47 protein-coding genes and 1 pseudogene are annotated in these 45,152 nt (G+C 65.1%); 21 read left to right on the forward strand and 27 right to left on the reverse strand.

Features of this window, described 5'->3' with window-relative positions; genetic code table 11:
* A partial coding sequence (locus tag H8A95_RS17310) for an MFS transporter (protein ID WP_229184211.1) occupies window positions 1-643 on the forward strand: 643 nt, incomplete at its 5' end.
* A gap of 94 nt (window positions 644-737) precedes the next feature.
* Entirely contained in the window at window positions 738-1,490 is a 753-nt protein-coding gene (locus tag H8A95_RS17315) for a sulfate transporter family protein (RefSeq protein WP_229184212.1), read from the forward strand.
* 98 nt (window positions 1,491-1,588) lie between these two features.
* On the opposite strand, the gene H8A95_RS17320 is transcribed toward H8A95_RS17315, so the two are convergent.
* The 9 genes and pseudogenes from H8A95_RS17320 to nth all read right to left on the reverse strand — a co-directional run bounded on the left by H8A95_RS17320 (window position 1,589) and on the right by nth (window position 10,588).
* A complete protein-coding gene (locus H8A95_RS17320; protein WP_229184213.1) occupies window positions 1,589-2,812 on the reverse strand; it encodes a serine hydrolase domain-containing protein in 1,224 nt (407 codons plus the stop codon).
* Between the two features lie 34 nt (window positions 2,813-2,846).
* On the reverse strand, window positions 2,847-3,197 hold the full coding sequence (locus H8A95_RS17325; protein ID WP_229184214.1) for a DUF1048 domain-containing protein: 351 nt from the start codon (window positions 3,195-3,197) through the stop codon (window positions 2,847-2,849).
* Window positions 3,194-3,523: a helix-turn-helix transcriptional regulator gene (locus H8A95_RS17330; protein ID WP_163161697.1), complete on the reverse strand. Its 330-nt coding sequence runs from the start codon at window positions 3,521-3,523 to the stop codon at window positions 3,194-3,196. The genes H8A95_RS17325 and H8A95_RS17330 overlap by 4 nt, the downstream gene beginning before the upstream one ends.
* A gap of 172 nt (window positions 3,524-3,695) precedes the next feature.
* Window positions 3,696-5,197, reverse strand: a pseudogene (locus H8A95_RS17335) (DHA2 family efflux MFS transporter permease subunit).
* A 62-nt stretch (window positions 5,198-5,259) separates the two neighbouring features.
* Window positions 5,260-5,772: an isoprenylcysteine carboxyl methyltransferase family protein gene (locus H8A95_RS17340; RefSeq protein ID WP_229184215.1), complete on the reverse strand. Its 513-nt coding sequence runs from the start codon at window positions 5,770-5,772 to the stop codon at window positions 5,260-5,262.
* Window positions 5,769-6,830, reverse strand: a complete 1,062-nt coding sequence (locus H8A95_RS17345; RefSeq protein WP_229184216.1) for a type III polyketide synthase — start codon at window positions 6,828-6,830, stop codon at window positions 5,769-5,771. The genes H8A95_RS17340 and H8A95_RS17345 overlap by 4 nt, the downstream gene beginning before the upstream one ends.
* Window positions 6,831-6,949: 119 nt before the next feature.
* Entirely contained in the window at window positions 6,950-8,578 is a 1,629-nt protein-coding gene (locus H8A95_RS17350; RefSeq protein WP_229184217.1) for an MFS transporter, read from the reverse strand.
* Window positions 8,565-9,716: an HlyD family secretion protein gene (locus tag H8A95_RS17355; protein WP_420839403.1), complete on the reverse strand. Its 1,152-nt coding sequence runs from the start codon at window positions 9,714-9,716 to the stop codon at window positions 8,565-8,567. Before H8A95_RS17355 ends, H8A95_RS17350 begins: the two co-directional genes overlap by 14 nt.
* Window positions 9,717-9,778: 62 nt before the next feature.
* The gene (gene nth, locus H8A95_RS17360) at window positions 9,779-10,588 is read right to left on the reverse strand and encodes an endonuclease III (protein WP_229184250.1); all 810 of its coding nucleotides are present in this window, start codon (window positions 10,586-10,588) and stop codon (window positions 9,779-9,781) included.
* Between the two features lie 22 nt (window positions 10,589-10,610).
* On the opposite strand from nth, the gene H8A95_RS17365 reads away from it, so the two are divergent.
* On the forward strand, window positions 10,611-11,171 hold the full coding sequence (locus H8A95_RS17365; protein WP_229184218.1) for a DUF2244 domain-containing protein: 561 nt from the start codon (window positions 10,611-10,613) through the stop codon (window positions 11,169-11,171).
* Between the two features lie 57 nt (window positions 11,172-11,228).
* Window positions 11,229-12,125 (forward strand): methylated-DNA--[protein]-cysteine S-methyltransferase, encoded by an 897-nt coding sequence (locus H8A95_RS17370; protein WP_229184251.1) that lies wholly within the window; start codon window positions 11,229-11,231, stop codon window positions 12,123-12,125.
* Between the two features lie 164 nt (window positions 12,126-12,289).
* On the opposite strand, the gene H8A95_RS17375 is transcribed toward H8A95_RS17370, so the two are convergent.
* The 8 genes from H8A95_RS17375 to dnaK form a co-directional block, all read right to left on the reverse strand.
* Window positions 12,290-12,913, reverse strand: a complete 624-nt coding sequence (locus H8A95_RS17375; protein ID WP_229184219.1) for a 2,3-bisphosphoglycerate-dependent phosphoglycerate mutase — start codon at window positions 12,911-12,913, stop codon at window positions 12,290-12,292.
* Between the two features lie 47 nt (window positions 12,914-12,960).
* Complete coding sequence (gene dapB / locus H8A95_RS17380; RefSeq protein ID WP_229184220.1) at window positions 12,961-13,773, reverse strand: 4-hydroxy-tetrahydrodipicolinate reductase; 813 nt, start codon at window positions 13,771-13,773, stop codon at window positions 12,961-12,963.
* 62 nt (window positions 13,774-13,835) lie between these two features.
* Window positions 13,836-14,132 (reverse strand): DUF1330 domain-containing protein, encoded by a 297-nt coding sequence (locus tag H8A95_RS17385; RefSeq protein WP_229184221.1) that lies wholly within the window; start codon window positions 14,130-14,132, stop codon window positions 13,836-13,838.
* Window positions 14,133-14,155: 23 nt separating this feature from the next.
* Complete coding sequence (pyrF, locus tag H8A95_RS17390) at window positions 14,156-14,878, reverse strand: orotidine-5'-phosphate decarboxylase (protein ID WP_229184222.1); 723 nt, start codon at window positions 14,876-14,878, stop codon at window positions 14,156-14,158.
* Window positions 14,879-14,884: 6 nt separating this feature from the next.
* Window positions 14,885-15,463, reverse strand: coding sequence for an NADPH-dependent FMN reductase (locus H8A95_RS17395; protein ID WP_229184223.1), 579 nt, complete (start codon window positions 15,461-15,463; stop codon window positions 14,885-14,887).
* A gap of 48 nt (window positions 15,464-15,511) precedes the next feature.
* Window positions 15,512-16,114: a class I SAM-dependent methyltransferase gene (locus H8A95_RS17400; protein WP_229184224.1), complete on the reverse strand. Its 603-nt coding sequence runs from the start codon at window positions 16,112-16,114 to the stop codon at window positions 15,512-15,514.
* A 100-nt stretch (window positions 16,115-16,214) separates the two neighbouring features.
* Entirely contained in the window at window positions 16,215-17,342 is a 1,128-nt protein-coding gene (gene dnaJ, locus H8A95_RS17405; protein WP_229184225.1) for a molecular chaperone DnaJ, read from the reverse strand.
* 161 nt (window positions 17,343-17,503) lie between these two features.
* Window positions 17,504-19,405 (reverse strand): molecular chaperone DnaK, encoded by a 1,902-nt coding sequence (gene dnaK / locus H8A95_RS17410; RefSeq protein WP_024584264.1) that lies wholly within the window; start codon window positions 19,403-19,405, stop codon window positions 17,504-17,506.
* Window positions 19,406-20,014: 609 nt separating this feature from the next.
* On the opposite strand from dnaK, the gene H8A95_RS17415 reads away from it, so the two are divergent.
* From H8A95_RS17415 to H8A95_RS17430, 4 genes are all read left to right on the forward strand, one after another.
* The gene (locus H8A95_RS17415; protein ID WP_229184226.1) at window positions 20,015-20,950 is read left to right on the forward strand and encodes a hypothetical protein; all 936 of its coding nucleotides are present in this window, start codon (window positions 20,015-20,017) and stop codon (window positions 20,948-20,950) included.
* Window positions 20,951-21,047: 97 nt separating this feature from the next.
* Entirely contained in the window at window positions 21,048-21,758 is a 711-nt protein-coding gene (gene pncA, locus H8A95_RS17420; RefSeq protein ID WP_229184227.1) for a bifunctional nicotinamidase/pyrazinamidase, read from the forward strand.
* A gap of 24 nt (window positions 21,759-21,782) precedes the next feature.
* A complete protein-coding gene (locus tag H8A95_RS17425) occupies window positions 21,783-22,637 on the forward strand; it encodes a helix-turn-helix domain-containing protein (RefSeq protein ID WP_229184228.1) in 855 nt (284 codons plus the stop codon).
* Window positions 22,638-22,705: 68 nt separating this feature from the next.
* Entirely contained in the window at window positions 22,706-23,131 is a 426-nt protein-coding gene (locus H8A95_RS17430) for a VOC family protein (RefSeq protein ID WP_229184229.1), read from the forward strand.
* A 9-nt stretch (window positions 23,132-23,140) separates the two neighbouring features.
* On the opposite strand, the gene grpE is transcribed toward H8A95_RS17430, so the two are convergent.
* Window positions 23,141-23,746: a nucleotide exchange factor GrpE gene (gene grpE, locus H8A95_RS17435; RefSeq protein ID WP_229184230.1), complete on the reverse strand. Its 606-nt coding sequence runs from the start codon at window positions 23,744-23,746 to the stop codon at window positions 23,141-23,143.
* A gap of 164 nt (window positions 23,747-23,910) precedes the next feature.
* A complete protein-coding gene (gene hrcA / locus H8A95_RS17440; protein WP_229184231.1) occupies window positions 23,911-24,999 on the reverse strand; it encodes a heat-inducible transcriptional repressor HrcA in 1,089 nt (362 codons plus the stop codon).
* 260 nt (window positions 25,000-25,259) lie between these two features.
* Here hrcA and rph point away from each other — a divergent pair, with 260 nt between their 5' ends.
* The 3 genes from rph to hemW are packed head-to-tail and all read left to right on the forward strand — an operon-like array spanning window position 25,260 to window position 27,764.
* Window positions 25,260-25,973 (forward strand): ribonuclease PH, encoded by a 714-nt coding sequence (rph, locus tag H8A95_RS17445; RefSeq protein WP_021078183.1) that lies wholly within the window; start codon window positions 25,260-25,262, stop codon window positions 25,971-25,973.
* Between the two features lie 11 nt (window positions 25,974-25,984).
* The gene (gene rdgB / locus H8A95_RS17450; RefSeq protein ID WP_229184232.1) at window positions 25,985-26,620 is read left to right on the forward strand and encodes an RdgB/HAM1 family non-canonical purine NTP pyrophosphatase; all 636 of its coding nucleotides are present in this window, start codon (window positions 25,985-25,987) and stop codon (window positions 26,618-26,620) included.
* Window positions 26,607-27,764 carry a radical SAM family heme chaperone HemW gene (gene hemW, locus H8A95_RS17455; protein WP_229184233.1) on the forward strand — a complete coding sequence of 386 codons (1,158 nt, stop codon included), beginning with the start codon at window positions 26,607-26,609 and terminating at the stop codon, window positions 27,762-27,764. Before rdgB ends, hemW begins: the two co-directional genes overlap by 14 nt.
* Window positions 27,765-27,855: 91 nt before the next feature.
* Here hemW and H8A95_RS17460 read toward each other — a convergent pair whose 3' ends face one another.
* Window positions 27,856-29,061: a penicillin-binding protein activator gene (locus tag H8A95_RS17460; RefSeq protein ID WP_229184234.1), complete on the reverse strand. Its 1,206-nt coding sequence runs from the start codon at window positions 29,059-29,061 to the stop codon at window positions 27,856-27,858.
* A 221-nt stretch (window positions 29,062-29,282) separates the two neighbouring features.
* On the opposite strand from H8A95_RS17460, the gene rsmI reads away from it, so the two are divergent.
* From rsmI to H8A95_RS17495, 7 genes are all read left to right on the forward strand, one after another.
* Window positions 29,283-30,236: a 16S rRNA (cytidine(1402)-2'-O)-methyltransferase gene (gene rsmI, locus H8A95_RS17465; protein WP_229184235.1), complete on the forward strand. Its 954-nt coding sequence runs from the start codon at window positions 29,283-29,285 to the stop codon at window positions 30,234-30,236.
* Window positions 30,223-30,621 (forward strand): YraN family protein, encoded by a 399-nt coding sequence (locus H8A95_RS17470; protein ID WP_229184236.1) that lies wholly within the window; start codon window positions 30,223-30,225, stop codon window positions 30,619-30,621. Before rsmI ends, H8A95_RS17470 begins: the two co-directional genes overlap by 14 nt.
* Before the next feature lie 30 nt (window positions 30,622-30,651).
* Window positions 30,652-31,599: a glutathione synthase gene (gshB, locus tag H8A95_RS17475; protein WP_229184237.1), complete on the forward strand. Its 948-nt coding sequence runs from the start codon at window positions 30,652-30,654 to the stop codon at window positions 31,597-31,599.
* A 186-nt stretch (window positions 31,600-31,785) separates the two neighbouring features.
* Window positions 31,786-32,757 (forward strand): MBL fold metallo-hydrolase, encoded by a 972-nt coding sequence (locus tag H8A95_RS17480; RefSeq protein WP_229184238.1) that lies wholly within the window; start codon window positions 31,786-31,788, stop codon window positions 32,755-32,757.
* Window positions 32,758-32,864: 107 nt separating this feature from the next.
* Complete coding sequence (locus H8A95_RS17485; protein ID WP_229184239.1) at window positions 32,865-34,403, forward strand: YifB family Mg chelatase-like AAA ATPase; 1,539 nt, start codon at window positions 32,865-32,867, stop codon at window positions 34,401-34,403.
* 172 nt (window positions 34,404-34,575) lie between these two features.
* Window positions 34,576-35,094, forward strand: a complete 519-nt coding sequence (locus tag H8A95_RS17490) for a hypothetical protein (protein WP_229184240.1) — start codon at window positions 34,576-34,578, stop codon at window positions 35,092-35,094.
* A gap of 103 nt (window positions 35,095-35,197) precedes the next feature.
* Complete coding sequence (locus tag H8A95_RS17495; RefSeq protein ID WP_229184241.1) at window positions 35,198-37,465, forward strand: PAS domain-containing hybrid sensor histidine kinase/response regulator; 2,268 nt, start codon at window positions 35,198-35,200, stop codon at window positions 37,463-37,465.
* 189 nt (window positions 37,466-37,654) lie between these two features.
* On the opposite strand, the gene coaA is transcribed toward H8A95_RS17495, so the two are convergent.
* The 7 genes from coaA to hisB all read right to left on the reverse strand — a co-directional run bounded on the left by coaA (window position 37,655) and on the right by hisB (window position 42,446).
* On the reverse strand, window positions 37,655-38,611 hold the full coding sequence (gene coaA / locus H8A95_RS17500) for a type I pantothenate kinase (RefSeq protein ID WP_229184242.1): 957 nt from the start codon (window positions 38,609-38,611) through the stop codon (window positions 37,655-37,657).
* A gap of 32 nt (window positions 38,612-38,643) precedes the next feature.
* Window positions 38,644-38,967, reverse strand: a complete 324-nt coding sequence (locus tag H8A95_RS17505; protein WP_229184243.1) for a phosphoribosyl-ATP diphosphatase — start codon at window positions 38,965-38,967, stop codon at window positions 38,644-38,646.
* 109 nt (window positions 38,968-39,076) lie between these two features.
* On the reverse strand, window positions 39,077-39,853 hold the full coding sequence (gene hisF, locus H8A95_RS17510; protein WP_038382736.1) for an imidazole glycerol phosphate synthase subunit HisF: 777 nt from the start codon (window positions 39,851-39,853) through the stop codon (window positions 39,077-39,079).
* 9 nt (window positions 39,854-39,862) lie between these two features.
* Window positions 39,863-40,594, reverse strand: a complete 732-nt coding sequence (gene hisA, locus H8A95_RS17515) for a 1-(5-phosphoribosyl)-5-[(5-phosphoribosylamino)methylideneamino]imidazole-4-carboxamide isomerase (protein ID WP_229184244.1) — start codon at window positions 40,592-40,594, stop codon at window positions 39,863-39,865.
* Complete coding sequence (hisH, locus tag H8A95_RS17520) at window positions 40,591-41,241, reverse strand: imidazole glycerol phosphate synthase subunit HisH (protein ID WP_050425351.1); 651 nt, start codon at window positions 41,239-41,241, stop codon at window positions 40,591-40,593. Before hisH ends, hisA begins: the two co-directional genes overlap by 4 nt.
* On the reverse strand, window positions 41,238-41,768 hold the full coding sequence (locus tag H8A95_RS17525) for a DUF2628 domain-containing protein (RefSeq protein ID WP_229184245.1): 531 nt from the start codon (window positions 41,766-41,768) through the stop codon (window positions 41,238-41,240). Before H8A95_RS17525 ends, hisH begins: the two co-directional genes overlap by 4 nt.
* An 84-nt stretch (window positions 41,769-41,852) precedes the next feature.
* Window positions 41,853-42,446, reverse strand: a complete 594-nt coding sequence (hisB, locus tag H8A95_RS17530; protein ID WP_229184246.1) for an imidazoleglycerol-phosphate dehydratase HisB — start codon at window positions 42,444-42,446, stop codon at window positions 41,853-41,855.
* A gap of 184 nt (window positions 42,447-42,630) precedes the next feature.
* On the opposite strand from hisB, the gene hslV reads away from it, so the two are divergent.
* The 3 genes from hslV (at window position 42,631) to hslU (ending at window position 45,042) form a co-directional block, all read left to right on the forward strand.
* Window positions 42,631-43,188 carry an ATP-dependent protease subunit HslV gene (gene hslV / locus H8A95_RS17535; RefSeq protein ID WP_024583062.1) on the forward strand — a complete coding sequence of 186 codons (558 nt, stop codon included), beginning with the start codon at window positions 42,631-42,633 and terminating at the stop codon, window positions 43,186-43,188.
* Between the two features lie 2 nt (window positions 43,189-43,190).
* On the forward strand, window positions 43,191-43,676 hold the full coding sequence (locus tag H8A95_RS17540; RefSeq protein ID WP_229184247.1) for a GNAT family N-acetyltransferase: 486 nt from the start codon (window positions 43,191-43,193) through the stop codon (window positions 43,674-43,676).
* Between the two features lie 61 nt (window positions 43,677-43,737).
* A complete protein-coding gene (hslU, locus tag H8A95_RS17545; RefSeq protein WP_229184248.1) occupies window positions 43,738-45,042 on the forward strand; it encodes an ATP-dependent protease ATPase subunit HslU in 1,305 nt (434 codons plus the stop codon).
* Window positions 45,043-45,152: the final 110 nt, after the last annotated feature.

Genomic DNA, 45,152 nt, shown 5'->3' on the forward strand with positions numbered 1-45,152 from the left:
CCCTGCCCCCGCGGCCACGACGGCGGCGGCGCGGACGTCGCCCGAGACCGGCTATGCCGACCTGTTCCGACCACCCTATGCCTCGCTCGTCGTGCTCTTCATGATCTTCAATCTATGCCAGGCATTCGGCGTCTACGGCTTCTCCAACTGGGTCCCGGCGCTGCTGGTCGAGAAGGGCATCAACGTCACCAAGAGCCTGCAATATTCCTTCATCATCGCCTTCGCCTATCCGCTCGCGCCGCTGCTGGCCGCAACCTTCGCCGATCGCTTCGAACGCAAATGGATCATCTGCGGCGCGGCGGTCGCGATCTCGGTGTTCGGCCTGGCCTTCTCGCAGCTTACCGAGCCGGTGCTGCTGATCTTGAGCGGCGTGCTGGTGACCGGAGCCAACATGACGCTGTCCTACGCCTATCACGCCTACCAGACCGAGGTATTCCCGACCGCGATCCGTGCGCGCGCAGCCGGGCTGGTCTATTCGATGAGCCGGCTCAGCGCGACCTTCTCCGGCTTCATCGTGGCGTTCATGTTGAGAGAGGCCGGCGTCAGCGGCGTGTTCGGCCTGATCACCGCGGCGATGGTCGTCGTGATCATTGCTATCGGTGTCTGGGGACCTGAAGTCCGCGGCAAGCCGCTCGACGCCTAGCTCGAAAACGCTCTCACCGCGACACACGCGGCACTTGCCGAAGCCATATTGGGTGGCTACCTCTCGCTCGTCAATTTGCAGAGGTAACCCAGTCATGTTGGACGCCGCCGTCAAGGCGCTTTCGCAAATCCTGTCGCCGCCGATGCGCACGATCCTGTGGCGCTCGATCGGTCTTGCGCTGGTCTTGATCAGCGTGCTGGCGATCGGGCTGCAGCGGCTGCTCAGCTGGTTTGCCGACACTGGCGAGGTCTGGGCCGAAGGCATGCTCGGCCCCAACTTCCATTCCACCCTGCACGTGCTGTCCTGGATCATCTCGATCTCGGCGGGCCTCGGCGTCGTCCTCGGCGGCATCTTCCTGATGCCCGCGATCACCTCGCTGGTGGCGAGCCTGTTCGTCGACGACGTCGCCGACCATGTCGAGCGCGAGCACTATCCGGCCGACCATCCCGGCACGGCGCTGCCGGTCACGCTCGCGACCATCGAGGGCGTCAAGACGGCGCTGCTGACCATCCTGGTCTATGTGGTCGCACTGCCGTTCGTGCTGTTCGCAGGCGCAGGCTTCATCATCTTCTTCATCGCGACCGCCTGGCTGCTCGGCCGCGAATATTTCGAGCTCGCGGCGATGCGGTTCCGCTCGCCTGATGATGCCAAGGCGATGCGCAAGGAGAACGCGGCGACCGTGTTCACGGCCGGCCTGTTCATCGCGGCCTTCGTCTCGATCCCGATCGTCAATCTGGCGACGCCGCTGTTCGGCATGGCCTTCATGGTGCACATGTACAAGCGGCTGTCGGGCCCGCGCCGCGAATTGATCGAGCCGGCGCGACGCAGCAACGTCCGGTCGGTCTAGGGCTTGATCCGGAAAAGTGCATAAGCGGTTTTCCGAAAGGACCATGCTGAAGCAACGAGCTGAAGCGCGACGATGATTCAACCCAATCTCGTCGCGCTTTAGTCGAGGCACTTTCTGACCGCGGACGTCAGCTCAATGGCACGCGGATCGATCAGGGTGGCCGCCCAGAGATTGGTAACGTAGCCGAAACCGACCCGCGATTCGGGGTCGGCAGCCCCGAGCGACCCTCCGCTGCCGGGATGGCCGAATGACGCTGGGCCGAGCAGGGAACTGATAGGCGGGGTCGCCCGCCAAAAGCCCAGCGACATGTTGAACAGGTTCTTCGTGTAGGGCAGCAACTCCGATGGGACGCCGTGCATGCGCGTGCGGTCGGTCTGAACCATCGTCATCGCAGCCACCGTGTCGGGCTGGAGGAGACGGATGCCGTCGACGTCGCTCACCGTTGCAGCGTACATGCGGGCGATGGAGTGGGCGTTGGCGAACATGTTCGCGGCGGGAAACTCCGCCGCCCGATAAGCCCGCGAGTGCATGTTCTCCTCGGTGACGCCGCCCACCGCCCCGGCCTTCATGAAGGCCGAACCCGGTCCGTAAACATCCTTCACCAAGGTCTCTGCCACGGCGGTGTCCAACCCCATGAGCTTGGCGAAGTCAGTCACCAGGTCCTCGGGGGAGCCGTACGGGAAGGGAGCCACCTCGAGCCGGGCAACCCGCGGCTCGATCTCTTCGGGTAGACCGATCCATGCGGAGAGCTTGAGAGGGCGGGCGATTTCCTCGGCGAAGAATGTGCCCAAGGACTTGCCCGTGATACGCCTGACGACCTCTCCGACGAGGAAGCCGAACGTCATGGCGTGGTAGAGGTGCTCCGTCCCGGGCGTCCAGAGCGGCTTCTGTATTTCCAGCGCGCGAATCAGCGGATCCCAGGCGCACGCCTCCTCGAATGTCAGCGGTGTGTCGACATACGGCAGGCCGGCTTGGTGAGAGAGCAGATACCTGACCGGCATCGTCCCCTTGCCCGCCGCGCCGAACTCCGGCCAATATCGGGTGACGGGAGCATCGAGATCGAGCAGTCCACGCTGGACAAGGAGGTGGGCGCACATTGCGGTCGCACCCTTCGTAGTCGACGCGGTGAGCGCAACCGTGTCCTGAACCCACGGACGGTTCCTGTCGCGGTCGGCCTGACCGCCCCACAGATCGACCACGGCACGCCCATCGACGTAGACGCAGCATGCGGCGCCCAGGTCTTTTCCTGCTTTGAAGTTGGCGCGAAAGGTGTCCGCCACCTGCTCCCAGCCGTGCTCAACTACGCCATTGACGTCACTCATTGCCTCGTGCCTCCGTCGGCCGCTCGCTGTTTCGTTACGGTTGGTTGCCTGCGACGCGATCGATGGCTTGGGTCAGCCGTTCGCGCTCCCGGATGATCCACTGGCCCACCGGATAGTTCCGACGAAACGCCTCGGCGAACTCCACGGGGTCTTCGCCGACGATCGCGCGGATTGGCGTCCCGCTCGCGGCGCTCTCGTCGAAGAGATCGGCAAGATCCTCCAGCATGGCCAGTAACTCGTCGCCCTTCCCGGGCCCGAAGTACATGAGGTACCGCTCCAACGCATCGATCGCGGTGTGATAGCTTGCGGGAAGCTGCTCCGTGCGCGCCTTGTACTGCCAGTAGCGTTTCTTCTCATCGATCATCCGTGCGATGAACATGTTCATGCCTTTCTTTCCCGGAGCTGTTCGAGACGTTCCGCGAGGAAGCTCCATGTCCTCCAAAACTCCTCGAGATATTCGTGTCCCTGAGCGTTGAGCGAATAGACCTTGCGTGGTGGCCCCTTCTCGGACGGGACCTTCTCAACGGCGACGAAACCCTTTTGCTCGTTCCTGACGAGCAATGCGTAGACGGTGCCTTCGGCGATGTCGGAGAAGCCCTGCTCCCGCAAACGTGCCGTGATCTCGTAACCGTAAGCGGGCTGCACAGAGAGGATTGCGAGGACGATGCCCTCCAGCGTGCCCTTGAGCATCTCCGTCATCTGCTTGCTCACGAAGCATCTCCCCATCCTACTTAGTGTTACTGACTACTAGTACATAGCAGCACTGACTAGCGGTGTCAATCTCCGCCAGGCGGCGAGAGGTAGGGGCAATTCGGAGGGACGCCGGTGGCGATTTCGGTCATCGCCTCCGATGAGAAAGGCGCGTCAAACAACACGGCCGCAGCTAGACCGGATCTGAAGGCACCGATCGTGGAGAGGGCGCACGGTCGAGCGCCAATGGCACCAGCAGCAATCCTGCGATCGCACGCAGGCGAGCATCGCCCATGCCTCGTTGACGGTGAGTGCAAGCGACGCTCGCTCGACCAGCGGCCGGATGAACGCCACCGTGGCATCGTCCGGCGGACCCGGCGGACGGTTGATCAGCAACATTGGATCGAGGCCGATCGCCTGCGCCGCGGTGATATCGCCTGCCAGCAGGCGTGCACGAAAATCCTCGCCATAGATCGGGCTTCGCCCGTAGAGGATGGTATCGATCAAGGCGATCCCGATCGCGCCACCCAGATTGCGCATCAGGTTGAACAGTCCGCTGGCGTCGGCAACCTCCGACTCCGGCAAGTTGCCTAACGCAATGCGCGTCGGCGGCAGCAGGCAGAACATGATCGCGACGCCGCGCATGACCTGCGGCCCGAACATCTCGCCGAAATCCGCCGTGCGCGGTTGAAAGGCACTGAGGCCGAGACCGAACGCCAACAAGGCGAAGCCGGCGGCGGTCAGCAGAAGCGCGCCGACACGGCTTTCGAGGATTGCCGCCAGCGGCGCGGCGACGAGCTGCGCAACTCCGGTGACCAGCATGATGGTGCCGATCTCGAAGGCGTCATGACGGCGGACAAAACCGAGGAAGACCGGCATCAGATAGGTCGATCCATACAGGCCGATGCCGAGGCAAAAGCTCAGGCCGCAACCGATCGCGAACGGGCGCCGCCTGAACAGGGTCAATCGCGCGATTGGATGCGTCACGCGGAGCGTGCGCCGGATCAGCAGCGCCATCCCGACGATGCTTCCGACCAGCAAGCTCAGGCAAAGCATCGAAAGCCAGCCGCGCTGCGGCGCTTCCTTCAGGCCGATCATGAAGCTTGCGAGCGCTGCTGCGAGCAGGGCAAGCGACCATTTGTCGAGTCTCGACAACGCGTGGAGATGCACGCCCTCTCTCGGCAGCAGCGACGGAGTGACCGCGGCCGCAAGCGCCCCCGGGACCACATTGATCAGGAACAGCCACGGCCACGACCAGGTTTGCGTGATCCAGCCGCCGACCACAGGTCCGACGGTCGGTGCCAGCACCGCGACGACGCCGCCGATCGTGGTGGCCACCGCATGAAGGCGCACCGGAAACAGCGTGAACACGGCAGAGAACACCGCGGGGATCAGAACGCCACCGGAGAATCCCTGCAGCACGCGAAACACCAGCAGCACGGCAAAGCCGCCGCTGAAAGCGCAGCCGATCGACGCGATGGTGAACAGGCTCACGGCAACGACGAACAGCCATCGCAACGACAGCACATGCGTAAACAGTCCGGTCAGCGGGATCGCGATCACCTCCGCGATCAGATAGGCGGTCTGGATCCAGCTCATCGCCGAAGGCGAGATCGCCAGCGCACGCTGGATCGTCGGCAACGAGGTTGCGACCACCTGGATGTCGACGATCGCCATGAACATGCCGAGGCACATCAGGAGGAAGCCGGCCCAGGTCGCGGCCGATGGACTGTCGGTTCGATGCTGCGCCCGGTCGCTCATGGCGTGCTGATGCGCGGCCAGGCGGAAACCGAGAGGGCGCGGGTCTCGGCGCGAATTCGGACTGCGAGCACTGCGAGATTGAGCACGGTGAAGATCAGCGCCAACGCCGGCAGATGCAGCGCGAGCGGGAGCAGCGCGATTTCACCGACGACGACGGCATAGTTCGGATGCGGGAAATATCGATATGGCCCGGATGCCACCAGCGGCGCGCCCGGCAGCACGATGATCCGCGTGGTCCATCGCGGCCCGAGCGCGGCCAAGATCCACACACGCAAGCCTTGCAACACCAGAAGAGCCGCCAGCGCAGCCAGATTGACATCCTGGTTGCGGCCAAAGATCCACAGCGCGATCAGCCAGCCGGCGTGAACCAGCACAATGAGCGGGTAGTGATCGGCGCCGACCTCGATCGCGCCCTGCGCCAGAAGCCGCGCCGTGTTGCGGCGTGACAGCACGAGTTCGCCGAGACGCTGCAGCGTGACCAGCGCAAGGATGACCGAAGCGAAGCTCATGCCGCGTGCCTGAGCGCAACGCAGCTGAGCGTGAAGCCGGGCCCGAGCGCCGTGAGCAGCGAGCGCGGCGGCAAGCCCCTGGCGCAGGCCCGTTCGAGGACAAAGAGCACCGTCGGCGCCGACATATTGCCGCAAGCCGCGATGACGTCGCGTTCGTGATCGAGCGTGCCCTGATCGAGCGCAAGCGCCCGCTCCAGCGCGGCGATGACCTTGGAGCCGCCGGGATGGCAGAGGAAACGGTCGATGTCGTCGATCGTCAGCTGCATCCGCGCAAGGATTTCGGCAACGGCCGACCCAAGATGATTGCGGACGAAATCCGGAATGGTGCGCTGAAAGACGACACCGAAGCCTTCCGGATCGACCGTCCAGCCCATGATGTCGAGCGTATCCGGCCAGAGCTTTTCGCCCGCCGCCTCGATCCGCGTCGCACCGCCGTCCCCGGCGCGCAGCACGATTGCGGCGGCGCCATCGCCGAACAGGCTGGCGGCAACGATATTCGCCTTGGTGAGCTCATCGTGCCGGACCGCGAGCGTGCAGAGCTCGAGCGCAACCAGCAGCACGTTGGCACCTGGCTGCGCCTGCGCCAGCCGCGCCGCAATCGACAGGCCCGACACGCCGCCGGCACAGCCCAGACCGAACACCGGCACGCGCGACACGTCCGTCCGCAGACCGAGCTTGCCGGCGACACGTGCCTCCAGCGTCGGCGTGGCGATGCCCGTCGAGCACACCGTGACCACGATATCGATGTCGCTGCCGGCCAAATCGGCACGCGCAATCGCCTTGCGGGCGGCGTCGACGAACAGCGCCTCCGCGCCTTCGAGGAACGCCTGCGTCCGCTCCGGCCAACCGCGCCGTTCGAGGTACCATTCGATCGGCTTGACGCCATAGCGATGCTGAATGCCGGTGTTGGCGAACAGGCTGGAGAGCGTCTCGAACTCGGGATAGCGGTCGGCGAGAAGACTGCGCGCGGCCTGAAGGACTTGTCCCTGATGGAATAGATGCGGTGGAACCGCCGTCGCCATGGAAACAAGCGCGGCCGTCTGCTTGGTCTCGGTCATCGTGGCTCCAGTTCCCCCGGTTGTGGAACCACGCGATGTGCAAAATATTTCAGACCCGGCGACATCAGTCGCGCGCTGCATTCACTATAAATTGACCCAGCGTGGTGGTGGGACGCCGGTCAGGAAGCGGCGGCGTCTGGTTTGCGGAGCAAGTTCTTCACGAAGCCGAACGGCACCGGCGACAGCGGCCCCTGCGGCGCACGCGTGATCAGGGCGACCAGGAACAGCGCCAGCATGGCGAGCCAGAAGCACAGCCAGAAGCCGTCAATATAGGCGAGCGTGTTGGCCTCGCGCTGCACCAGCGCCGCGAGCGTGCCGACGGCCCGCCCCATCGCCGTCCCTATGCCGTGGCCGGAGAATTCACCCGCCAACCGCTTCAGCAGGTTCACGACGTCGACATCGCCGTTCTGGACATGCTGTCCGAGATAATTCGAATGGATCTGCTCGCGGACGCGCAGCCAGGTGCCCATCAATGCGATGCCGATCTCGGCGCCGCCGAGCCGCATGATCTGGATATAGGCCGCGAACGCCGTCGCCCGCGACGGATCGGAGTTGGCCAGCGCCATGATGATGATCGGCAGCAGCGTGAACGCCTGCCCGACCGACGTCAGCAGGACGATGCCGACAAAGTCCTCGCGCGCCCAGACATGGCTCAGCTGCGTGCCCCAGAGATTGGCCGCCGCGAATGCCGAGAAGCCGAGCGCCACGACGATGCGCGGATCGATGCGGCGGAGCATAAGGATCGAGATCGGCACCAGCACGAACATCGGCAGCGCGCCGTAAGTGAACAGCAGTACGCCGGACTGCTCCGGCCGCAGCGCACCGATGGTGCCGAGGAAATTCGGCACCAGCGACGAGTTCGACAGGCTGGTCAGCGTGTACAGCAGGATGACGATCAGCGAGAGCCCGATGTTGCGTGAGAACAGCACGTTGAAATGCGCCCAGGGCCGGCGCGCCACCATCTCGTTGATCATGAAGGCGACGATCAGGAGCCCGCCGCCGATCAGCAATGCCATCACCGTGCCCGACGACAGCCAGTCCAGCCGGTTGCCCTGATCGAGCCCGGCATAGACCATCGACACCCCGGCGCCGAGCAGCAGCATGCCGCCCCAATCGGCATGGTGCAGCAGGTCGCGATTGACCGGCTCCTTCGGCGTGCCGAGATAGACCATCAACCCCATCAGCGGCGCGATCGCCATGCCCTGCCAATACAGCCACTGCCAGCCGAGGTGCTCGACATAGAAGCCGACCAGTGAGCTCGACGAGTCCAGCGCGAAGCCGACGCGGATCGAATACATCGCGATTCCTGGAATCCACCAACGGATCGGCAGGTTGCGCAGGATGATCATCAGCGTCGCCGGCACGAAAGTACCGAGCAACATGCCATGCGCGATGCTGAGCGCGATCAGCGTCGTGTAGTCGCGTACGAACGGGATGGTCAGCGAGACCACGGCATAGACCAGGCTCGGGATTCCGAGCACGCGCCGCAAGCCGAATACAGTCGCAAGCCAGGCTACCGCGGGCGCGACGAAGATCTGCGAGCCGATCGCCGCGGTCGAGAGCCAGGCGCCCTCGTCGAAGGTCAGCGAGAACGCGCCACGCAAGTCGGGCAGGCCGATCGTGGTCAGGCGGCTGTCGAAATTCGCCAGGAACGCGCCGAGCAGCACGGCGACCACCGCGAACAGCGGATAGCGTGCGACGTCGCCACGCGAGACCGGACCGCGTTCGCGATCGTCACTTTCCGCCATTGGCGACCGCCTCGCCGGTGTTGATCCGGGTCACGACCGACATGCCCGGCAGCAGCCGCTCGAGCAGCGGCTGGCCCTTGTCGAACTGGATCCGTACCGGGATGCGCTGCACCACCTTGGTGAAATTGCCGGTGGCGTTGTCGGGCGGCAGCAGCGCGAACTGCGATCCACTCGCCGGCGCGATGCGCTCGACGACACCGCGCAGCCTCTGGCCGGAGAACGTGTCCACCGTGACCTCGACCGGCTGGCCCGGCCTGACGTTGGTCAGCTGGGTTTCCTTGTAGTTGGCGATCACATAGACGTTCGGCAGCGGCACGACATTGACCAGGTTGGTGCCGATGTTGACGTAGTCGCCCGGCTGCACCTGGCGCTCGCCGGTGACGCCGTCGAATGGTGCCGCGATCCTGGTGTAGCCGAGCTTGAGTTTGGCCGATGCCAGCAGGGCCTTGGCGGCGTCGAGGTCGGCGGCGCGCTGCTTCTTGGTGCCTTGCAGGACCTCGAGCTGATGGCGCTGTGCCGCGATCACCGCGCGGCTGGCCTGCACGTCGGCCTCCGCCTTGGCGTAGGATGCAGTGGCTTGCTCGAGGCGCTGCCGCGTGCCGGCGTCGGTTTGCGACAGCGACTGCTGACGCTCTTCCTCCTGGCGCGCCAGAGTCTGCTGCGCCTCCGCGGACAACCGCGAGGCCTCGGCCTGCGCGATGGTCGCATATTGCAGCTCGACCTGGTTGTTGAGGTTGTCGAGCGCAGCCTGGGCACCGACCACGCCGGCTTCGGCCTGCGCGACCTGGGCCTGGTAGTCGGCCGGATCGATCTGCACCAGCAGATCGCCGGCCTTGACGCGCTGGAAATCGGAAACCGCGACCGTGAGCACTTCGCCGGACACGCGGCTACTGAGCTGCGTCAGCTCGGCGCGCACATAGGCGTCATCGGTGGTCTGGATCGTGGCGCTGCCGACCCATCCGTTCCAATGCGTCGTCGCCACTGCGACGAACACCAGCGCGACGAGCACCGCAAACAGCGGAATAGCGAAGCGTCCCCAGAAGCCGCTGGCCGCAGGCTGCGACTTGGCTGGCGCTTGGACTGGAGCAGTCGCAGTCTGGCTCACTTGCGACGGACCATCTTGAACCTGCTCTGCCACGCTACACTCCTCAGTCACGCGCCGGAACGCCAAGCCTAGTAACACTTGATGACGATGATGCCTTAGACCGTCTTCTCCGGCCACCGGCAGAGATCATTGATCAAACACACTTCGCAACGCGGGCCGCGGGCGAGGCAGGTATAGCGGCCATGCAGGATCAGCCAGTGATGGGCGTGCAGCATGAACTCCGTCGGGATCACCTTCTCCAATCCCAGCTCGACCTCGAGCGGCGTCTTGCCCGGTGCGAGACCGGTGCGATTGCCGACGCGAAACACGTGGGTGTCGACCGCCATCGTGTGTTCGCCGAACGCCATGTTGAGCACGACATTCGCGGTCTTGCGGCCGGCACCGGGCAACGATTCGATTTCGGCGCGGGTGCGCGGCACCTCGCTGCCGAATTCGGCGATCAGCTTTTTGGACAGCGCGATGACGTTCTTGGCCTTGTTGCGATAGAGCCCGATGGTCTTGATGTACTCGCGCACTTTTTCTTCGCCGAGCTCAAGCATCTTCTCCGGCGTGTCGGCGATCTCAAACAACGGCCGCGTCGCCTTGTTGACGCCGGCATCGGTTGCCTGCGCCGACAGCACCACCGCAACCAGCAGCGTGTAGGGGTTGAGATGCTCGAGCTCGCCCCTCGGCTCGGGATTGGCTTTGCGGAACCGATCGAAGACCTCGTAGACCTCCGCCGCCGTCCATGGCTTTGGCTTTGCAATCTTCTTGGCGATCGTCTTGGCGACCTGCTTGGCAGGCTTTTTGGCCGCCTTCTCTGCCGCGCGTTTGGGCAGCGGCTTTGCCGCGTTCGCGGCTTTCTTCTTCGGCGCGAACTGAACGCTTGACGCGCTGGCGCGTTGAGGGCGGATGATTTTGGCCATGAACGGGATATACTGATACGTCATGACCGCAGGCAACGACTTTGATCGGAGCGATGACCTCAGGGCCGATGACCTCGAGGTGAATGCGCCTGAGGCGGAGCCGAAGCTGTTCTCGGCGCTGCTGACGCCGCACCGCTCGCTGAACCGCACGGGCTTTATCGTGCTGATGTCGTTCGTCACCGTGATCAGCTTCATCGCCGGCGCGGTGTTCTGGTGGCTGGGCGCCTGGCCGATCTTCGGCTTCTTCGGCCTCGACGTGCTGGTGATCTACTGGGCGTTCAAGGTCAATTTCCGCACCGCCAAGGCGAGCGAGGAGATCACCGTGACGCCGTCGGAACTGCGGGTGCGCCGGATCAGTCACCGCGGCCATGTGGCCGAATGGGTGCTCAATCCGCTCTGGGTGCGGTTCGAGCAGATCTCGCATGAGGAGTTCGGCATCGAGCGGCTTTATCTGGTGTCCCGCGGCCGCCGGGTCAGCGTCGGGAGCTTCCTCAGCCCGGACGAAAAGGCCAGCTTCTCCAAGGCTTTGACGGCGGCCTTGAATACCGCGAAACGCGGCCCGACCTACAACCCCGTCGCCTAATCGTGCTTGTCAGAAATCGGGTGGTTTGGACGCGCCATGGCTCCTAAATCAGACACCATGATGACACTCGCCATACATGACCAGCGCCTGGCCAAGCCGGGCCTCCAGAGCGCCGCGCTGCGCGACTATGATTCGGTTCGGCGCGCCATCGCGTTCATCTCGGAACACTGGCGCGCCCAGCCGACCATCGAGGCGATGGCCGATGCCGCCGCGGTCACGCCGGATGAACTGCACCATCTGTTCCGCCGCTGGGCCGGGCTGACGCCGAAGGCCTTCATGCAGGCGCTGACGCTCGATCACGCCAAGAACCTGCTGCGCGATTCCGCCAGCGTGCTCGACGCGGCACTCGACTCAGGTCTCTCGGGACCGGGACGACTGCACGATCTGTTCGTTACGCACGAGGCGATGTCTCCAGGCGAATGGAAGACCGGCGGCGGCGGCATGACGCTGCGCTACGGCTTCCACCCCTCGCCGTTCGGCACCGCAATCGTGATCGCGACCGATCGCGGGCTCGCGGGGCTTGCCTTTGCCGACCCCGGCGATGAGCAGACTGCATTCGCCGACATGAAGCGGCGCTGGCCGAATGCGACCTATGTCGAGGACACCGACGGCACCACTGCGTTGGCGCAGCGCGTGTTCGATACAAGCTTGTGGCGGGCTGACCAGCCGCTGCGCGTTGTCTTGATCGGCACCGACTTCGAGGTGCGGGTATGGGAAACGCTGCTCAAGATCCCGATGGGCCGTGCGGTCAGCTATTCCGACATCGCCTGCAAGATCAGCAATCCGAAGGCCTCGCGCGCCGTCGGCGCCGCGGTCGGCCGCAATCCGGTGTCGTTCGTGGTGCCCTGTCATCGCGCCCTCGGCAAGAGCGGCGCGCTGACCGGCTACCACTGGGGCATCACCCGCAAGCAGGCGATGCTGGGCTGGGAAGCCGGCCAGGTCGGATTGCATTGATCGCTGCGAGGTAGACCGTTGCGTCTCTCACCGTCACCAGTCTCTCACCGTCACCCTGAGGAGCGCGAAGCGCGTCTCGAAGGGTCGACGGCCCGGCTGGTGGCCGTGCATCCTTCGAGACGCGCGCAAGGGCGCGCTCCTCAGGATGACGGATCACGCATCGCTTACCCCGCCAGATCGACTTTGGACGCGACGGTGGAATCGGCATTGAGCCGATAGACCACCGGCGCGCCGGTCGCGAGCTCGCGCTTGAGGATCTGCTCCGGCGTCAGCTTCTCCAGCACCATGATCAGCGCGCGCAGCGAATTGCCGTGGGCGGCAATCAGCGTGCGCTGGCCGCGCAGCACGCCGGGCAGGATCTCCTGCACGTAATAGGGCAGCGTACGCGCCAGCGTATCCTTGAGGCTCTCGCCGCCGGGCGGCGGGACGTCGTAGGAGCGGCGCCAGACCAGGACCTGGTCCTCGCCCCACTTCTTGCGGGCGTCGTCCTTGTTGAGGCCCGAGAGATCGCCGTAGTCGCGTTCATTGAGCGCCAGATTCTTCGTGGTCGGCAATCCGGTCTGGCCGATCTGCTCCAGCATCAGCTTCAGCGTGTGCTGCGCGCGCGTCAGGTCTGACGTAAAGGCGACGTCGAACGACAGGCCCTGCGCCTTCATCTTGCGGCCGGCATCCTTGGCCTCAGTGATGCCCTGCTCGGTGAGATCGGGATCCTTCCACCCGGTGAACAGGTTCTTCAGATTCCATTCGCTCTGACCATGACGAACGAGCACAAGAAGACGATCACTCATTTCAGATTCCGTTTTCGCTTGGCTGGATTTTATTTCGTCGCGCGATCTCAGTCGCTCAACCCGAGAACGTCGGTCATCGAATACATGCCGGGCTTCTTGCCGTGCGCCCACAGCGCTGCCTTCAGCGCGCCCTGCGCGAACAGCGCGCGATCCTCGGCATGATGCGAGAGCGTGATGCGCTCCGAAGGACCGGCAAAGATCACGCTGTGATCGCCGGCCGCGGTGCCGCCGCGCAACGAGGCAAAGCCGATATCGCCGGGACGCCGCGCCCCGGTCAGGCCGTCGCGGCCGCGCGCCGAATGCTGCTCCAGCGCGATCTGGCGTCCCGCGGCAGCGGCTTCGCCGAGCATCAGCGCGGTGCCGGACGGCGCATCGATCTTGGACTTGTGGTGCATCTCGAGAATTTCGATGTCAAAGCTCTGGTCGAGCGATTGCGCGACGCGCTTGACCAGCGCGGCAAGCAGATTGACGCCGAGGCTCATATTGCCCGACTTCACCACGATGGCGCGGTTGGTGACGCTGCGGATCACCGCATCATCGGACGGCGACAGGCCGGTGGTGCCGATGACATGCACAAGACCGCGCTCGGCCGCGATCGCGACATTGGCGATGGTCGCGGCCGGCACGGTGAAATCCAGGATGCCGTCGGCAGCCGCGGACATCGACCATAGATCGGCCGACAGCTTGACGTCATTGGCGGGAAGGCCGGCGAGCACGCCGGCGTCCTTGCCGAGCAGCTCCGAGCCGGGCGCTTCCAGCGCGCCGACCAGGACCGCCCCCGGGGTTTCGGAAATCACCCGCGTCAGCGTGCGGCCCATCCGGCCGCCGGCTCCCGCAACAATCAGACGCATGTCAGCCATGGCTCACCTCTCCAAGCCGTATAGCGAGCCATGACTGTTCCGGCAACCGAGCCCGCCCCGGCCTATGGGCTATTGTGACCCTCGATGATGATGAGGTCGGCGATCGAGTGCGGCTGCCGCACCTTGATGTTGGCCTGGTATTCGGGCGAGTTGTAGCAGGCGAGCGCGGTCTCATAGTCGGGGAATTCGATCACGACGTTGCGCGACCGGCTCTGGCCCTCCACGGTGGCAAACTTGCCGCCGCGCACGATGAACTTGCCGCCGAACTTCTGGAAGATGGCCGGGTTGGCCGCCATGTAGGGCTTGTAGCCGTCCTCGTTATGAACGTCGACGCGTCCAATCCAGTATCCCTTCGCCATCTCTGTTCTCCCGTGTTGTTGGTTCAGGCGAGCGCCTGGGCGATCTCGGTGTGAATGGCTTCGGCCGCGGCCCTCGGATCGGCGGCTTCCATCACCGGACGTCCGACCACCAGATAGTCGGCACCGGCAGCGATGGCGCGCGCCGGCGTCATGATGCGCTTCTGGTCACCGGTCGCCGAGCCCGCCGGGCGGATGCCGGGGGTCACCAGGTTCATCTGATCGCCGACGATCTTGCGCAAGGCGCTCGCTTCCTCCGGCGAGCTGACGAGGCCGTCGACACCGAGCGCCTGCGCCTGCCGGGCGCGCGCTTCGACGAGATCGGAGACGTTGAGGCGATAGCCCGCGGCGTGAAGGTCGCTGTCGTCATAGGAGGTCAGCACCGTCACCGCGAGGATCTTCAGACTGGTGCCGGCGCGGGCCTCGACCGCCGCCTTCATGGTCTGCGGATAGGCATGCACGGTGAGGAAGGTCGCGCCGAGAGTAGCGACGCTTTCGACCCCGCGCGCAACGGTGTTGCCGATGTCGTGCAGCTTGAGATCGAGAAAGACCTTCTTGCCACGGCCTGCAAGCTGCTTCGCCAGCACGAGACCGCCGGCGTAACCAAGCTGATAGCCGATCTTGTAGAAGGAGACGCTGTCGCCGAGCCTGTCGATCATCGCCTCGGCCGCAGCGACCGACGGCAAATCGAGCGCCACGATCAACCGGTCTCTTGGAGCGATCCTTGGAGCGATCTGGGCTGGCTGCATGTCACCTCACATCATGCGTTGGGAATGGTCGATCAGCTGTCGCACCAGCGCCCGCATCGTATCGATGTCGGCCTGGTGCTTCAGACGATCCATGTCGTCATAGGCCTGCTCGGCGAATGACAGCGCGAGCTGGTTCGGGATCACGGTGGCGTGGCACGCGGTCAGGATCAGGCGCAGCGCTGCCAGCGCGCGCGTGCCGCCGAGCCGGTTGCCGGATGCGGCCGCCATCGCGAAGGCGCGGCCGTGGAACACCTGGCCGCGGGCCTCCTGCGCATCCTGCACGCGGCTGACCCAGTCGATGGTGTTCTTCACCAGCGCCGGCACCGAGGAATTGTATTCGGGCGTCACGATCAGCACGCCATGATGGGCGCCGATCATCCGCTTCAGATTGACGGCGTGCTGCGGCACGCCCGATTTCGCCTGCAGGTCGCCGTCATAGATCGGCAGCGGAAAATCGCCGAGCGAGATGCGGGTGACGTCGGCGCCGGATTGCGCCAATTCATGCGCCAGCACGGCGGCCAGCTTCGCATTGAGCGAGCCGGATCGAAGCGATCCCGGGATCACGAGGATTTTCAGCGCGGACATTTCGAAATCGCAGGTGTAGGTCGCGCCCAGCGCGACGGCGCTGGAAGGTCAGCCCTTGCGATACACCCAGACCCGCGCGGGCGGAAGGTTCATCCAGATCCGCTCGGAGGCCTCTGTGGACACGCCCGGCAGCGACTTCGGAATCGGGGGCGCCACCGAATAGGTGAACTGGACGAACGGCGCGCCGGGTGCGAGCGCCAGGAAGGCATCGCGGATCAGCTTCAGGCGGGTCAGCATCGGCTTGGTGACCAGCGGCAGGCCGGAGACCACGGCCGAGGCGGGTGTCTTCATGACGTCCCACAGCGTATCGCGCAGCCTGTAGGCGTCACCCTGGACCACCTTGGCCTGCGGATAGCGTTCGCGCAGCAACGCGCAGAAGCCGGGATTGTACTCAACCAGGACGAGACGTTTTTGATCGACGCCGTGCTCGATCAGCGCGTTGGTGATCGCCCCGGTGCCCGGTCCAAGTTCGACGACCGGTCCTTCGGCTTCGGGATCGACATATTGCGCCATGGTGCGCGCAAGCAGCCGTCCGGACGGCATCACCGCGCCCATATGCAGCGGCTTCTCGATCCATGAACGGAGAAAACGTACCTCGTCGTCGAGACGGAGGGGCTTCTTCGACGCACGCACGGACGATTGCAGAGGCATGTCGCTACCAGGCGGGACCGCGCACAATCGAGCGGTTGTCAGAAAACAGTCATAAACACGTATAGATCGAAGTCGTTACGGTCAAGCATAACGACTGCGGCTAGACCGAGCGGTTTCCGAAGAAGTCCTTGACCTTAGAGAAGAAACCCGCTGCCTCCGGCTGGGTTGCGCCGGACGACAGTTTTTCGAACTCCATCAGCAATTCTTGCTGCTTCTTGGTCAGATTCTGCGGCGTTTCGACCACAACCTGGACATACATGTCGCCGGTCTGCCGTGAGCGGAGCACCGGCATTCCCTTTGATGCAATGCGGAATCGACGGCTGGACTGGGTGCCGGACGGCACCTTCACCTTGGTCTTGCCCTTGTCGATGGTAGGCACTTCGAATTCGCCGCCAAGTGCTGCGGTCACCATCGAGATCGGCACGCGACAATGCAGGTCGGCGCCGTCGCGCTGGAAGAACTGGTGCGTGGTCAGCGACAGGAAGATGTAGAGGTCGCCGGGCGGTCCGCCGCGGACACCGGCCTCGCCTTCGCCGGCGAGACGAATGCGGGTGCCGTCCTCGACTCCCGGGGGAATGTTGACCGACAGCGTGCGTTCGCGCGTCACCCGGCCGGAGCCGGCGCAGGAGGTGCAGGCATCCTCGATCATCTGACCGCGGCCTTGGCAGCCGGGACAGGTCCGTTCCAGCGTGAAGAAGCCCTGCGCCTGCCGGATCCGGCCGGCGCCGCCGCAATGTGAGCAGGTCTTCGGCTTGGTGCCGGCCTTGGCGCCGGTGCCTGAGCAGGATTCGCAGGTGACCGAGACCGGGATCTCGATCTGCGCGGTCTTGCCCTGGAAGGCCTCCTCCAGCGTGATCTCCATGTTGTAGCGCAGGTCGGCACCGCGTTCGCGGCCGCCGCTGCGGCGCTGCCCGGCCATGCCGAACAGATCTTCGAAAATGTCGGAGAAGGATGAGGCAAAGCCGGCGCCGAAGCCGGGGCCGCCGCCGCCCATGCCCTGCTCGAAAGCGGCATGGCCGAAGCGGTCATAGGCGGCGCGCTTGTCGCCGTCCTTCAGCACCTCATAGGCCTCGTTGATTTCCTTGAACCGGACTTCGCTGCTGGAGTCGCCCGGATTCTTGTCCGGATGCCACTTCATCGCGAGCTTGCGGAAAGCTGATTTCAGCTTGGTCTCGTCCGCGTTCCGCTCGACCTCGAGGGTCTCGTAATAGCAGCGCTTGGTGGACATACTTCAATTCCGTCCGAAGTTCGTGGCCATCGCCTGGGACCGCGCCTGCAAGGATTGCGCCCGTCTGGAAGATGCGGCGATCGCCTTAAAGAAAAATGACCCCCACTCCTCCGAGACGCGTCGCGTGCTCATTGGTGTGAGGGTCATGATCGAAAATCCGTTTAGGCAGACTTCTTGCTGTTCTTGTCGTCGTCGACCTCGGTGAACTCCGCGTCGACAACGTCATCCTTGGCAGCGTCCTTGGCCGCATCGGCCTCGGCCTGCTGCTTGTACATGGCCTCGCCGAGCTTCATCGAAGCCTGCGCCAGCGTGTTGGTCTTGGCCTTGATCGCCTCGGCGTCGTCGCCCTTCAGCGCTTCCTTGAGGTCGCTGACGGCGTCTTCGATCGCACGGCGCTCGGTGTCGGCGATCTTCGAACCGTGTTCGGCCAGGGCCTTCTCGGTCGAATGAACCAGGCCGTCGGCATGGTTCTTGGCATCGACCGCCTCGCGGCGCTTTTTGTCTTCGGCCGCGTTGACCTCGGCGTCCTTGACCATCTTGTCGATGTCGGCCTCGGACAGACCACCGGATGCCTGGATCCGGATCTGCTGTTCCTTGCCGGTCGCCTTGTCCTTGGCCGAGACGTTGACGATGCCGTTGGCGTCGATGTCGAAAGTCACCTCGATCTGCGGCATGCCGCGCGGAGCCGGCGGAATGCCCATCAGGTCGAACTGGCCGAGCATCTTGTTGTCGGCCGCCATTTCACGCTCGCCCTGGAAGACGCGGATGGTCACGGCGCCCTGATTATCTTCGGCGGTCGAGAACACCTGGCTCTTCTTGGTCGGGATCGTGGTGTTGCGGTCGATGATGCGCGTGAACACGCCGCCCAGCGTCTCGATGCCCAGCGACAGCGGGGTCACGTCGAGCAGCAGCACGTCCTTGACGTCGCCCTGCAGCACGCCGGCCTGGATCGCAGCGCCGATCGCGACGACTTCGTCGGGATTGACGCCCTTGTGCGGCTCCTTGCCGAAGAACTGCTTCACCACTTCCTGGATCTTCGGCATGCGGGTCATGCCGCCGACCAGCACCACTTCGCCGATCTCACCGGCGGTCAGGCCGGCATCCTTCAGCGCCTTGCGGCACGGCTCGATGGTCTTCTCGACGAGGTCGGCCACCAGCGCCTCGAACTTGGCGCGGGTCAGCTTCATCGTCAGATGCTTCGGACCGGTCTGGTCAGCCGTGATGAACGGCAGATTGATTTCGGTCTGCGTGGTCGACGACAGCTCGATCTTGGCCTTTTCGGCAGCTTCCTTCAGGCGCTGCAGAGCGAGCTTGTCGTTGCGCAGGTTGATGCCCTGCTCCTTCTGGAACTCGTCGGCGAGATAGCCGACCAGGCGCATGTCGAAATCTTCACCGCCGAGGAAGGTGTCGCCGTTGGTCGACTTCACCTCGAACACGCCGTCGCCGATCTCGAGGATCGAGACGTCGAAGGTGCCGCCGCCGAGATCGTACACGGCGATCGTGCCGGCCTTGGTCTTGTCGAGGCCGTAGGCGAGCGCGGCAGCGGTCGGCTCGTTGATGATGCGCAGCACCTCGAGGCCGGCGATCTTGCCGGCGTCCTTGGTGGCCTGACGCTGTGCGTCGTTGAAATAAGCGGGAACGGTGATGACGGCCTGATCGACCTTCTGGCCGAGATGCGCCTCAGCGGTCTCCTTCATCTTCTGCAGAATGAAGGCCGAGACCTGCGAGGGCGAATAGGTCTTGCCATCGGCTTCGACCCAGGCGTCGCCGTTCGATGCCTTGACGATCTTGTAGGGGACGAGCTTCTTGTCCTTCTCGACCATCGGGTCGTCATAGCGGCGGCCGATGAGGCGCTTCACCGCAAAGAACGTACGCTCGGGATTGGTCACCGCCTGGCGTTTCGCCGGCTGTCCGACGAGGCGCTCGCCGTCGTCGGTGAAGGCAACGATCGACGGCGTCGTTCGCATACCCTCGGCATTCTCGATCACCTTGGCGTTCTTGCCATCCATTACGGCGACGCACGAATTCGTGGTGCCGAGGTCGATCCCAATGACCTTACCCATGGTTTTGATATCCTCTTTGCTACGGCAGGTTGGTTGGGCCCTGACGGCGCTCCGTACCGACCCCCAGACGTTCACATACTCGCGATATTGCGACGGTGAGCCTGATATAGGAGAGAGGGTCCTGCCCGCAAGGACTGGACGCAACGTTGAGGCCTGAAAAGACTGACGTTTGAAAGATTGTGTCAGTCCAGCTGCGGCACCGGTTCAAGGCCAAGGCAAACCCCAAGGCATCCCCAAGGCATCCCCAAGGCGACCCCTAGCCAGGTTAACAAATCGGCAATGATGCCGGGGTCGTCGACCACGAACATCCACCGCGCGACGTCAGCGCTGTTGAGTGAACGCTCACAAACGTCGTATGCGAGAGCGGCGCACGGGTCGAGGGCGCGCTGTTTGGCCGCTGGCGGCTCATCTTGGAAATGTCGGGAAACTGGAAAGTGCCTGCCAATCAAGGCGAAAAGCCCATGGAATCGGGCCTGCAGGCCTGGAGCGGAGCGTTGGCGGCCTGTTGCAGGGCCATCAAAACCGCTAAAAGCGGTCCGACTGAAAGAGGCCATCCAGCCCTGCACCGGCCCCGTTGCGCGGCCACCAAGCAAAACCGGTAGATCCCCCATGACGCCTTTTCGAGTTCTCGTTGCGGTTGCCTTGCTGATTGCTGCCACCTGTCGTGGCTTTGCCGCCGACGCGGTGTTTCCGCCGGGCGCGCATGTCGGGATGAAACCGCTGGTGGGCCTCGTGCGTGCCAAATCGTTCATCGGCTTCGAGACCGAGGATCAGGGCGTGAAGGTCCTGATCGCCGATCTGCCCGCGGAGGCCTACAACGAGGTGGTGAACGCCTTCAAGGCCAACCCGGGCGGCACCGGCGGCATCAAGCCCGAGAGCATCGAGACGCCAGCCGGTCTCGGCTACTACACCGTGGAGAGTGCGCGCGACGGCGCGAGCAATGTGCGACGTTATTCCATGATCCTGCCGGGACCGACCTTCTCCGGCTATGTCGCAGTGCAGGTGCCGGAGAACGCGAGCAAGATCTACACCGACGACGCCGTGCGGCAGATGTTCGCCTCCGCCCAGATCCGCAACGAGGTGCCGGTCGACGAGCAGCTCGGCATGATGCCGTTCAAGGTCACCGAGCTCAGCGGCTTCAAGAATGTCCGCATGCTGGCGCCGGGCGCGGCGCTGCTGATGGCCGACGCCGAGGACAAGAGCCTCGAGAGCAAGCCCTTCATGCTGCTCGGCATCATCGGCTCGGCCCCGGCCACACCCGACGATCGCGGTCGCTTTGCCCAGCAGATCGCCACCACGATCCCCGGCGTGCGCGACGGGCGGATCACCATGTCCGAACCGATCCGGATCGACGGCCAGCCCGGCTTCGAGACCCGGATCGACGCGGTCAGCGGCAAGGACAACACCCCGGTGACCATCGTGCAGTGGCTGCGGTTCGGCGCGCAGACATCGCTGCGGATCATCGGCAGCTCGCCGCGCACCGATTGGGAGACCGCCTTCCCACGCTTCCGCGCGGTCCGCGACGGCATCCAGCCGCGCGGCTGATCGGGCCCTTCGCAAGGCCGGTTGGAAAAATCCCACTTTCGCCGTTCGCCGAACGGAACTAGCCTCCTCGCGCGTTATCAAAGCGAGGAGGGGCGCGATGTTGGATCGACGACGGATGGTTGCAGGCCTCGGTACGGTGGCGCTTGCGACCCTGGTTCCAAAAAGTCTCTGGGCGGCTGCGATCAAGCCCGACGATGGCTCCGCGCTGCTCGTGATCGACGTCCAGAACTGCTTCCTGCCCGGCGGCAGCCTTGCGGTGAAGGACGGCGAGCAGGTGGTGCCGGTGATCAACAAGATCGCCAAGAGCTTTGCCAATGTGGTGATGACGCAGGACTGGCACACGCCCGGACACGTCTCCTTCGCCTCGGTCCATTCCGGCAAGAAGCCGTTCGAGACCATCGACCTCGCCTATGGCAAGCAGGTGCTGTGGCCCGACCATTGCGTGCAGGGCACCGACGGCGCCTCGCTGTCGAAGGAACTCGCGATCCCGCAGGCCGAGCTGATCATCCGCAAGGGCTTTCACAAGGACGTCGACAGCTACTCCGCCTTCACCGAGGCCGACGGCAAGACCACCACCGGGCTCGCCGCCTATCTGAAGGCGCGCAAGGTCGAGCGGCTTTTCGTGGCCGGGCTCGCCACCGACTTCTGCGTGGCATGGACCGCACTCGACGCACGCAAGGCCGGCTTCGAGACCTATGTGGTGGAAGACGCCTGCCGCGGCATCGACACCCAGGGATCGCTCGCCAAGGCCTGGGACGATATGGCCAAGGCCGGCGTCAAGCGCATCAAGTCGTCTGATATCGCGTAGGGCGCCGCCTCACGCGAGATCCGCATGGCCGAGTTCGCCTCACCCATTGCATTCGATTTCGCGCAGCGTCTGCCGTCGCCACCCACGGCGGGCCTGATCGTCCGGATCACGGGTTATCGCGAGACCGCGACCGGCCGGTTCGCGCATCGGCAGACCGCGCCGCTCATCGTCCCGCTGATCGTCAGTTTCGGCACCCCGTTCCTGATCGCGCTCGGACGCGAGCCTGGAGCTGCCGATCGTCAACTCAGCTTCGCCGCCGGCCTGCATGCGGGGCCGGTCTATATCGAATCCGATGGCCGGGCCGCCTGCGTGCAGGTGGATTTCACGCCGCTCGGCGCCTACAGTTTCTTCGGCGGCACTGTGGCCGATCTGGTCGGACGCATGGTCGAGATCGACGATGTGCTCGGTCATGAGGGCCGCCGTTTGCGCGAACGGCTCGGCGCCGTGACGTGCTGGCAGCACCGCTTCGACCTGATCGAAGCCTTCGTGTTGCGCCGCGCCCGCCACACGCCGTCTCCCGAAGTCGCGTTCGCCTATCGTAGACTGGCGCGCTCGGCCGGCGCCGTCAGCATCACGACATTGGCCGACGAGATCAGCTGGAGCCGCAAGCACCTGGCCAGCCGGTTTCGATCCGAGCTCGGTCTGGCGCCGAAATCGCTGGCGCGCGTGATGCGGTTTCACCGGGCGAGCCGGCTCGCCCAGAGCGGCGCCACGCGTGGCTGGGCGGGGATCGCGGCGGAGAGCGGCTATGCCGACCAGGCGCATCTCGCACGGGAGTTCGTCGAATTCGCAGGGGAACCACCCACTGCCTGGGCGCGCCGCCAGGCGCTGACCGACCGCCGGCTGGTTCACGCCGACGACGGGCTGCTCGACGGGTAACAAACCTTCAAGCCGCAGCCGCATCGGCTCGTGCAGAGTGGCGCCGTCAGCCAAAAAGGTGATCCACCATGACGCACGACATCGAACCGCCCCGCATCTACCCCACCCTGCGCTGCACGGACGCTGAGGCGATGATCGCCTGGCTCAAGACGGTGATCGGATTCACCGAGCGCGTGGTCTATCGCGACGGCGGCGTGATCCACCACGCCGAGCTCGCCTACGGTTCCTCGATGCTGATGCTGGGTCAGAGCCGTGACGATGCCTACGGCAGGCTGGTCGGCGACTCTACCGGCCGCCGCACCGATTCAATCTACATCGCCGTCGACGACCCCGACGCCCTGCATGCGAAGGCAAGGGCGGCGGGCGCAAAGATCGAAATGGAATTGCGCGACACTGATTACGGCAGCCGCGACTTCGCCTGCCGTGACCCGGAAGGAAATCTCTGGAGCTTCGGCACCTATTGGCCGAAGGCGCATGAGAAGCCGCTGCCGTGAAGCAGCGGCTCAGACCGTGATATCGGCGCTCGGAGCGGCCTTGGCACCGCCCTTGGAGACGCCGACCAGCGCCGGACGCAGGATGCGTTCGCCGATCATGTAGCCGGCCTGCACGACCTGCACCACAGTGCCCGACGGCACCGACGCGTCGGGCACCTCGAACATCGCCTGCTGGAAGTTCGGATCGAACTTCTCGCCGATCGGATCGAACTTCTTGACGCCGTTCTTCTCCAGCGTGTTGAGCAACGAGCGCTCGGTCAGCTCGACGCCCTCAAGCAGCGCCTTCAGGCCGGGATCGGCGGCTTCCTTGGTTTCGGCCGGCACGGCGTCGAGCGCGCGCTGCAGATTGTCGGCGATATCGAGCACGTCGCGGGCAAAGCCGGTGATGCCATAGGTCTTGGCATCGGCCACCTCGCGGCGGGTGCGCTGGCGGAGGTTCTCCATCTCGGCCAGCGTGCGCAGTGTCCGGTCGCGCGCCTCGGCGAGTTCCTTGGTCAGCGCCTCTGCCGAGCCCACCTCGGGATCGTCAGGCATGATGTAGGGCTTCGAGACCACGGGCTCACCCGTCGGCGCCGAATTCTCGGTGTTGTCATTGGCCCGGTTCGGATCGGTCATGGCTTGCCTTCTCGAAAACTCGCGTCGGTTCAAATCTTGGGGATTGCTGCCCGGGATATCGTGCTTTAGGCGGCGAAAATCAAGCGCAAGATACCGGCTTCGGGAACAGGGACCTCCGGACTGGACGAAGAAAACCCGTCAAATGAAGGCGAAATCCGTTCCGGTCAGCCGCCCAGCATCTTGCTGACGATGCGCGCGGCATAGTCGACGGTCGGGATCACCCGTGCATAGTTCAACCGCGTCGGTCCGATCACGCCGAGCACGCCGACGATCCGGCCCTGGGCGTCGCCATAGGGCGCGATGATCGTCGAGGAACCCGACAGCGAGAACAGCTTGTTCTCCGAGCCGATGAAAATCCGCACGCCCTCGCCGCGTTCGGCACGGCCGAGCAGATCGATCACGCCGCGCTTAGTTTCGAGATCGTCGAACAGCGACTTGATCCGCTCGAGATCGTCGAGCGCGTGCAGATCCTCGAGCAGATTGGCGTGGCCACGCACGATCAGCTGGCGGTCCTCGCTCTCGCCGCCGGACCAGCTCGCGATGCCGGCCGCGACCACCTTCTGCGTGAGCTGATCGAGCTCGGCGCGATTTTGCGTCAACGCGGTCTCGAGCTCGAGCCGCGCTTCCGCCAGCGTCCGACCGCGGATCCGCGCGTTGAGGAAATTGGTCGCTTCGGTCAGGGCCGAGGACGGCACGCCCGGCGGCAGCGCCAGCACCCGGTTCTCGACCTGGCCGTCTTCGCCGACCAGCACGACCAGCGCCTTTTCCGGCTCCAGCCGCACGAATTCGATGTGCTTCAGCCGCGCATTCGACTTCTGCGTCAGCACCACGGCCGCGGCACGGGTCAGTCCCGACAGCCGCGTCAACGCTTCGCCAAGCGCGGCCTCGACGGACTGCGCACGACCGACCGCCGCAAGCTGGGTCTGGATCGATTGGCGCTCGGCCTCGGTGAGGTCACCGACCTGCATCAGGGCGTCGACGAAGAAACGCAGACCGAGTTCGGTCGGCAGCCGGCCGGCCGAGGTGTGCGGCGCATAGATCAGGCCGAGCTGCTCGAGATCCGACATCACGTTGCGGACCGAGGCCGGCGACAACGGTAATGCGATCAGGCGCGAGATGTTGCGCGAGCCCACCGGCTCGCCGGTCGCGAGATAGCTTTCGACGATTTGACGAAAAATGTCGCGCGAACGCTCGTTGAGCTGGGCGAGCCCGGCATATGGCGCGATCAGGCCGATCGGATCGTGGTGAGTCACACTCCAGTCCCTCACAATTACTGTCTAATTTGTCGATCCCGGAGGCCGGTGACAAGCAGGCATTCAGCCCCCTCGTACCGGACCCTGCCGGGGCCGAAAACCCTTGCCGCTGGACCTTCCCCCTCCTACAAGCACCGGCGGAGCACGATCCGGAAAAGTGGCCGCCGGTTTTCCGAAAGATCATGCTCAAACAAGACGATAGAGCGCGATGACGGTTCGTCACGCTCTAGCTCATATCTCTCGGATTTTTGGAGGATTTCATGCGGCCAAGCCGTCGTGCGCCCGATGAACTGCGTCCCGTGTCGCTGGAACGCGGCGTCGTCAAATACGCCGAGGGTTCCTGCATGGTGAAGTTCGGCGACACCCATGTGCTGGTCACCGCCACGCTGGAAGAGCGCTTGCCGCCGTGGCTGAAGGGCCAGGGCCGCGGCTGGGTCACCGCCGAATACGGCATGCTGCCGCGCGCCACGCTGGAACGCACCCGCCGCGAGGCCTCCGCCGGCAAGCAGGGCGGTCGAACGGTCGAGATCCAGCGGCTGATCGGGCGTTCGCTGCGCGCGGCCGTCGATCTTGAGGCGCTCGGCGAGCGTCAGATCACGGTCGATTGCGACGTCATCCAGGCCGATGGCGGCACCCGCACCGCGTCGATCACCGGTGCCTGGGTGGCGCTGGCCGACTGCATCAACTGGATGAAGACCCGCAACATGCTGAAGACCAACGTGTTGCGCGACAACGTGGCGGCGATCTCCTGCGGCATCTATCAGGGCACGCCGGTGCTCGATCTCGACTACGCTGAGGACTCTGAGGCCGACACCGACGCCAATTTCGTCATGACCGGCGACGGCCGCATCATCGAGGTGCAGGGCACCGCCGAGAAGACGCCGTTCTCCCAAGACGAATTCCTGGCGTTGATGGCCTTGGCGCGCAAAGGTGTCGCGCGTCTGGTCGACTTGCAAAAGATCGCGGTGGCGTAGTCAGATTGGCCATGCATCGCCGAATCACCGGAAGGCTCGTCATCGCCACCCATAATCCCGGCAAGCTTGCCGAGATGCGGGAACTGCTGGCGCCGCATGGCGTGGAGGCGGTGTCGGCCGGCGAGCTCGGCCTCGCCGAGCCCGAGGAGCCCGGCGACAGTTTTCAGGCCAATGCGGCGATCAAGGCGATCGCCGCGGCGAAGGCGACCGGACTGCCGGCCTTCGCCGACGATTCCGGCCTCGTGGTCGACGCGCTCGACGGCGCGCCCGGGATCTACTCGGCGCGCTGGGCCGGCGAGGGCAAGGACTTCATGGCGGCGATGACGCGGATCGAGCGGCTGCTGCAGGAGCGCGGCGCCACCAACCCGGAACAGCGCAAGGCGCATTTCGTCTCCGCGCTGTGTGTGGCCTGGCCGGACGATCACCTCGAAGAGGTCGAGGCCCGCGCCGACGGAACCCTGGTTTGGCCGCCGCGCGGCACCGCCGGCTTCGGCTATGATCCGGCTTTCCTGCCCGACGGCTATACGCGGACCTTCGGCGAGATGACCAGCATCGAGAAGCACGGCCTGCCGCCGCTCGGGCTCGGCCTGTCGCATCGGGCCCGCGCCTTCGTGAAGCTCGCGGAGATCTGCCTTGAGCCACGCTGACCGACAAGCTTTCGGCGTCTACGTGCACTGGCCGTTCTGCCTGTCGAAATGCCCGTATTGCGACTTCAACAGCCACGTGCGGCATGCGCCCGTCGACGAGGCGCGCTTCGTGTGCGCGTTCGCCCGCGAGATCGAAACGACGGCGGCGCGGGTGCCGGGGCGTGAAGTGTCCTCGATCTTCCTCGGCGGCGGCACGCCTTCGCTGATGCAGCCGCAGACCGTTGGCGCCGTGCTCGATGCGATCGGCAAGCACTGGCAGGTCTCGCGCGACGTCGAGGTCACGCTCGAAGCCAATCCGACCAGCGTCGAGGCGACGCGCTTTCGCGGCTATCGTGCCGCCGGCGTCAACCGCGTCTCGCTCGGCGTGCAAGCATTGGACGACGCTTCGTTGAAAGCATTGGGCCGCCTGCACACCGCGCGCGAGGCGCTCGACGCGGTTGCGATCGCACGCTCTGCATTCGATCGTTACTCGTTCGATCTGATTTACGCGCGGCCCGACCAGACGCCGCAGATGTGGGCCGATGAATTGAAGCAGGCGATCTCGGAAGCCGCCGAGCATCTGTCGCTCTATCAGCTCACGATCGAGGAAGGCACGCCGTTCTTCGGGCTGCATGCCGCCGGCAAATTGCAGACGCCGGATGAAGCGACCTCGCGCGCGCTCTACGACGTGACGCAGGAGGTCTGCGCCCGCGAGGGATTGCCGGCCTACGAGATCTCCAATCACGCCCGCACCGGGGCGGAGTGCAAGCACAACCTCGTCTATTGGCGCGGCGAGGAATATGCCGGCATTGGCCCCGGCGCGCATGGAAGGCTCGACATCGACGGCGTCAGGCACGCGACCGCAACCGAGCGGCGCCCCGAGGCATGGCTGTTGAACGTCGAGGAACGCGGTCACGGCGTCGTCACCGACGACAGCCTCAACAGCGAGGAGCGCGCCGACGAATTTCTGCTGATGGGGCTGCGGCTCGCCGAGGGCATCGATCCCAAGCGCTATGCGGCACTCTCCGGCCGAAAGCTCGATCCGCACCGGATCGCGATGCTGCGTGAAGAAGGCGCGATCGCCGTCGATGCCGACGGACGGCTGCGCGTGACGAAATCAGGATTCCCGGTGCTCGACGCCGTGGTCGCGGATCTCGCCGCCTAGGTGCACGCTGCCAAAATATCGAAAACAACCCCATGCAAAGTAGCTGGCGGGTGCCGGCGCTCGACAAGGCAGCCCGACCGCCTGTCGAAAACTAGGCCCCGAAACTCTTCGGCGAACCCGCGACCGCCGTGCCGCCGCCCGACGCCACCTTCATGACGGCAAGGCCGCGCTCATTGGTGCCGTCGGAGCGAAAGCGGAACAGGCCGTCGATACCGGCGAAACCGGATGGATTGGTCAGCGTCTCCGGTGCGAAGCGTTGTGCGCCTTGGGTGCGCGCCAGCGCTGCCATCAGCGCGACGGCATCATAGGCAAGCGTTGCGGTGCGCACCGGCTCACCACCATATTTGGCGCGATAGCGGCCGGCAAAGCTGCGGAAGCCGGCCGGATCCGGCGCGGCGTAAAGGCCGCCCTGCAAGACCGGGCTCGCGAACACCCGCGGATTGTCCCACAGCCCGGTGCCGAGCAGCTGGATGTTGTGCAGATTGGCACCGGCTGCGGTCAACGCATCGGCGGTCGCGACGACCGATTCGCCGTCGTCGGCGAGCAGCAGCGCGTCGGCCTGGCCGAGCGATTGCGCCACGGTCCGCGCCGGCGTTGCGCGATCGGCGCCATATTTCTCGAAGGCGACGACGCGGCCGTTCTTGCGGCCGACCGCCTGCTTGAACGCGGCCTCGACCACGTTGCCATAGGCGTTGTCCGGTACCATCGCGGCGAACGAGCGCTTCCCGATCCCCGCGGAATAGTCGACGATGCGATTGATGTCGGACTCCGGCAGGAAGCTCAGGAGATAGACGCCGCGTCCGGCCACGCTCGAATCGGTTGAGAATGCGATCACCGACGTGCCGCGCGGCCGCGTCAGTTGCGCGACGGCAGGCACCGAGCCTGCGAACAGCGGTCCCAGAATGATCTCGGCGCCCTCGGAGAGCGCCTGTTGGGCACCCTGCGATGCGCCCTGCGGGCTGCCGCCATCGTCCTTGATCAGGAGCTGGATGTTCGGGTTCTGAAATTCCGCCAGCGCCATTTCGGCGGCATTGCGCATCGACTGGGCGGCGAGCCCGGCATTGCCGGACGCCGACAGCGGCAGGATCAGCCCGATCTTGACCTGGCCGGTGCCGACCGCCTGCGGTTGTTGCTGCGGGCCGGCAGGGCCGCCTTCCGGACCGCCGTTGGAAAATTGGCTCAAGCTTTGCTGGATGCCGGAACAGGCCGTCAGCAACGGCGCGCCCACGAGCAGACCAAGCGCGGTTCGCCGGGTTGCGCCCGACGGCGAGGAGTTGCGGTGATGCGGGCCTTCCATCGTCTCTCTTCTCTTGGCCGACCAGGATCGGCCAGGACTCCATCCGGCTCTGATGAGGCGGGTGGATTCAGGCATATTGTCGGCGAATAGTTAACTAAAACAAAAGGATTATGGCCCCGCGGCGCCGTTGCCGCGGCCTCCATTTCCCTGGTCAGGCAGCGTTCCGTCACCGCCCATTTGCGGATGTGGCGCAAGCGCTACCATCCCTCTAGATTGGCATTATGCGCGCAAAAGCCAGTTCCCTCCACAGTTCGGATGCCCCGGCAGGCGCTGCGGCCAGAACCTTTTCGATCGGCGGCCAGCATCTGGCCGCACCCAAGGCCAGGCCCGGGCTCCATCTGGTCGCGACCCCGATCGGAAATCTCACGGACATCACCCTGCGCGCGCTGGAGACATTGGCCGGCGTCGACGTCATCGCCTGCGAGGACACCAGGATTACGCGCCGGCTGACCGAACGTTACGCGATCACCGCGGAGCTCGCGCTCTACCACGAGCACAACGCGGCCCAGGCCAGGCCCAAGATCCTCGAGCGGCTGGCGCAGGGCGCCGCGATCGCGCTGGTTTCGGACGCGGGCACACCGCTGATCTCCGATCCCGGCTTCAAGTTGGTGCGGGAGGTCTGCGCCGCCGGACATGCCGTCATCGCAATCCCGGGTCCGTCGTCGGTGCTGACGGCGCTGTCGGTTGCGGCGCTGCCGACCGACCGGTTTTTCTTCGAGGGATTTCTGCCGGCGAAGGAGCACGCGCGGCGCGCACGGCTCAGTGAGCTGGCGCGGATCGATGCGACGCTCGTGATGTTCGAATCCGGCAATCGCGTGCAGGACACGCTGCGCGATCTCGCCACGATCATGGCCGGGCGTGACGCGGCGATCTGCCGCGAGCTGACCAAGCTGCACGAGGAGATCAAGCGCGCGCCGGTCGCCGAGCTTGCGGCGGGCGCCGACGCACTGGAGACCCGCGGCGAGTTCGTGCTCGTGATCGGACCGCCGGCCGATGATGCCGGGGTGATGGACGAGAATTCGCTCGACGATCTCCTGCGCGCGCAGCTCGCCCGCGGCAGCGTCAAGGATGCGGTCGCCCACGCCATCGAATTGTCGGGCCGGCCGCGCCGCGAGGTCTACGCCCGCGCGCTCGAGCTTGCGAAAACCATCGGGGACCGCGATGGCCAAGCCTGATAGTGCCAAGACTGACAGCGCCTCGCCCGAGCGCGTTGCCGCGTTCCGCACCGGCATCTCGGCCGAAAGCCGCGCCGCTGCCCTCCTCATCGCCAAGGGCTATCGCATCCTCGCACGGCGCTTCCGCACCCCCTATGGCGAGATCGACCTGGTGGCGCGACGGCGCAACCTCGTCGCCTTCGTCGAGGTCAAGGCCCGTGCCAGTCTCGACGACGCCGCCTATGCGGTGACGCCGCGCCAGCAGCAGCGCATCGTCAATGCCGCGCAGGCCTGGCTGATGGCGCATCCCGAACATGCCGAATTTGATCTCAGATTCGACGCCGTGCTGATTGCGCCGCGGAGCCTGCCGCGCCATCTGTTAGCGGCATTCGACGCAAGCCCTTAAAGTTACCCTCAGACCTCGCGGGACACGCCTATGAAATTGAACGTCGCCGTCCAGATGGATCCTATCGCGCGCATCAACGTCCGCGGCGATTCCACCTTTGCGCTGCTGCTCGAGGCGCAGAAGCGCGGCCACGGCATTTCCTACTACACGCCCGACAAGCTGTCGCTGCGCGGCGAGGAGCTGGTGGCGCCGGTGCAGTCTCTCACCGTGCGCGACGAGGTCGGCGATCACTTCACGCTGGGCGAGCCGAAGCGCGAGGCGCTCAACGGCTTCGACGTCGTGTTGCTGCGGCAGGATCCGCCGTTCGACCTCGCCTACATCACCTCGACGCATTTGCTCGAGCTCATCCATCCGAAGACCCTTGTGGTCAACAATCCGGCCAGCGTGCGCAACGCGCCGGAAAAGCTGTTCGTGATGAATTTTCCGCAGCTGATGCCGCCGACCCTGATCTCGCGCGATCTCGACGAGATCAACGCGTTCCGCGACCAGCACGGCGCTGTCGTCATGAAACCGTTGCATGGCCATGGCGGCGCCGCCGTGTTCCGCGTGATGCCGCAGGACATGAACTTCGGCTCGCTGTTCGACATGTTCTCGGTCACCTTCAAGGAGCCCTGGGTGATCCAGCGCTTCCTCCCCGAGGTGAAGCATGGCGACAAGCGCATCATCCTGGTCGACGGTGAATTCGCCGGCGCCGTCAATCGCGTGCCGGCGGCGGACGATCTGCGCTCCAACATGGTGCGCGGCGGCGCGGCCAAGGCGACCGAGCTGTCGGATCGCGAGCGCGAAATCTGCGCCACGCTTGGACCGGCACTGCGCGAGCGCGGCCTGCTGTTCGTCGGCATCGACGTGATCGACGGCAATTTGACCGAGATCAACGTCACCTCGCCGACCGGCATCCGCGCCATTCAGCGGCTCAACGGTCCCGATGTCGCGGCGATGATCTGGGATACCATCGAGAAGAAGCGCGCCGCGAAATAATCCTCCCTTGTGCGATGCACATGCAGGTTGCACTCTAGCCGGAGTTCGACCGCGCCTGCATTCGCCTTATTCTACTTGCCAGCTTGCGCGGGCGCGGGCAGCATCCTCTTGCCTGCGTCAGGTCAAGCGGCGGGCCAACGCGGGCAACAACGCGACAAACTCATAAAAATTGTGGAGGAAGACGTTATGACGCTCAATGTCTCACGACGATCCTTGCTCGCGCTCGGTGCCGGTCTCGGCGCCAGCACATTACTCGGCGGCACCGCCCAGGCGCGCGCGCCGAAGCTCGGCACGCAAACTCCCTATTGGCACCGCTTCGAGCTCGGCGACGCCGAAGTGACCGTCGTCTCCGACGGCCCGCTTCCGCTCGGCGATCCCTCCGGCACCTTCACCGGCGTGCCGAAGGAAGAGGTGAAGAAGATGCTCTCCGACAACTTCCTCTCGCCCGACAATGTCGTGCTCGAGCAGAACTCGCCGATCGTCAACATGGGCGACAGACTGATCCTGTTCGATACCGGCATGGGCACCTCGAAGGCCTTCGGTCCGACCACCGGCCGGCAGCAGAAGAGCATGCAGGAAGCCGGCATCAAGCCGGAGGACATCGACGCCGTCGTGCTGTCGCACGCGCATATCGATCATATCGGCGGCATCGTCGGCGCCGACGACAAGCCGCTGTTTCCGAATGCGCAGTACTACATCGCACAAAGCGATCTCGATTTCTGGACCGACGAAGGCAAGATGGGCAGTCCGTTGAAGGACTTTGTCGTGCACGCCCGCAAGAACCTGCTGCCGGTGCGCGACCGCATCGTGTTCTTCAAGGACGGCCAGGAATTCCTGCCCGGCGTGCAGGCGATCGCGGCGCCCGGCCACACCGTGGGCCACACCATCTTCATGGTGAGCTCGGGCGGCAAATCCTTTGCCTTCCTCGGCGACCTCTCGCATCACGCGGTGCTGCTCTTGGAGCGGCCGCGGATGGAGTTCTCCTACGACACCGACCCGAAGCAGGCGGCGGCCTCGCGGGTCAAGCTGCTCGAGATGCTGGCCGCGAACAAGACGCCGGTCATGTCGTATCACTTCGCCTGGCCGGGCTATGGCCACGTCGCCAAGGCCGGTGAAGGCTTCCACTACTATCCCGAGCCGATGCAGATGACGTTGTGAACGGCAGACCATCCGGGGACGGCGCACGTCGCCCCCGGATGTTCTCTTAATGTTCTTGCGCCAAGCAGCCTGCTCCGCTACCTTGGGTGGCGAAAGACAGGGGCAGCATGGTCCAGCGCGTTTCCACCGTCGCATTCGAGGGGATCGAGGCCCGTGCAGTCGACGTACAGGTGCAGGTCGCACCCGGATTGCCGGCGTTTGCGATCGTCGGCCTGCCGGACAAGGCGGTGTCGGAGGCCCGGGAGCGGGTGCGCTCGGCGCTGATCGCCTCGGGTCTCGCGCTTCCCGCCCGCCGCATCACCGTCAACCTCGCCCCGGCCGACCTGCCGAAGGAAGGCAGCCATTACGACCTGCCGATCGCGCTCGGCCTGATGGCCGCGATTGGAGCGATCCCGCCGGATGCGCTCAGCGGCTTCACCGTGCTCGGCGAGCTCGGGCTCGACGGCTCGATCGCGCCGGTGGCGGGCGTGCTGCCGGCTGCGATCGGCGCCAATTCGCGCGACGAGGGACTGATCTGTCCGGCCGCCTGCGGCTCGGAAGCCGCCTGGGCGAGCCCGGACATCCAGATCATCGCCGCTCACTCGCTGATCCAGATCGCCAATCACTTCAAGGGCACGCAAGTGTTGTCGCGGCCGCAGCCGAAGGTGCATGAGCGCGAGGAGACGCTGCTGGACCTGCGCGACATCAAGGGCCAGGAGAGCGCCAAGCGCGCGCTCGAGATCGCGGCCGCCGGCGGGCATCATCTCCTGATGATCGGCTCGCCCGGCGCCGGCAAATCGATGCTGGCGGCGCGGCTGCCCTCGATCCTGCCGCCGCTGTCGCCGTCCGAACTGCTCGAAGTCTCGATGATCGCCTCCGTCGCCGGCGAGATCCGCGACGGCGCCTTGACCGCGCGGCGCCCGTTCCGCAGTCCGCATCATTCCGCCAGCATGGCCGCATTGACCGGCGGCGGCATGCGCGCCAAGCCCGGCGAGATCTCGCTCGCGCATCAGGGCGTGCTGTTCCTCGACGAATTGCCGGAGTTCGATCCGCGCGTGCTGGATTCGCTGCGCCAGCCGCTGGAGAACGGCGAGGTCTCAGTGAGCAGGGCCAACCATCGCGTCACCTACCCTGCGCGCTTCATGCTGGTCGCGGCGATGAACCCGTGCCGCTGCGGCCATGCCTATGAGCCCGGCTATTCCTGCAAGCGCGGCCGGCTCGACCGCTGCACCGCCGACTATCAGATGCGGATCTCCGGCCCGCTGATGGATCGCATCGATCTCAGGATCGAGGTGCCCGCCGTGACCGCGGCGGATCTGATCCTGCCGCCGCCGGCGGAGGGATCGGCCGAGGTCGCCAAACGCGTCGCGGCCGCGCGCGACATCCAGCTTGCGCGCTACGCGGCGGCCGGCATGCCGCATGTCCGCACCAATGCGGAAGCGCCGAGCGCGCTGCTCGAGACCATCGCGCAGCCCGACGCGCATGGGCAGAAGCTGCTCCGCGAAGCCGCCGACAACATGCACCTTACGGCGCGCGGCTATCACCGCGTGCTGCGCGTGGCGCGCACGCTCGCCGATCTCGACGGCACTGATACGATCGGCCGGCTACACCTCGCCGAAGCGCTGTCCTATCGTGCATTGGCCGACGATCTGCGCCGCGCGGCCTGAGCCGAGCGTTTCCAGTGAAGCGGGTCCGGTGAAGACGACGCGCCAGAACCAAGGCGCTCCCGTTTGGTGCCCGATGCCCGCTGCGTCAACGCGACGGTAACCACTCTCATTTACGCTCCGCAAACCATAAGCACCGCGATCTGCGGCAAGCTTGGGTCGAGCGAGTTGTGTCATGTTGCGTATGAAGATTCTGGCCTCGGTGGTCCCGCTTGCCGTGGCCGCGGTATTTGCCCGCGCGGAAATCCTGCCGGGTCCCCGGCCCTGCATCGAGGTCGGCGGGGCCACGATGCAGATCGCATCGGTCCCCTGGCTGGCGCAGCTTCACGTCAGCTTCACCGACGACCCCAGCCTTGCGGCCGTCCGGGTCCGGATTGCCGACAGCGCCGACGCCGCCGACTTCACCGTGATCGACGACGTCGACGATGCGGAAGCCGGGGCGTGCGAGAGCAATGCGGTGCCGCAGCTGATCGCGATTTCCAGCGATCCGACTGCAACCGACCCCATCATCTATCTTTCGCACGACGGTCCGTTCGATTACCGCGTCTACGTGCAGTCGAAGACGTTCTCAGTGCGCGATGCCGCGGCCCTGATCGTCAGCGCGCGCGGCGGTCATCGCCGCCTCGAAGCGGCGTCGCACGAGCCTCACGCGCGCTTCCCCAACCGGATCATGGCGGAGTTAACCCTCCGCTAACCCTGTTCTGAGGGCGGCGCGAAACGGCCATCAAGTTCAAGCACTTTGCAAGGTAGCCGACGCATCCTCATTGCCGGATCAAGCTATTTCAGGGCCACCATTGATGGGGCGTTTCTTCCGGATCAAGTTACGCTTTCGCCGCTTCCTGCGGCGCCATTCCTGGGTCGCGACGATCGTCCGCTCCTTCACGATCTTTTCCGTCGCGTTCGGCGGTGCCTTCGGTTTCATTTCGGGCGCCCTCTCGCAGCACAGCGGCTATGATCCCAATGCATTCGCGATCGGGGTCAGCTTCCTGTTCGCGCTCGCCTGCCTCTGGATCGTGACGCTCGGCATCCGTCTGCGGCTGATGCGCAGAAGGCTGCGCACCATCGCCATGCACAACGAGGCGATGGCCGACCGGAACTGGGAACTGCAGGAAGCCGAACAGCGCGCCTCTACCCTGTTCGAGGCGCAGGACGATCTGATCGTGCTGCGCGACGTTGATGGCCTCATCACCTACGCCAACGACGCCTATTGCGAACTGGCGCAGATTTCCCGCGGTGAATTGATCGGCAGCACCGCCACGCTCAAGGTGCTCGAGCAGGGCGACACCGCGCTCGAATCCAGCGGCACCCGGGTCTACGACCAGAAGATCGAGGGACCGCTCGGGCCGCGCTGGATCGCCTGGCGCGAAGGTCTGGTGCGCAACGATGCCGGCGCGCCGGCGGAGATGCAGAGTGTCGGCCGCGACGTCACCGACCGCACCGAGAGCGAGCGGGCGCTGGCCGACGCGCGCGATCAGGCCGATGCCGCCAACCGCGCCAAGTCGCGCTTCCTTGCGATGGCGAGCCACGAGATCCGCACGCCGCTGAACGGCATCATCGGCATGAGCGGACTGCTGATGGACACGCAACTGACGCCGGAGCAGATGACCTACGTCAAGGCGGTCAAGACGTCCGGCGACGCGCTGCTCGCGCTGATCGAGGAGCTGCTCGACTATTCCAAGATCGAAGCCGGCAAGATCGATCTCGAACACCGCCCCTTTGCGCTGTCCGGCCTGATCGAGGACATCACCGAGCTGCTGGCGCCGCGCGCGCAGACCAAAGGCATCGAGATCGCCGCCTATGTCGACGAGCGGTTGCCGATGCAGGTGACCGGCGACGCCGCGCGGCTGCGTCAGGTGCTGCTCAATCTCGCCGGCAATGCCATCAAGTTCACCGCGACCGGCGGCGTGGCGCTGATCGTCGAGCCCGGCATCTGGCCGAACGAGATCAGCTTCCTGGTTCGCGACACCGGGATCGGCATTGCGCCCGACGCGCAGCAGCGCATCTTCCGGGAGTTCGAGCAGGCCGACGACCGCATCGCGCGCAGCTATGGCGGCACCGGCCTCGGGCTTTCGATCAGCGACCGCATCGTCAGGCGCATGGGCGGCCGCATCACGCTCGCGAGCACGCCGGGCGCGGGCTCGACCTTCGAAGTGTCGATCCCGCTGGCCGCCGCCGACACCGGCGAGCCCAACAGCTTCGCCGCGCCCGACCTCGCCGGCCAATCGATCATGCTGGTTGCGCCGCAGAGCATCGAGGTCTCGCTGATCTCGCGGCGGTTGCAGCGCTGGGGAGCGCAGACCTGCATCGTGTCGGATGCCAATGTCGCCGAGGCGCTGCTGCCGGAGCGGAGCTGGCACGCGATCCTGATCGACCACACGCTCGGCACGCCGGCGATGGAAGCGTTTGCCGGCGCCGCCCGCATCCATGCGACCCATCGCATCGTGATGGTCACGCCGGCGACGCGGCAGGATCTTTCGGCTTCCGAGACAGCGATGTTCACCGGATATCTGGTCAAGCCGTTGCGCGCCTCGTCGCTCGCCGCACGCCTGACCACGTCCCCCGAAATCGCCGCACCAAGCCTGATCGGGGATCAAAGCCTTGCGATCGAGGCGGGAGCCGAGTCAGCGCCGACTGCGCTGGCATCCACGCCGCCGGACAAGGGGCTCTCGATCCTGGTCGCCGAAGACAATGAGATCAACGCGCTCTTGATGCGCTCGCTGCTCACCCGGCTCGGCCACAACGTGGTTATCACAACCAATGGCGAGCAGGCCATGGAATCCTGGCTCTCGGCGAGGTCAGCCGGCACGCCCTACGATATCGTGCTGATGGATATCCAGATGCCGCGCCTCAACGGCATCGAAACCACCAAGCAGATCCGCAGCCACGAGGCCGGCCAGTCCATCCGCCGGACACCGATCCTGGCACTGACCGCCAACACGCTGGTGGAGGACCGCTATGCCTGCTTCGAAGCCGGCATGGACGGCTTTCTGATCAAGCCGCTCGACCGCGAGAAGCTGGAAGAAGCGCTCGCGGGCCTGGCGGCCGCGCGGCATATCGCGGCGTAGGCAGCTGCAAACTCAGTGTCGTCCCTGCCTAGTGCGCAATTGCGCACGGGAGCAGGGACCCATGACCACCGAATTTGGTTTTGCGACCCGCTGCGGCCACAGAGCTGCGAATTACAGACACCTGTGGTTATGGGTCCCCGCGTTCGCGGGGACGACAGCTGTGATGTGGCCGGCTTGTTCGAACAATAACTACAGCCGGCGCAGCGCGACCGTCTGCACCACGTGATCGGCGCCCTTCTTCAGGATCAGCGTCGCGCGGGGGCGGGTCGGCAGGATGTTGTCCTCGAGATTGGCGAGGTTGGTGCGCTCCCAGATCGCGATAGCAGTCGCGGTTGCTTCCTCGTCCGACAGCGGCGCGTAACGGTGGAAGTAGGATCTGGGATCGGTGAACGCGGTGTCGCGCAGCGCCAGGAAGCGCTTGATATACCACTGTCGCAGCGCGGACTCGTCGGCGTCGATATAGACCGAGAAGTCAAAGAAGTCGGATACGAACGGCACCGCCTTGCCGTCGCGCGGCAGCCGCCCGGTCTGCAACACGTTGACGCCCTCGACGATCAGGATGTCAGGCTGGTCGATCTCGACCCATTTGTTCGGCACGATGTCATAGGTCAGATGCGAATAGACCGGCGCGCGCACGCGACGCCGTCCCGCCTTGATGTCGCTGAGGAACGACAGCAGCGTCGGCAGGTCGTAGCTTTCGGGAAAGCCCTTCTTCTGCATGATGCCCTGCCGTTCGAGCACGGCATTGGGAAACAGGAAACCGTCGGTCGTGATCATATCGACCTTCGGCCGCGGCGACCAGCGCGCCAGCAGCGCCTGCAACACGCGGGCCGTGGTCGACTTACCGACCGCGACCGAACCCGCGACGCCGACGATATAGGGCATCTTGCGATCGCGGATGTTGAGGAACTGGCGCTGCGAATAATACAGCCGCTGGGTCGCATCGACATAGATCGAGAGCAACCGCGACAGCGGCAGGTAGATGTCCTCGACCTCCTGAAGGTCGAGGCGATCGTGCATCGAACGCAGGCGATCGAACTCGCCCGGCTCGAGCGTCATCGGCGTATCGTCGCGCAGATGCGACCATTGCTGGCGCGTGAAGGTACGGTAGGGGTTGTATTGCTGATCTGGTGCCCGGATGTCCATGACGCCCCTCTCAATGCGCTCGATCATTTGCGCTAGTCGCGCTTGCGCGACGCCTTCTCTTCCAGTCCCGACATCGAGGTGCGCTTCTCCAACGCGGCCTCGACATCCTCCAGTCTCACGCCGCGTGATTTCAACAGAACCAGCAGGTGAAACAAGAGATCGGCACTTTCCGCGATGAGATGATCGCGGTCGTTCTCGACTGCGGCGATGACGGTCTCGACCGCTTCCTCGCCCAATTTCTTAGCACAGTGCTCGGCGCCCTTGTCGAGCAGCTTGCGGGTATAGGACGCCTCGCCGCCCGATGCAGCGCGGGCGTCGATGGTGGCGGCCAAATCGTGGACCGTGAAACGCGACATCAAATCAACTCAAGCATGCGCATCGGCACCGCCGAGGTGCCATCCCTAAGTGGGGACTTAGCATTTTTGTGACAAGGAGTCCCAGATCACTGTGTTTCCAAACCACTCGCTACGGATCGAGGCGCATCGGCAGGCCGGCGCGCACCATGTGATCCTTGGCCTGGCGGATGGTAAATTCCCCGAAGTGGAAGATCGACGCGGCCAGCACGCCGGTGGCGTGACCCTCGCGGACGCCGTCGACCAGATGATCGAGATTGCCGACGCCACCCGACGCGATGACCGGTACGGGGACACTGTCCGCGATCGCGCGGGTCAGCGGCAGGTCAAATCCTTGCCTGGTGCCGTCGCGGTCCATCGAGGTCAGCAGGATTTCGCCGGCGCCGAGCGAGACGACCTCCTGGGCATATTCGATGGCGTCGATCCCGGTGGCATTACGCCCACCATGGGTGAAGATCTCCCAGCGGTCCGAGCCGCCGGCGCGCTTGACCCGCTTGGCGTCGATCGCGACCACGATGCATTGCTCGCCGTACTTCTCGGCCGCTTCCTTGACGAATTCGCGCCGGCTGACCGCCGCCGAATTGATCGAGACCTTGTCGGCGCCGGAGCGCAGCAGGGTCTTGATGTCGTCGACGGTGCGGACGCCGCCGCCCACAGTGAGCGGCATGAAGCATGCTTCGGCGGTCCGCCGCACCACGTCCAGCATGATGCCGCGGTTTTCATGGGTGGCGGTGATGTCGAGAAAGGTGAGCTCGTCGGCGCCGGCGGCGTCATAGGCGATCGCGGCCTCGACCGGATCGCCCGCGTCACGCAGATCGACGAAGTTGACGCCCTTGACCACGCGCCCGTCCTTGACGTCGAGACAGGGGATCACGCGAACCTTGAACATGTATCCCTCCTAGGCCGCGCCGCGGATCAGCTTGAGCGCGGCGGCCGGATCGAGCCGTCCGTCATAGAGCGCGCGGCCAACGATGGCGCCGGCAAGCTTTTTGGCGCGCGGCTCCAGCAGCGCCTTGACGTCGTCGATCGAGGCGAAGCCGCCGGAGGCGATCACCGGAATGGAGATGCGGTCGGCAAGCGCGATCGTAGCATCGAGGTTGAGGCCCTTGAGCAGGCCGTCGCGGGCGATGTCGGTGAAGATGATCGCAGCGACACCGGCATCCTCGAAGCGCTCAGCGATCTCGAGCGCGGTCACATGCGAAGTCTCGGCCCAGCCCTCGACCGCGACCTTGCCGTCGCGCGCATCGAGCCCAACCGCTACGCGGCCGGGGAATTGCTTCGCCGCGCCCTTCACCAGCTCAGGATCGCGCACCGCCGCGGTGCCGATGATGACGCGCGTGATGCCCTTGTCGAGCCAGGCCTCGATGGTCTTGAGGTCGCGGATGCCGCCGCCGAGCTGCACCGGCATGGTGACGGCTTTCAGCATCGCCTCCACCGCATGCGCATTCATCGGCTTGCCGGCGAAGGCGCCGTCGAGATCGACGACGTGGAGATATTCGAAGCCCTGCGCGGCGAAGCTTGCCGCCTGCGCCGCCGGATCGAGATTGAACACGGTGGCGCGCGCCATGTCGCCTTGCTCGAGGCGCACGCACTGGCCGTTCTTCAGATCAACCGCTGGAAAAAGGATCACGGCTTCCACTTCAAGAAATTGGAGATCAGAGCGAGGCCGAAGCGCTGGCTCTTCTCGGGGTGAAACTGGGTGCCGATCGCGGTGTCCTTGCCGACGATCGCGGTCACCGGCCCGCCATAGTCGGCGCGCGCCAGCACGTCCGCCTCGTTGGCGGCGTTGAGGTGATAGGAGTGGACGAAATAGGCGTGACGCCCTTTCGGCCCGAGCGGCAGCCGCTCCAGCACCGGGTGCTCGCGCACCATATCCAGCGTATTCCAGCCCATGTGCGGGACCTTCAGGCTCTCGTCGCGCGGCTCGATCTTCACGACATCGCCGCCGATCCAGTTGAAGCCTTCGGTGATCACGTGCTCCTTGCCGCGCGTCGCCATCAACTGCATGCCGACGCAGATGCCGAAGAACGGCCGCGCCTTGACCCGCACCGCCTCGGTGAGCGCTTCCAGCATGCCGTCGACTGCATCGACGCCGCGGCGGCAATCGGCAAACGCGCCGACACCGGGCAGCACGATCCGATCGGCGCGATACACCGCATCGGGATCGCGCGTCACCTTGATCGCTTGCGGATCCTCCATGCTGCGCGCGGCGCGCTCAAAGGCCTTTGCAGCAGAGTGCAGATTGCCGGAGCCATAATCGATGATTGCAACGGTCATCGCGATCCTCCTGGCTCTGGAAACAATCCGATGATGCCGCCCTGCGGCATCGGTGGGGGTTTTGAGAATGATTGACCGGGAACGTCCCGGGTCGGCGGTGGCCCGCCGCGATCGACCGAGCGTTGATCATTGACGACGCCGCGATGTCGCGCGGTCCAACGCTCGAAGAACCGGCGCTCGGCGGCATCCGCATTGTCGGCGACCACGATGTCGAGCTGGCGCCACTTGCGCCGCGACAACGTCCAGCGTTGCAGGCTCGCAGCCTCCAGCCCGAGCAGCACCATCAGCACCAGGTCGACGAGGAAGATCGCGCCACGGGGGATGCCGAGCTTGGCCAGCACATAGTCGATGACGAAGGTGACGACGAGCCAGCCGATCAGCGCCAGCCAGAGCCTGTTCCATGCAAGCCAGACCACGCCCGCAACCGCGGCCCAGAAACGGAAGCCGTCGCGCACGAAGACGAACTTGTCGGTCGCCGCAAGATCGGCGCCGTTGGCCACGGGGGCATGCACTGTATAGACCGGCATCGAACGCTCCGCCGAGGATGGACTCTCATTTGGACCATGATCTCCGGAAATCGGCACTCGCCTTTCCGAATCATGCTTCCGAGATCAGCCGCCGAGCTGACCCTTTGTCGAGGGCACTTCGCCCTGGGCACGCGGATCGATCGCAACCGCCGACCGCAGCGCCCTCGCCAAACCCTTGAAACAGGATTCGGAGATATGATGGCTGTTCTCGCCATATAGGGTCTCGACGTGGAGAGTCACGCCGGCGTTCATCGCGAAGGCGTTGAACCATTCGCGGACCAGCTCGGTGTCGAACTCTCCGATCTTGTCGCGCGGGAAGTCGACCTTGAACACCAGTACCGGGCGGCCGGAAATATCGATCACGACGCGCGACAGCGTCTCGTCCATCGGCATGTGGATCGAGGCGTAGCGGGTGATGCCGGCCATGTTGCCGAGCGCCTGCTTCACGGCCTGACCGAGCGCGATCCCGACGTCTTCGGTGGTGTGGTGGTAATCAACATGGAGGTCGCCGTCCGCCTTCACCGTGATGTCGATGCGCGAATGCCGGGCCAGGAGGTCGAGCATATGGTCGAAGAAGCCGATCCCGGTCGAAACCGTGGATACGCCTGCTCCGTCGAGGTTGACCGTCACCTCGATGTCGGTCTCCTTGGTCTTGCGCTTGATGGTTGCCGTGCGCATGAAGATTAAGCTTTCCCGTGCCGAAAACGCCGGTCTTTTAACAGGCTGATGTCACCTTCGCTACTGCGGGATGACCTCGAAATGACCCCAACTTCGGGCCATGGTGACCGGAAATCATTGCTAAATCGGCCCCGATTGTAACCCCTGCCCGACCACCTAAATCTGCCCCCGAGAGAGGTAACCTATGCAAGCATCCCAAAATGAGTTGCCGGTCTGGCATGGCACCACGATCTGCACGGTCCGCAAGGGCGGCAAGGTGGTGATCGGCGGTGACGGGCAGGTCTCGATCGGCCAGACCGTGATCAAGGCCAATGCCAAGAAGGTCCGCCGGATCGGCAAGGGCGACGTGATCGGCGGCTTTGCCGGCGCCACCGCCGACGCCTTCACCCTGTTCGAGCGGCTGGAAAGCAAGCTGGAGCAATATCCGGGGCAGCTGACCCGGGCGGCGGTCGAGCTCGCCAAGGACTGGCGGACCGATCGCTATTTGCGCCGGCTGGAAGCCATGATGATCGTCGCCGACAAGGACGTCTCCCTGGTGCTGACCGGCACCGGCGACGTGCTGGAGCCCGAATCCGGCGTCATGGCGATCGGTTCCGGCGGCAATTATGCCCTCGCCGCGGCCCGCGCGCTGGTCGACACCGACAAGGACGCCGAGACCATCGTCCGCCGCGCGCTGGATATCGCCGCCGATATCTGCGTCTACACCAACCGGAACGTGACGATCGAGACGATCGGCGGCTGAGCATGGCCGCCCCCTACCATTTCCGCCCGATGACGACGGCCGACCTGCCGCAGATCAGGCGCTGGCTGGCGCTGCCGCATGTCCGGGAGTGGTGGGGCGATCCGGCCGAGCAATATGCGCTGGTCAGCGGCGACCTCGACGAGCCGGCGATGGACCAATTCATCGTCGCCGCCGAGGGCAGCGATCTCGGCTACATCCAGTGCTACGACCTGACGGCGTGGAATTCGGGCTTCGGCAAGCAGCCGGACGGCACCCGCGGCATCGATCTCTTCATCGGTGAGCCCGACATGGTGGCACGCGGCCATGGCTCGACGCTGATCCGCGCCTTTGTCGAGGAGCGGCTGGCGCAAGGCGCGCCGCGTATCGTCACCGATCCCGATCCAGCCAATGCGCGTGCCGTGCACGCCTATGCGAAAGCGGGCTTTCAGGAGGCAGGAATGGTCGATACGCCCGACGGGCCTGCTCTGCTCATGATCCGCGACAAATGAACCAAAACGCAGGCGCGGAACGGCGCTTGCCGAGACAGTGCTTTCAACCTAGCTAGAGCCAATGACTGACTTCTCCCCCCGCGAAATCGTTTCTGAACTTGACCGTTTCATCGTCGGCCAGGCCGACGCCAAGCGCGCGGTGTCGATCGCGCTGCGCAACCGCTGGCGACGGCTGCAGCTTGCCGGTTCCCTGCGCGAGGAGGTTCTGCCCAAGAACATCCTGATGATCGGGCCGACCGGCGTCGGCAAGACCGAGATCGCACGGCGACTGGCCAAGCTTGCGGGCGCGCCGTTCCTCAAGGTCGAGGCCACGAAATTCACCGAGGTCGGCTATGTCGGCCGCGACGTCGAGCAGATCGTCCGCGACCTCGTCGAGGTTGCGATTTCGCAGACCCGCGAGCGCAAGCGCAAGGACGTTCAGGCCCGCGCTCAGCTCGCCGCCGAGGAGCGCGTGCTGGATGCGCTGGTCGGCCCGGGATCGAGCCCGGCGACGCGCGAATCGTTCCGCAAGAAGCTGCGCGCCGGCGAACTCAACGACAAGGAAATCGAGATCGAGACGCAGTCGTCCGGTAGCGGCATGCCGATGTTCGAAATCCCCGGCATGCCCGGCGCCCAGATGGGGGCGATCTCGCTCGGCGACATCTTCGGCAAGATGGGCGGACGCAGCAAGACCCGCCGCCTGACGGTGGAAGGCTCGCACGAGATCCTCGTCAACGAGGAATCCGACAAGCTGCTCGACACCGACCAGGTGGTTCAGGAGGCGATCAGCGCAGTCGAGAACAACGGCATCGTCTTTCTCGACGAGATCGACAAGATCTGCGTGCGTGAGAACCGCGCCGGCGGCGACGTCTCCCGCGAGGGCGTGCAGCGCGACCTGCTGCCGCTGATCGAGGGCACCACGGTCTCGACCAAACACGGCGCGGTCAAGACCGACCACATCCTGTTCATCGCCTCGGGCGCTTTCCATATCGCCAAGCCGTCGGACCTGCTGCCCGAACTGCAGGGCCGCCTGCCGATTCGCGTCGAGCTGCAGGCGTTGACCCGCGACGACATGCGCCGGATCCTGACCGAGCCGGAAGCGTCGCTGATCAAGCAATATGTCGCGCTGATGAAGACCGAGGGCGTCACGCTCGACATCACCGACGACGCGATTGACGCGCTGGCCGACGTTGCGGTTGCGGTCAATTCCACGGTCGAGAATATCGGCGCGCGGCGGCTGCAGACTGTGATGGAGCGGGTGCTGGACGAGATCTCCTTCACCGCCCCCGATCGCCACGGCGAGACCATCCGGGTCGATGCCGATTACGTCACCAAGCATGTCGGCGACCTCGCCAAGAATACCGATCTGAGCCGGTTTATTTTGTAGGCGGCACAGCTAAGATCGTCGTCGCTGCGAAAGCAGGGACCCATAACCACCGGCGCCCATTGTTGAAGCAAACCGCGGCCCCAGCGTTGGTCAAACGCAGGCCGGTGGTT

The organism is Bradyrhizobium oropedii (assembly GCF_020889685.1).
In the GTDB taxonomy this organism is placed as follows: Bacteria; Pseudomonadota; Alphaproteobacteria; order Rhizobiales; family Xanthobacteraceae; genus Bradyrhizobium; species Bradyrhizobium oropedii.

What these genes read in the sequence shown, in the direction of transcription:
- H8A95_RS17315 (WP_229184212.1), top strand. Translation starts at nt 738, where the DNA reads ATGTTGGACGCCGCCGTCAAGGCGCTTTCGCAAATCCTGTCGCCGCCG.
- H8A95_RS17320 (WP_229184213.1), bottom strand. Translation starts at nt 2,812, where the DNA reads ATGAGTGACGTCAATGGCGTAGTTGAGCACGGCTGGGAGCAGGTGGCG.
- H8A95_RS17325 (WP_229184214.1), bottom strand. Translation starts at nt 3,197, where the DNA reads ATGAACATGTTCATCGCACGGATGATCGATGAGAAGAAACGCTACTGG.
- H8A95_RS17340 (WP_229184215.1), bottom strand. Translation starts at nt 5,772, where the DNA reads ATGAGCTTCGCTTCGGTCATCCTTGCGCTGGTCACGCTGCAGCGTCTC.
- H8A95_RS17345 (WP_229184216.1), bottom strand. Translation starts at nt 6,830, where the DNA reads ATGACCGAGACCAAGCAGACGGCCGCGCTTGTTTCCATGGCGACGGCG.
- H8A95_RS17350 (WP_229184217.1), bottom strand. Translation starts at nt 8,578, where the DNA reads ATGGCGGAAAGTGACGATCGCGAACGCGGTCCGGTCTCGCGTGGCGAC.
- nth (WP_229184250.1), bottom strand. Translation starts at nt 10,588, where the DNA reads ATGGCCAAAATCATCCGCCCTCAACGCGCCAGCGCGTCAAGCGTTCAG.
- H8A95_RS17365 (WP_229184218.1), top strand. Translation starts at nt 10,611, where the DNA reads ATGACCGCAGGCAACGACTTTGATCGGAGCGATGACCTCAGGGCCGAT.
- H8A95_RS17370 (WP_229184251.1), top strand. Translation starts at nt 11,229, where the DNA reads ATGATGACACTCGCCATACATGACCAGCGCCTGGCCAAGCCGGGCCTC.
- H8A95_RS17375 (WP_229184219.1), bottom strand. Translation starts at nt 12,913, where the DNA reads ATGAGTGATCGTCTTCTTGTGCTCGTTCGTCATGGTCAGAGCGAATGG.
- dapB (WP_229184220.1), bottom strand. Translation starts at nt 13,773, where the DNA reads ATGGCTGACATGCGTCTGATTGTTGCGGGAGCCGGCGGCCGGATGGGC.
- H8A95_RS17385 (WP_229184221.1), bottom strand. Translation starts at nt 14,132, where the DNA reads ATGGCGAAGGGATACTGGATTGGACGCGTCGACGTTCATAACGAGGAC.
- pyrF (WP_229184222.1), bottom strand. Translation starts at nt 14,878, where the DNA reads ATGCAGCCAGCCCAGATCGCTCCAAGGATCGCTCCAAGAGACCGGTTG.
- H8A95_RS17395 (WP_229184223.1), bottom strand. Translation starts at nt 15,463, where the DNA reads ATGTCCGCGCTGAAAATCCTCGTGATCCCGGGATCGCTTCGATCCGGC.
- H8A95_RS17400 (WP_229184224.1), bottom strand. Translation starts at nt 16,114, where the DNA reads ATGCCTCTGCAATCGTCCGTGCGTGCGTCGAAGAAGCCCCTCCGTCTC.
- dnaJ (WP_229184225.1), bottom strand. Translation starts at nt 17,342, where the DNA reads ATGTCCACCAAGCGCTGCTATTACGAGACCCTCGAGGTCGAGCGGAAC.
- dnaK (WP_024584264.1), bottom strand. Translation starts at nt 19,405, where the DNA reads ATGGGTAAGGTCATTGGGATCGACCTCGGCACCACGAATTCGTGCGTC.
- H8A95_RS17415 (WP_229184226.1), top strand. Translation starts at nt 20,015, where the DNA reads ATGACGCCTTTTCGAGTTCTCGTTGCGGTTGCCTTGCTGATTGCTGCC.
- pncA (WP_229184227.1), top strand. Translation starts at nt 21,048, where the DNA reads ATGTTGGATCGACGACGGATGGTTGCAGGCCTCGGTACGGTGGCGCTT.
- H8A95_RS17425 (WP_229184228.1), top strand. Translation starts at nt 21,783, where the DNA reads ATGGCCGAGTTCGCCTCACCCATTGCATTCGATTTCGCGCAGCGTCTG.
- H8A95_RS17430 (WP_229184229.1), top strand. Translation starts at nt 22,706, where the DNA reads ATGACGCACGACATCGAACCGCCCCGCATCTACCCCACCCTGCGCTGC.
- grpE (WP_229184230.1), bottom strand. Translation starts at nt 23,746, where the DNA reads ATGACCGATCCGAACCGGGCCAATGACAACACCGAGAATTCGGCGCCG.
- rph (WP_021078183.1), top strand. Translation starts at nt 25,260, where the DNA reads ATGCGGCCAAGCCGTCGTGCGCCCGATGAACTGCGTCCCGTGTCGCTG.
- rdgB (WP_229184232.1), top strand. Translation starts at nt 25,985, where the DNA reads ATGCATCGCCGAATCACCGGAAGGCTCGTCATCGCCACCCATAATCCC.
- H8A95_RS17460 (WP_229184234.1), bottom strand. Translation starts at nt 29,061, where the DNA reads ATGGAAGGCCCGCATCACCGCAACTCCTCGCCGTCGGGCGCAACCCGG.
- rsmI (WP_229184235.1), top strand. Translation starts at nt 29,283, where the DNA reads ATGCGCGCAAAAGCCAGTTCCCTCCACAGTTCGGATGCCCCGGCAGGC.
- H8A95_RS17470 (WP_229184236.1), top strand. Translation starts at nt 30,223, where the DNA reads ATGGCCAAGCCTGATAGTGCCAAGACTGACAGCGCCTCGCCCGAGCGC.
- gshB (WP_229184237.1), top strand. Translation starts at nt 30,652, where the DNA reads ATGAAATTGAACGTCGCCGTCCAGATGGATCCTATCGCGCGCATCAAC.
- H8A95_RS17480 (WP_229184238.1), top strand. Translation starts at nt 31,786, where the DNA reads ATGACGCTCAATGTCTCACGACGATCCTTGCTCGCGCTCGGTGCCGGT.
- H8A95_RS17485 (WP_229184239.1), top strand. Translation starts at nt 32,865, where the DNA reads ATGGTCCAGCGCGTTTCCACCGTCGCATTCGAGGGGATCGAGGCCCGT.
- H8A95_RS17490 (WP_229184240.1), top strand. Translation starts at nt 34,576, where the DNA reads ATGTTGCGTATGAAGATTCTGGCCTCGGTGGTCCCGCTTGCCGTGGCC.
- H8A95_RS17495 (WP_229184241.1), top strand. Translation starts at nt 35,198, where the DNA reads ATGGGGCGTTTCTTCCGGATCAAGTTACGCTTTCGCCGCTTCCTGCGG.
- coaA (WP_229184242.1), bottom strand. Translation starts at nt 38,611, where the DNA reads ATGGACATCCGGGCACCAGATCAGCAATACAACCCCTACCGTACCTTC.
- H8A95_RS17505 (WP_229184243.1), bottom strand. Translation starts at nt 38,967, where the DNA reads ATGTCGCGTTTCACGGTCCACGATTTGGCCGCCACCATCGACGCCCGC.
- hisF (WP_038382736.1), bottom strand. Translation starts at nt 39,853, where the DNA reads ATGTTCAAGGTTCGCGTGATCCCCTGTCTCGACGTCAAGGACGGGCGC.
- hisH (WP_050425351.1), bottom strand. Translation starts at nt 41,241, where the DNA reads ATGACCGTTGCAATCATCGATTATGGCTCCGGCAATCTGCACTCTGCT.
- H8A95_RS17525 (WP_229184245.1), bottom strand. Translation starts at nt 41,768, where the DNA reads ATGCCGGTCTATACAGTGCATGCCCCCGTGGCCAACGGCGCCGATCTT.
- hisB (WP_229184246.1), bottom strand. Translation starts at nt 42,446, where the DNA reads ATGCGCACGGCAACCATCAAGCGCAAGACCAAGGAGACCGACATCGAG.
- hslV (WP_024583062.1), top strand. Translation starts at nt 42,631, where the DNA reads ATGCAAGCATCCCAAAATGAGTTGCCGGTCTGGCATGGCACCACGATC.
- H8A95_RS17540 (WP_229184247.1), top strand. Translation starts at nt 43,191, where the DNA reads ATGGCCGCCCCCTACCATTTCCGCCCGATGACGACGGCCGACCTGCCG.
- hslU (WP_229184248.1), top strand. Translation starts at nt 43,738, where the DNA reads ATGACTGACTTCTCCCCCCGCGAAATCGTTTCTGAACTTGACCGTTTC.